The organism is Campylobacter concisus, from assembly GCF_902460715.1.
Lineage (GTDB): Bacteria > Campylobacterota > Campylobacteria > Campylobacterales > Campylobacteraceae > Campylobacter_A > Campylobacter_A concisus_AK.
The window spans coordinates 142,059-199,729 of sequence record NZ_CABPUX010000003.1 but is presented as its reverse complement, the minus strand read 5'-3'; the positions used below and the strand labels follow the sequence as shown (position 1 = coordinate 199,729).

Sequence of the window (57,671 nt, the reverse complement as noted above, 5' to 3'; positions counted from 1 at the left end):
TACTTTTTTGCCATCGCAAAGAGCGCCTCTTTTTTGCGCTCGCTCTGCTCTTTTATGAGGCTTTTTGGCATACTGGCAAGCTCTTTAAAGAAGCTATTTAGCACGTATTCGCCAAGGACAACCAGCCTTGCGTTTTCATCCGCGCAAATTTTAAGGTAATAATCAAGCCTCGCCTCGCTTAAAGGCTGCGTTGGAAGCTGAAGGGCGCAAATTTTACTCATCATCCACCTGCTTTATGCTAAGTTTTGCGTTTTCTAAAATTTCTCTTGCCTCGTTTAAGAGCTTTTTGCCCTGCTCGTGCAGCTTTATGCTGTTTTCTAAGCTCACATCATCTTTATTTAGATCGTTTAAAATTTTATCAGCAAGGGCTAATTTTTCTTCAAAACTTTGCTCTTTTTGCTCCATTTTCTATCCTTTTAATATATTTTTTATATATCCATCAAATTTTTCTATCTCGACCAAAAAGGCGTCGTGGCCGTAGTTGCTATCTATCTCTACAAAATTTGTCTTTGCGCCTCTGCCCATCTCGCAAAGTGCGTCATAAATTTCTCTCATGCAGCTTGGCGGAAAGAGTAGATCGCCCTTAAATGCGATTAGGTGCAAATTTGCTTTGATCGGCGCAAGGGCATCTTTTAGGCTATCGTAGTGCCTTGTGCAGTCAAAGATATTCATCATCTTTACGATATATAGGTAGCTTAGCGGGTCAAACCTCTTTGGGAAGTTGTAGCCGTTATACTCCATATAGCGATCGACCTGAAAATGCCCAAAAAGATCGTAAAGGCCGTCAGTTTCTACGTAGTTTCGTCCAAATTTTTTATCCATGCTATCAGGGCTTAAAAAGCTGATGTGCCCTGCCATCCTGCCGTAAGCCATACCTTTTAGCCCGTTTTTTCTTATAAATTCCACGTCGTATTCACCGTTTTTGAAATTTTCATCGTTTAAAATGGCTTCGATGGCGATCTTATTAAACGCTATCGCCCAGGGCTTCGTCTGATAGGTGCTTGCAAGCATTATTATATCTTTGGCAAACTCTGGAAACTCGATAGCGTAGCAAAGTGCCTGCATGCCGCCAAGACTGCCGCCGATGACAGCCCTTGCTCTTGTGATGCCAAGCTCGCTAAATAGCCTCATCTGCGCCTTTACCACGTCGCTTATGGCAAGGACAGGGAAATTTAGCCTGTACTCTTTACCGATACTTCTATCCACGCTTAAGGGTGAGGTAGAGCCAAAGCACGAGCCTAGGATATTTACGCAGATGACGTAAAATTTATCGGTATCAACCGCCTTTTTACTGCCTATTAGCCCGTCCCACCAGCCAGCTTTCTCATCGCCTGCGTAGGTGCCAGCAGCGTGGTGCGAGCCAGTTAGAGCGTGGCAGATCACGATAACGTTGCTTTTATCAGCATTTAGCGTGCCGTAAGTCTCGTAAATAAGCTTGAAATTTGATAGCATACGGCCACTCTCAAGATAGAGTGGCTCGTTAAATTTAATAGTTCTAGTTTGCAGGTCTAACACTAATTAACTTTGTAGTTTGGTGCCTCGTGAGTGATAACTACGTCGTGGACGTGGCTCTCTTTTAGTCCTGCGCTTGTTATCTCGACAAATTCAGCTCTTTCTTGAAGAGTTGGGATATCTTTTGCGCCGACATAACCCATAGCGCTTCTTAGGCCGCCTATTAGCTGATGGATCACATCTTTTATGCTGCCAGCAAATGGCACACGGCCTTCGATGCCTTCAGGCACTAGCTTGTCTTGAGCGGTACCCTCTTGGAAGTAGCGGTCAGAGCTGCCCTTTGTCATAGCACCTATTGAGCCCATACCGCGATATACTTTATACTGGCGACCTTGGAATGTTATAAGCTCACCTGGACTCTCCTCACAACCTGCAAGCAAGCTACCTGCCATAACGCAAGCTGCACCTGCTGCAAGGGCTTTTGCCACGTCACCTGAGTATTTTAAACCACCGTCAGCGATAACTGGGATGCCATATTTGGCTGCTTCGCTTGCGCAGTCATCGATAGCTGAAATTTGAGGCACGCCAACGCCAGCAACGATCCTTGTGGTACAAATAGAACCTGGTCCGATGCCCACTTTTATGCCGTCCGCTCCTGCTTCTGCTAGGTCTTTTACGGCTGCTGGATTTGCGATATTACCGGCTACAACATCAACTTTAAAATTTGCTTTTACCTCTTTTAAAGTGTCGATGATACCCTTTGAGTGGCCGTGAGCTGAGTCGATGACGATGACATCTACGCCAGCATCAACTAGCGCTTTAGCGCGGTCTATCTGACCTACGCCAATAGCCGCAGCCACGCGAAGTCTGCCGTAGCTGTCTTTATTTGCATTTGGATACTCTTTGCGTTTTTTTAGATCTTTTATGGTGATAAGTCCGTCAAGTCTGCCGTCTTTATCGACGATAGGTAGCTTCTCAACCCTATTTTGAGAGAAAATTTTCTCCGCATCATCAAGCGTGCAGCCCTTTGGTGCAGTGATAAGCGGTGCTTTTGTCATGCGGTCTTTTACCAAAGTGCTCATATTTGTCTCAAATCTCAAATCGCGGTTTGTTAAAATTCCTATTAGTTTGCGGTCTTTGTCGATGACTGGAACGCCTGAAATATGAAGATCTGACATAAGGCTTAGAGCTTCAGCCACGGTCGCTTCTGGATTTATAAAGATAGGATCGATAATGACGCCACTTTCGCTTTTTTTAACGCGTTTGACCTCTTTTGCTTGGCTTTCGACGTCCATATTTTTGTGGATGACGCCGATACCGCCGAGCCTTGCCATCATGATAGCAGTTCTATGCTCAGTCACCGTATCCATCGCAGCAGAGACGATCGGGATATTTAGCGTGACATTTTTGCTGATCCTGGTTTTTACATCAACTTGCTTTGGCAAAATTTCAGAGTATTGCGGCACAAGAAGCACATCCTCAAATGTTAAAGCTCTCTTTACTATCTTCATATTTTTATCCTTTTATTAAATTTTCTAGGCTCTTAGCACCATTTATCAAGGTCTGTTCGTCCCACGCTTTTGCGATGAGCTGGGCGCTCACGTTTAAATTTTGATCATCTTTGCCAACTGGCACAGAGATAGCTGGTAGGCCTGCTAAATTTACGCTGATCGTGTAAATGTCGCTTAGATAGGCTTGAAGCGGATCGCTGTGTGCTCCAAATTTATAAGCTGTGCTTGGAGCAACTGGCATGAAAATAAGATCGTTTTCTTCTAAAATTTTCTCGTACTGAGCTTTTATATGCGCTCTTGCTTTTTGCGCTTTGATGTAGTAAGCGTCGTAATATCCGCTACTTAGTACAAATGTACCAAGTAAAATTCTTCTTTTTACCTCTTCGCCAAAGCCTTCAGATCGCGAATTTACATATAGCTCTTTTAAATTTTTAGCATCCGCGCGTCTGCCGTATCTCACGCCATCGTAGCGGCTTAAATTTGCACTTGCCTCTGCGGTTGCTATGATGTAGTAGGCAGCAACGTCATATTTTGAGTCTTCAAAATTTGTGTAAGTTACGCTGTGTCCGTGTGATTTTAGCTTCTCGATCGCTAAATTTAAAGCAGCTTTTGTCTGCTCGCTTGCGTTTTCTACGTAGTTTTTGATGACACAAATCTTTAGCTTTTTGTTGCCATCTATCTTGTCGCTCACGCTCACAAACGGCACATCTGCGCTCGTGCTATCTTTTGGATCGTGTCCAGCGATCGCGTCATATAAAATGGCTGCGTCTTCTACGTTTTGAGCGATAGGTCCTATTTGATCAAGGCTGCTTGAGTATGCACCAAGGCCATATCTGCTCACTCTGCCATAAGTTGGCTTAAGTCCTACGCATCCGCAAAATGCCGCTGGCTGGCGGATCGAGCCACCAGTGTCGCTACCAAGTGCTGCTACTGCAAGACCAGCTGCGACTGCTGCTGCCGAGCCACCGCTACTGCCACCTGGGACGTGAGCGTGATTTAGTGGGTTTAGTGTTTTGCCATAAAATGAGCTCTCAGTCGTGCTTCCCATCGCAAATTCATCCATATTTGTGCGGCCAAATGGAGCTAAATTTTTGCTAAGTAGCTTCTCTATAACGGTTGCGTTGTAAGGCGCTACATAGCCTTGTAAAATTTTAGAAGCGCACGTGACACTCCAGCCTTTTACTTGGATGTTGTCTTTTATAGCGATAGGCACGCCCTCGCCTAGTTTTGCGATCTCTAAATTTGCTAGCTGCTCGACATAAGCGCCAAGCTCTTTTTCTTTTATGATCTTCGCCTCAAGCTCGGCTCTTAAATTTTTTATCTCTTCAGCTGAAAATTTCAAAGCTTCTTTTAAAGTTACCACTATTTTTATCCTTTAAATTTATTAACCAAAAATATGCCAAACAAGCTAACAACGACCACCGCAGCGATCGTTGCTATTATGATAGTTGCGCTTACTGGCTCACTCAGCACTTATGACCTCTTCACATCTTGGGCATAGCACATCTTCTTTGCTAGCGTTAAATTTCCAGCATCTTGGGCATTTGTGAAGGTTGCTTGCTATGATCTTAAATTTATCGCCCTCAAGCTCAAACTCAGCTAATGGCTCGCTATCATCATAAGCTCTAACTGAGCTTACCATGTAAAGATCGGCCACTTCGCGCTCGTCGTAGCTTGTGATGTTATGGTTTGTGGTCTCTAGGCTTAGCTCTAGGGTTGATTTTATCTTTTTGTCCTTTTTAAGAACATCCACGATCTCGTTAAATTTCTCCCTGCTGGCAAAAAGCAGCTCATCTTCAAAGCTAAGGTCAAATTTGATTGGCTCATAGACTAGATCAAACGCGTCTTTTGCGTCGCCTTTGATGATCTTTGGAGCGTAGTCCATCACCTCATCAACGGTGTAAGTAAGCGTTGGAGCGATGAGTGGCAAAAGTGCCTTTGTGATGATCGCCATCGCACTTTGAGCTGATCTTCTTCTTGGGGCGTCTTTTGCGTCGCAGTAAAGTCTATCTTTGCAAACGTCAAGATATACGCCGCTAAGATCGGCTGATAGGAAATTTAAAAGGATGTTAAAGCCCTTTGAAAAGTCGTAGTTTCTAAAGCAAGCGCTCGCCTCGTCAAAGACCTTTTTAGCGCGTGCTAGTATCCACTTATCAAGGATATTAAACTCTGTATTTAAGCTCTCAAGATCATTTACGTTTGCTAGTAAAAAGCGGATCGTGTTGCGGATTTTGCGGTATTGCTCGCTTATTTGTTTTAATATATCTTCGCTTATTTTTAGGTCACTTGAGTAATCACTCATGCCAACCCAAAGGCGTAAAATTTCTACGCCATGAGTTTTGGCCACATCTTGTGGAGCGATGACGTTGCCCTTGCTCTTACTCATCTTCTCGCCCTTGGCATCGACAGTAAAGCCGTGAGTTAGTATGCTCTCGTAAGGTGCGTGAGAATTTATGGCTGTGCTTACTAGAAGCGAGCTTTGAAACCAGCCGCGGTGCTGGTCTGAGCCCTCAAGATACATGCTTGCAGGGTATTTGCCAGCGTCGTAGTTGTCGCTTTGTAAGACCGCATGCCACGTCGAGCCGCTATCAAACCAAACGTCAAGGATGTCCATCACTTTTTCTAAATTTTCAGCCTTGTATTTTGAGCCCTTTGGTAAAAGCTCGTCTATGCTTAGCGCCCACCACGCGTCAGCGCCTTTTTCTTTAAAGATAGCCACGATGTGGTCTAAAATTTCACTATCAAATATAACTTCTTTTGTCGCTTTATCTCTGAAAAACGCGATCGGCACGCCCCAGTCACGCTGACGAGAGATGCACCAGTCTGGGCGATTTTCTATCATAGAGCCTATTCTTTTTATGCCCACACTTGGGTAAAATTTAACCTTTTCAAGCTCTTTTAGCGCTGTTTGTCTAAGCGTTTTTCCACCTAGTTTAGCCTCGTCCATAGCTATAAACCACTGCTTTGTGGCTCTATAAATGACAGGCTTGTGCGTTCTCCAGCAAAATGGATAAGAGTGTCTAAATTTAGAGACGCTAAGTAAATTTTTGCCAAGTAGCTCTAAAATTTTCTCATTTGCTTTAAAGATGTGCATGCCGACAAACTCGTCTACCACGTCGCTTCTAAATAGTCCGTGATGTTTTATACTCTCATCGTAGCAGCCACCGTCATCAACTGGCATCAAAATTTCACTAAAGCCATATTTCAAACATACGTAGTAGTCGTCTTCGCCGTGACCTGGAGCTGTATGAACAAGTCCAGTACCCCCATCCATCATGACGTGATCGCCTAGTAAAAATTTAGACTTTCTGCCGTTTAGTGGATTTACCGCGTGAGTGTTTTCAAGCAGGCTTGATTTAAACTCTTTTTTGATCTCGCCCTTGCTTAGGCCGCTTTGCACAACGCTTTCAAGTAGTGGCTTTGCGAATATCAAATTTTCAGCCGTTAGCACATAAATTTCATCTGGTTTTAGGCTTATGGCTTGATTTGTTGGAAGTGTCCAAGGCGTGGTCGTCCAGATGACAGCGCTTGCCTCTTTTACGCCAAGCTTTTCTAGCGCGTCGCTATCAAGCTCAAATGCTACGTAAATAGAGTAGTCCTCTTTCTCCTCGTACTCGACCTCAGCTTCAGCTAGCGCCGATCTAGCTGCCCAGCTCCAATAAACTGGCTTGCTTCTTTCAACCAAAAGCCCCTTTTTAGCGATCTCGCAAAGTGCTTTGTAGATGTCAGCCTCAAACTCAAATTTCATCGTCATGTATGGATTTTCAAAGTCGCCGATGATGCCAAGGCTTTTAAATTCATTTCGCTGAATGTCTATAAATTCTCTCGCATGCTGTCTACAAAGCTCCCTGATCTCGACCTTGCTAAGCTCTTTTTTCTTATCACCAAGCTTTACTTCGACTTGCTGCTCGATCGGCAAGCCGTGGCAGTCCCAGCCTGGCACGTAGCGGACGTTTTCGCCGTAAAAATAGTGCGTTTTTGTGATGATATCTTTTAAAATTTTATTTAACGCGTGGCCGATGTGGAGGTGGCCGTTTGCATACGGAGGGCCGTCGTGGATGTTGAAGTTTTTAACCGCATTTTGGCGATTTTTCTTCATTTTTTCATAAACCTTGCGCTCTTCGTACCATGATTTTAGTCTTTGTGGTTCATTTTGTGGGAGATTTCCGCGCATCGGGAAATTTGTCTCTGGGAGTAAAAGTGTCTCTTTGTAGTCCATTTTTTACCTTGATTTTAAAATTTGCTAATTTTACACCTGTGCTGGTTAAATCACACTGAAAAATAGTATAATGAGGCAAAAAAAGGAGCTTAAAAATGAGACAAAGTATCTTGATAATAGGCGAAGATCTTGAGATAAATAGAGAATTTCTAAACTACATTTTTCAAAGTTACGATGATCATTTTGGCGAGCTTGGAGTGGTCAGTTTTGCTCCAAAAAATAGCAAAGAGCTACCTTTTATCATCGAAAATTTATCAAAAGATTACGACTTTGTAAGCATTTTTGGCTCGGATGAAAATTTTGCCATCGCCGCAAAGATCGTAGCGACGCTAACTGGGGGCTCACTCGAGCTAAAAGATAGCACGACCCTTGCACTTAAAGATAGCTTAGACTACTCTAAAAATAGCTTTTTAGCCAGCCTAAATAACGCCCAGATAAATCTCATAAAAGCTAATCCAAATGAAGAGCTAGGCGAGTTTTTAGTCGAGTATGAGCCTGATTTTAGCTACTTTCATCTAATAGACATCGACGCAGATAGCGCGAAGATCCTTATGCTGCCACTTGCTAAAACTTATGAAGTTGATATCACTCTTGCACAGATCCTGACAAATTTGATACTAGTAAGGGCAAAAAGTAATAAATTTGGCCAGATCGAGAGCTTTTTACAAGGGGTAAAAACGCTATTTTCGCAAAAATTTATCCCGCAAAAAGATGTGATCAAATTTATAGCAAAAAAACTCATGCAAAAGGGGCTTAAAATTTCATTTGCTGAGTCTTGCACGGCTGGACTTGCGGCGGCTAAATTTGCAAGATATGGCGGCATCTCAGCTAGCTTTGATGGCTCTTTGGTGACTTATGCAAATCACATAAAACACGAGTGGCTGGGCGTTGAGGATGAAATTTTAGATACTTACGGAGCCGTGAGCGAGCCTTGCGTAAAAGCGATGGTAAAAGGCACGCTAAGCACGACAAATGCGGACTTTGCGCTTGCAATTAGCGGTATAGCAGGACCGGGCGGTGGCACAGCTAGCAAGCCAGTTGGCACGGTATATGTCGCAGCTGGCGATAGAAACGGCAACATCGAGGTTGAGAGGCTGCTTTTAAAAGGGGAGCGCAACTACGTAAGAGAGCAAAGCGTGCTAAGCGCCTATCTATGTTTGCTTCGCCTAAAAAGCGAGATATTTTTTGCTTAAAATTTATCTTTTTAAAAATTGCACTAAATTTAACAGCGACATTCACAATAAAATATCAAAAATAAAAAGCCAAATTTAGGAGGCTAAAGATGTTTAAAAAGATATTGTTACTCGCCATTAGTGCGTTATTTGCATTTGGCGCTGAGGCACAGGTGGGCGAGATAAAAGCAAGCGACTCGCCCTTTGGTTACGCTAGCATTGGAGCAGAGCAAAATTTTGGCGGATATACCGGCAAAGAGAGCAAAGAAGTCGTCGTAAAGGATAGGCAAGAGCTCGTAAAATACGCTCAAATTGGTGGTTACGTCATCTATGTGGATGGGCTCATAGACCTTAGCGAAGGCAAGATCCCGCAAAATGGCAATAGCGATGGGCTGGATAAATTTATAAGTGAGATTAGCGGTGGCGAGTTTGACACTTATACTAAATTTATGCAGGCTTACGGCGCTTCATGCCATGCAAATTTAGATGGTTCGCAAGATCCAAAGCTAGCAGCGCTTCGCAAAAATTTAGCCAACGAATACAAAAAGCTCATCGTAGTGCCAGTAGCTAGCAATACCACGATAATCGGCCTAGGCGAAAACTCAGGCATAAAAGGTGGCTCACTTTTGCTAAAAAATGTCCAAAATATCGCGATCCGCAACATGCTGATCGAAGATGCTTTTGATCCATTTCCAGATATACAAAAAAATGACGGCTTTAACGCGCAATATGACGGCATTAGCATAGAATCAAGCAAAAACATCTGGGTAGATCACTGCCATTTTAAGGACACTGTTGAGCTTAGCCATGTGCATTTAGCAGGCGGAGAGCTTACAAAATGGCAAACCTATGACGGAGCTGTGCGAGGGGGATAGTGCGGCTATCACGATCTCGCACAACATCTTTGAAAACCACGACAAAACGATGCTAATAGGCTCAAGAGACTCAGACGGCAGCAGCGAAACAAGGACGATAACGGTCGCTCATAACATTTTCGACAACTGCGCGCAACGCCTACCTATGGCACGCAATGCAAAGGTGCACGTCTATAACAACTTTTACGACTCAAAAGATGGCTTTTATGACCAAAAATACGCCATTGGCGTGCGTTTTGGCTCGCTAATATACGCTCAAAACAACTACTTTGCAAAAGGCGTCAAGATAAGCTACAAATGTAACAAAGGCACCATTTTTGAAAGCGGCAACATAGACCTTTCTAAAAAGGGCAGCGTTTGCGAAAAGCTAACTAAGCCGCCATTTGAGCCACCATATAAATTTGAACTTATCCAAGCCTCAAACGTCCAAAACGAGGTAAATAAAAACGCAGGCACAGGCAAACTAGCCGTTATAAAATAAAAACAAAGCCCCGAGCTAGCCAAAACGCTTGGGGTGTGAAAACAAAGCTAAATTTTTATATTTTTGCAAGCCAAAACGCTAGCACATAGCCCATATATCAGCACGCAAAGGCTAACGCTTAGTCCAAAGACGCTAAGAGCGGCGGTCTGGCTAAAAGAGAGTGTGAAAAACGAGATAAAACTCGTGATAAATGCGCAAAATATCCCATAAATTCGCTCTTTTTCGCTAAGGCTCTCATTTAGCGCAAATATCATGTAATCAATCCCCACAGCGCTTGCAAGTATGAGCCCAAAGACGCCAAAAATGCTTAAATTTACGCCAAAAACAGCAAAGATAAAGAGCGTAAGAAGCACGCCAAAGATGATAACGCCCATCACAAGTGCCGAGATAAGCGCACTAAAATAAAACCAAAGCAGTAAAAACGCGACCAGAAGCGCTGCTATTTTTAGCTTTAGTGCAAGCTCTTTTGCCTGAGTTAGGCTCTCATTTAGTGAGCTAGCGAAATTTAGACTAAAAGCGTTGTGGCGCTCTAGCACCTCATCGCTTGCCGCCCCTTTTACAAAGCCACTCACGTAAGCCACACTTGCATTTTCATCAAGGACAAATTTCTTGAAATCCTTCATCGATTTTAAAGCTAAAATTTCACTCACGCTAAGCTCTTTTTCGCTCAAAACCTTTAAAATTTCACTTCGCACTTCATCTTTACTAAAGCCAAATTTCTCATAAATCGCGTAAATTTGCTCATCATCAAGCGCCTTTTTAAAGGCCTCTTTTAGCTCAGCCTGCTCGCTTTTACTTAAAAACATATCGCTTAGCGAGCTCTCATCTTTTATCAAATTTCTCTTTTTTAGCTCATCTAAAAGGCTCTTTTCAACTCCCAAAATGTCGCCTCTTGATCTTGTCACTATCATCGTGTTTTGGTTGTTGCCAGTTAGGCTTAAGATATAAGAAGAGTCCGCTAGCAGGCTCTTTGGCATATTTGAGTAGTCTTTTACGTTTTCACTTTTTGATAAATTTTTAAGATCAAAAACAAGAAAAATAGCTAGCAAAGTAAGCGAGATAGCTAGAAATTTAACCCCCAAATGCCTTGCAACCGCGCCTGAGAGATCACAAAATTTAGTTAAAAACGCGTCAAAAATCTTTGATCTATAAAATTTCACCCCTTCAAAGACTAAAGGCATGAAAAAGTAGCTAGCTAAAAACGCAGCAACTAGCGCAAATGCCGAAAATAGCGCCACTTCTTTAAGCAGCCTAAGATCAGAAAAGGTAAAAGCAAGATAGCCACTAAGTGTGATAAATAGGCCTAGCAAGAAAATTTTTAGCATATTTTTTATGCTGCTAGCCCTGATCGCTTCACCCTCGTTTTTGCTAAGCCAGTGCAAGACGTAGTCAAACATAAGGCCAATTAGGCTCGTGCTTATTAAAATAGTAAGGATGTTTAGCTCATTTAGACAGAGCAAAGTACCTGCAAATGCCACGCTAAAGCCAAATGCAGCGATAAATATCACATAAAAAATTCTCAAATTTCTAAAAGCAAGCATCAAAAATATAGCGGTCAAACTAAGCGAGACCACGCTCATATAAAGGCTCTCGCTCTCGTTTTTTTGCTTTGAAAATGCCTGATAAAGCGCACTTGAATGTACAAAAAGCTCGTTTTGCCCAACTTTTAGCGCATTTAGCTCGTTATAAAAATTTATTAGTCCCTCACTCGAAGCCCCCTTTTTTAGCTCGCCTTTTAGCAAGAAAAAGCTCTTTTTGCCGTCCTTTACCTCAAGCATGAGATCTGCTAAATTTAAGCTCGCGTTGCCATTTTTTGCGCTAAAGCCGCTACTTAGCGAGAAAAAATCATCATTTACATTTAAAAGTCTAAAGCTAAAGCTATTAAAAATTTCCTCCGCTCGCTTTTTAAAAAAGGCGTTTTTATCACTTTTTAAAAGCTCCAGATCAGCCCTACCTAAAAGAGCAATCTTTGAGCGGTTGATGTCACTTTTTATATCATTTAAATTTACGTCAATGTTCACCTCAAAGCTCTTAAAAAGCGAGCTTTTAAGCGCTAGACTTTGTACGTTTTTGGCTAGATCTTTGGAATTTACAAGTACTAAAAAATTTGACGCCATCTCATCTTGCACCTCTTTTAGCACCTTTGCCTCTTTGGCGTCTTTGAAATTTATCAGCGAAAAGATGTCAGTCTGGACGTTTTTTAGGCTCGCAAGCGAATATCCAAGCGAGCACAAAAAAACAAAGATAAAAGCCAAGATCGTGGCTAGTTTTTTCATTTTATACTAAACTCATTTAGCGTTTTATCGCCGCTTATCTCATCAAGCTCGATCTTTTTTACCGCCTTGTCGCCGCTTATCTTTATGGATTTAAAAATTTGTTTAAAGAGTAAATTTTTAGGACTTAGCTCTATGCTCCACTCTTTTAGGCTGCCGCTTGTTTTTATATCAAATTCTTTCCTAAGCTCGTTCTCATCGAGGCTGATGATAGCAAGAAAGAGCTTCTCGTCAAAATTTGCCGTTGTCTTTTCAAGCTTGCCATTTTCGTTTTTAAAAATGCCATCTTTATTTATAAAAACCTTTGAAGTAACAGGCTCAAGCGTATCCCAGTAAAGACCGCCCTTTTCTAGCCTAAACTCGCCCGTGCTTTTTATGCTTTTGTTAAAGCCAGCCAGACTCTTTGTCTGCGTGAAATTTCCGCTTACGCCATCTGTTTTTACTATATTTTTAAGCTCACCCAGCTCGTAGCCAAAGCAAGATATAAAAATGGCTAAAAAAAGAGCTATTTTTCTCATCTTTTCTCCTTTTCATTGTAGGCTTTAAGCACCTTTTTTAGGGCTTCTGGCATCTCAAAGCAAGTTTGCAAGCTCTTCATCTCGATGACAGCTTGGGCTGTATTTGCCTCGCTTAGTTTTTCGCCCTTTTCATTTTCTATAAGGTAGTGAAATTTCAAAAACGTTTCGCACTCGCTAAGCGTCGTCGTGACCTTTATGACGTCGTTAAAAAAGGCTGGGCGTACGTACTTTACGTCAAGCTTCACGATAGGAAAGGCGTAACCATCTTTTTTCATAGCAATGTAGTTGTATCCTAGCTTGTCAAGTAGCTCGCAACGCGCCATTTCTAGGTACTTGACGTAGTTTCCATGCCACATCACCTCCATGCTATCAACGTCAAAAAACGCCACTTTAAACGTACTAACGTGTGAAATTTCCACTCTCATCTCCAAAAATCAAAAAAGTTAAACCACTGCGATGGGTTCTTGCACGCTTTTTCTTCAAGCTGCCTTACATAGCTTTGCACGTATGGCAAGACGCTTGCCTTGCGGTCTCTGCTAAGCTTTATCTCATCAGCGATATCGCTTAGCTCGATGTCAAATTTATCGCCCTTTTTTATGCACCAAAGCGCGCTCACTTTTACTCCTAAAATGCCAGCTAGCAGGTATGGCCCGTAGTTAAATTTAGCCTCCTTGCCAAGGAAGCTAAGCCTTATAAATTTATCTCCATTAAGCGGCGTCCTATCGCCCATTATGCCGATATTTACGCCATCTTCAACCGCCTCTTTTAGCTGCATCATCGCGGCCGCGTCAAGCTTTTCAACGCTTATTAATTTGATCTGACCCTTGCTGATCTGCTCTAAGATTTTATAAAAATTCTCACTACCCTTGCTATAAACCAAGATGATCATGCGAAAATTTGGCGATCTAAGTGAGAGCGCCTTGCAAATTTCTACATTACCAAGATGGCTTGTAAGCACGATCCTACCACGCTTTGAAGCTTCAAACTCATCTTTTATGCTGTTAAATTTACTAAGCTCTAGCTCACTTTCAAGCACGCCATTTTGCCAGATGCGAAATTTATCACATATTGCTATGCCAAAGTCGTAAAAGTTACTAAAAACGCCAGTGGTCGGCTTTTTACCGCTAAATTTCTCTACATTTAAAAGAAATTCTCTTATATTTTCTCTCTCAACTTTTGAAAAGAGATAGTAAAAGCAAACGACGATGATAACGATAGGTTTTATGAGAAATATAGGCAAATTTCTAGTTAAAAATAGGCTAACTCTAAGAAAAAATTCATTCGATCTCTCGCCCTTTTGCCACCATGCGTATTTTTGTCCTTTAAAGGCTTTGCCAAGCAAAAATGGCACTAAAGTAAAAAAATATCTTGCATGCATTAAGCTTATTAGAGCGTTATCTTTTAGCATTTTAAAGTGCGAAACACCGCCAGCTTCGTAGCTCACTTTTAGCGCTATCCACTTGATCTCTACGCCAGATCTCACGGCATTTACCAAGATCTCCATGTCAAATTCCATCCTGTTTGAGCTACTTTGGAGGGTCGCACTCTCAAGCTCTTTTAGAGGATAAATTCTAAAGCCACACATCGCGTCTTTGATGTCAAAATTTAAAGTGTTGATCTTGACCCAAAAATTTGTGATCTTTCTGCCATAAAACCTCGATTTTGGCGCGTCTTCGCCATAAATTGGATCAGCCATTATTAGATCACTTGGATATCTTTTGCTAAGCTCTAAAAACTCCGCTACCTCGCTTATGTCGTGCTGAAAGTCAGCGTCGATCTGAAACGCATGCGTGTAGCCATTTTGCAAAGCGTGTTTAAAGCCATCTTTTAGCGCAGCTCCCTTGCCGCCATTTTGCGCTCTTGTTAAAATTTCTACACCAAATTCGCTCAAATTTCGCAAAGCTTTTTTTGAAGCTTCGTTTGAGCCATCATCGACTATTAAAATGTGTAGATCATATCTTGCAAGCGCCTCACAAAGGGCTTTGATCTTTTCTGGATGGTTGTAAAATGGTATGAGAAAGAGCGTCTTCATAAGCCCAACTTTATCCTACCGCAAGCACTTCTAGCGCCGTTACAAAATATCTCAAAGTAAATCTTCTCATCTTTTTGAGAAATTTCTATGCAAAGTTCGTCATTTGGCCTTACAAATTTTAAAAATTTCAAATTCTCCACCACGCATTGATCGCCTATTTCTGCGCCAAGCTCTCTTGCAAATTTAAACACAAAATCAAGCTGCACAAAGCCAGGCAAAAGCGGTAAATTTGGAAAATGCTCCATAAAAATGCCAAGTGCTGGGCTAAGCTTTGTCTTAAATTTATAAACGCCATCTTCGCTACTTTTCTCCCAAGAAAGCTCCTCGTTTTTTTCTAAAAGCAGCTTAAAATTTGCCTTTAAAAACTTGCCCTGAGCGTTTTTACAAAGCGAACTAACGATCTTAAAATACCTAACGCTATTTTTAAACTCAGGCCTTAAAAGCTCATTTAGCCTTGCTACAACGCCCTTTTTGCCACTATCTCTAAAGAGCTTCACACCCTCTTCGCTAAGCTCCAAAAGCGCAGCTAGACGCTTAAATTTAGGATGCGTGTCGCAGTAGCAGTCTTTTAAAAGGCCACTTTCAAACATCTTATTTTCGATACTTATTAGATTGACCCTTTTGTCATTTAGCTTAACGATCCTATCGATCCTGCCCTTTAGCGTGAGCCTGCTGCCATCTATCTGCGCCCAGTCGCTAGTTTGGAAAAAATCGCACCAAGGCGAGCTCACATTTAGCGCCTCCTCCTCGCTAAGACCAGCCTTTACCTTGCTAAAAAGCAAGAGCTCATCGCCTAAATTTCTAGCAACTATGCCAGTTTCGGTGCTACCATAAATTTCAATTATCCTAGCGCTACTTAAGCTTTCTATCTTTGCTCTTAGCTCGCTCTTTAGCGCTGAGCCTGCGCAGATGATGTTTTTTAGCCCTGAAATTTCAGCCGCTCTTGGGCTAAAAACTAGCGTTTGAAGCAGGACTGGACTTGTTACGAAGGTTAAATTTGTAAGGTCTAGTTCAAAGATCGCCTCTGGGTAGTTTAGCTCCTTGTTAACGGCTTTTGCGCCAGAGATGAGCGGCAAAAATACTTTAAATGTAAGGCCAAACATGTGCTGGTGCGAGACGCTAGCAAAAAATTTATCACCCTCGCCAAATCCCAGCTCATCTTTTAAAAATAGCCCCTCATCTATCATCGCGCCAAGGCTTTTTTGGATATTTTTACTAGCTCCACTTGAGCCTGAGGTCTGGAGAAAAAATGTAGAATTTTGATCAAATTTTAGCTCCATGCTCTTACTAAAGTCTAAAAAATCACCAAAATTTTCATCATTAATGACAAATTTATCCCCGCTATATATCGGCTTTGCAAGCAAGATAGGTTTTACGCCAATAGCTAGCGCTCCAAAAAAAGCTGCGCAAAACTCAAAGCTCTGGCTTAAATAAATTTCTATCTCGCTTAAATTTTTCTCTTTTAAATTTGCCCCAAAAGTAGCCGCGTACTCGTAAAGATCCTTGCTAATGTCCACAAATTTAAATGCCTTTAGGCTCTTTTTAAAATCCATTTTCCCTCTTTAAAATAAAAATTTTACGATATAAAATTTCGCCAAAAAACAAAACTCCCATCAAGATATAAGATACAAATGAGCAGTAAATGCTCCAGTAAATTTTATCCTCAAACTGCGCCAAAATAAAGGCAAAAGCTGCGTTAAAAACAAAAAACCAGCACCAAATTTTAGTTAGACCTCTTGTGTAGCTAACGACTTTTTCGTCTATGTTTTTCTCTTTTAGCCTAGCAAGCCTTGTTATGACTGCCTCGCCTTTTAAGCTGTAAAAAAATACCGCCAAAAAGCCAAGACTTACGATACTTGGGTATAAAAGCGCTAAATTTACACTTCTAAAAATAGCACAAACTGCAAAAAATAGCCCAGCCGCTAAGCAAACCTGCCTTGTTTTAGCGCTTTCAAAATAAGCCCTAGCCAGCCAAAGAGCGCAAAGAGCGCAAAAGATAAGAGTTGCACCCTTTTGCCAAAAAAATAGCACCAAAGGGTAGGCGATGCTTGCTAAAACTAGCGCTACTTTTACTATCTTATGCTTCAAATTTCTTTGCTACGGCTTTAACGATATCATCAAGCGTTTTTACGTTTTTAAAGTCCTCTGGCATCAGTCTATAACCAGTTTGGCGCTTGATGTAATCAATCATATCAATAGCATCTATGCTATCTATCTGCAAGTCCTCATATATCCTAGTTTCAGGCTTTATCTTGCCCTCGTCTATCTCAAAAAGCTCGATCAAAGCCTTCTTTAAAATTTCAAAAATTTCTACTTCGCTCATTGTTATTTCCTATTTTCGTAAATGTATTTTGCAAGAGAAGATACGCTAAAGAATATCTCTTTTAAATTTGCTGTCTTTGAGTCAAGCACGAGGCCATATTTTTTCTGTACAGCAAGCCCGAGCTCTAGCGCATCGACGCTGTCAAGCCCAAGACCCTCGCTAAAAAGCGGCGCGTTCTCGTCGATATCGCTTGGCTTCATATCCTCTAAATTTAAGCTTGTGATGATCAGCTCTTTTATATCATTAACTAGTTCTTTCACTAAATTCCTCCTTATAAATTTTACTTATCTCTTCGTGTAGCGCCCTCGCCCTTACGGGACTTGGCCTATCTTTTAAAAACTTGCTAACTTCAAATTTCTTTAGCTCCTTAAAGACGTACTTTATCTTTTCATCTGGCGTTTTGTACCATGGCTCATTTTTTCTAAGGCTTCTTGGAGCCATATTTATACCCACGCAAACCACGTTAGACGCGCCTTTTATGCCCATATATGCGGCCGCTTTATGAAAGATGATCTCCTCTTTCGTGCGTGTACCCTCTGGAAAAATGAGCAAATTTTCGCCACTTTTTAAAACATCTACGCTTTTTTGTAAAAATTCCTCGTTATTTGTGTTTGGTATGTAGTTGCACGCCCTAATAGCCGCAAATAAAAATATATTTTTGCCAAGCTCGCCCTTTACGATGCAGTTTATCCTTTTAAATTTTGAGACCAAAAAGACCACATCAAGTAGCGAAGGGTGGTTTGCGATGACTAAATTTGAGCCGCCATTTAGCTTTATAAGCTCAAATTTATAGTCAAGATATCCACAAATTTTAGTAACTTTTATAAAAAATCCCCAAGAAACTCTAACTAGATCTCGGCATAAATTTTGCATAAATTTAAATTTATTTAGCCCCAAAAGCACGACTGGCACTAGTAAAAGGTCGCCGCTTATGCAAATTAGCGCAAAAAAGAAAAATAAAAATCCAGCTCTTAAAATTTTAAGGCTCATAGCTAAAATTCCAAGACGCGAAATGACTGCTACTTTGCCACGTTTTTGCCAAATTTGGGTCAAAATTTACGATAAAGCTTTGCAGTAAATTTTCTGAAATTTCTTCTTCTTTTTCCACTCTTTTTAGAGTTAAAACTCTCTTATCTTTTGCCTTTGAGACGACGAGCGCTAACATAAATGATGGCTTTTTCTCATCAAAATAGCTCTGCGATATCGACTCATGATAGGCAAGGATGAGCACTCTCTCGTATCCGTCATTTAGCCTTAAAAACGCAGCTTGCAGCGCATCTTCGACTGGGCTAAATGATGAGATGGCTAGAATTTCATTGTGATTTTTAGCTTCGATGCTTAGAAGCGACGAGATAGCGTTATGCACAGAGAGCGAAAACGATGTTGGCGATAGTGGCTCAGCCTTTGCTAGCGTAGTTTCTAGCTCAAAACAGCGATTTATCTCACCTTCATAAGAGCTAAAAATGACTGGCATATCGATCATCTCAAAGCCACTAAGCAGGCTAAAAGCGCACTTTGCAGCACTACTTAGCCTCCTTCTTTGCATAGGCGGGATCTTTGCTAGATCAAATTCTTTTTTGTATCTCGCTAGATCCTCGCTGATCTCGCCGTAAGCTATCGCGTCATAAAAATCAACTTGAAATTTCATTATTTCGCGATGTCGCCTCTTAGTGTGACGCCAGACATCAAAGAACCGCTGCCGCACTGAAACTGAGTTTTAGAGTTAAATGGCTGTTTTTTGTAATATCCAGTCAAATTTACAACCTTCGTGCCGCCCTCTTTCACCGCTCTTTCTTGAAATGTCTTGATAGCAGAGAGAAGTGCGATCTGGCAAGCCTCTTCGTCGCTTTTGTTAAAGCCATTTGTCTTTTTGTTGGCTGTTAGGTCTTTAACGATTATGTTGCCTGTGTAGCCTGTGCCAAAGCTAACGCTAACATTTGGTAGCAAAAATTCTTTAGCCTTTGGGCCCTTTAAGAAGTCCAGCGAGTGATACTTCACGTCATCTCTAGCACTAAGGCTTGAGGCAAATGCCAAAACGGCAACTAATGAAACTAATCTTTTCATCTTATATCCTTTTTAAAATTTGTTATCTACTCTTTTAAATATCAAAGATGTATTTACACCGCCAAATGCAAAGTTGTTACTCATCGCAAAGTCTGTCTTTATCGGCGTTGGCTCCTTTAAGTAGTTTAGCTTTGCACACTCAGGATCAGTTACGTTTAAATTTATAGTTGGGAAAAATAGCTCTTCTCTCATCATCATGATAGTTGCTATCGCTTCCAGCCCACCACAAGCGCCAAGCGTGTGACCTAGATAGCTCTTAAGCGAGCTAATGGCGATGCCCTCTCCAAAAAGCTCGTTTGTAGCGATACTTTCAGCTATATCGCCATGTTTTGTCGCAGTCGCATGGGCATTTACGTAGCCTATGCTTTTTGGCTCCAGCTTTGCCGCGCGGAGCGCTAAGCTCATCGCCGCTTTCATAGTAGCACTTTGTGGTCTAGTGATGTGCGTGCCATCACACGTAGAGCCAAAGCCAACGACCTCAGCATAAATTTTAGTTCCTCTTTTTAAGGCGCTCTCTTCGCTTTCAAGCACTAAAAATCCAGCTCCCTCGCCAAGCACCAAGCCATCTCTATCTTTCTCAAATGGCGTTGGGGTTAAATTTGGCGCGTGGTTTTTGACGCTAGTCGCGTAGAGCTTGTCAAAGACGTATGCCTCGCTCACGCAAAGCTCCTCAGCCCCACCAGCTAGCATCATATCTATACTGCCATTTTTTATGCTCTCATACGCGTAGCCAATGGCGTGTGAGCCGCTCGTACATGCCGAAGATGTAGGGATGATACGCCCTTTTAGTGAGTAAAATAGCGCGATATTTGCCGCTGTGGTGTGAGGCATCATTTTTATGTAGGTATTTGCGTTAAAGCCGCTATCCATGTCCAAAACTAGCTTTGCCATGTCAAGGATAGAGTCCGTGCTACCAGTGCTTGAGCCACTAGCTACACCCATCCTGCCATCTTGCACGCTTGGGTCTAAATTTGCAGCCTGCAACTCTTCGCCATTTAGCAAACCAGCATTTTTTAAAGCAAGTCCGGCCGCGTGCACGCTATAACATGAGACCTTGCCAAGGCTTCTTAGCTGTTTTCTATCCCACTCCTGTGGGTGTTTGTAGTCTATGATGGGTGCTGCTAGGCGCGTGTTTAGCTCCTTATAGCCCTCCCACTCGCTCATATATCTCACGGCATTTTTGCCCTCAAGAAATTTAGCCCTCATCTCATCCCAGCTGTTGCCAAAAGCACTGACTGCGCCGATACCTGTGACAAATACACGCATTAGCAAAGTCCTCCATTTACGCCGATAACCTGCCTAGTGATGTAGCTAGCCTCGCCACTTAGTAGAAATTTAACAAGTCCTGCCACCTCATCTGCCTCTCCAGCTCTTTTTGCAGGTATGGCCTTTAGCACCTCATCTAAAAAGTCGCTATTTAAAATTTCTTCGCTCATATCTGTCTTTATAAGCCCAGGTGCCACGCAGTTTACTGTTATGCCTCTGCTGGCAAGCTCGACTGCAAGGGCTTTGCTAGCACCTATGATGCCAGCTTTGCTAGCTGAGTAATTCACCTGACCCCTGTTGCCAATGACCCCTGAAACAGAGCTTAGCGTCACTATCCTAGCTGGCTTTCTAGCCCTTATCATAGGCATTAGCGCTGGTCTTAGGACGTTGTAAAAGCCATTTAAATTTACATCTATCACGTCAAACCACTCTTCGTCACTTAGCCCAACAAAGGTATTATCCCTTGTTATACCAGCGTTTAAAATAACGCCGTAATAGACGCCATTTGTCTCCATGTCGGCCTCTATGGCCTCTTTTGCCGCAGCAGTGTCAGCCACGTCAAATGTCATAAATTTAGCCCCAAGCTCGCTAGCCATCTTTAAAAGCTCATCGCTCTTACTTCTTGCGTGAAGCACCACTTCGTATTCATTAGCAAGGCGCCTAGCGATGCTAGCCCCTATACCCCTACTTGATCCGGTTATCAATACTCTCTTACTCACTAAGTGCCTTTTTTACAAATTCTTCATCAGGGCTCATAACGTTTAAAACCGCCCTTGCGCCAAGCTCACCATTTACAAAAAGCTCGCTGTCATAAACGCCAAATCCACTCTCATCTTGAATGGAGCACTTTGAGATGATCACTATCTCATCGCCCACTTTAAAATATGGCCTAAAAATTTCAAATTTTCTACTACCAAGCAAAAAGCCAAATATCGCCTTCTCGCCCCTTAGCTCACGCATCTTTGAGTCGTAGATCCCAAGACTTTGAGCCATCATCTCTATCGCCTTTTGCGTGTGAAATCTCCCCTCTTCTAAAAAGGGATTTTGCTCATTTATCACGCTTCTTACTTTTATGCTCTCGCAAGGGATAAATTCTAAAATTTCATCGATCAGGGTTATGGCGCTGCTGTGCGGCAAATAATCACTTATCATCATCTCACTCTTTTAAATATTATCGCGGCATTATCTCCGCCAAAGGCAAAAGATAGCGACATCGCCGTTTTTACGTCAAATTTCGTGCCGCTTTTTACTAAATTTATAGCCTCCAAGCTCTCATCATACTCGCCGTCATAAACGTGTGGTGGCAAAGTGCTATTTTCTTTCATGCAAAGCATGGCGCAAATGGCGCTCTCAATAGCTCCAGCAGCCCCAAGCGTGTGACCGATCTGTGGTTTTAGCGTGCTTGCAAAGGTGGCGCCAAGTGTTAAATTTACAGCTTTTGCCTCCATTTTGTCATTTGCCTGCGTACCGGTGCCATGCAAATTTACATAGTCCACGCCGCACATGCCAGCTCTTTTTAGCGCGCTCTCTATGCAATTTACCGCCATTTTAGCGCTAAAATCAGGCTGCGTCATGTGAAAAGCGTCGCAGTTTGAGGCAGAGCTAGCGACTACGACGTTTGAAATTTCATCACGGCTTAGTAAAAATAGCCCAGCTCCCTCACCGATATTTATACCCTCTCTATTTTTAGAAAGGGCCTGACTTGGGGCGCTGCTTAGGATGCTAAGCGAGTTAAAACCATTTATCGTAAGTGTATTTAGGCTATCGACTCCGCCACAAATGACTGCGTCACAAAGCTCGCTTTCAATGAGCCTTTTTGCCTCTATGACCGCCTTAACACCCGAGGTGCACGCAGTCGATACGCAGTAGCTTGGACCGCTAAGCTCGTAAAAGTCGCTCACAAACTCGGCCACGTTTGCAAGGCAGTTTCTGTTTATGTCAAACCTACTTTTATCAAAAAATCCAGTCGCGATATAGCCTTTAAATGACTCGAAATTCTCCTCAACGCCGCTTGTTGTAGTGCCAAGAACTACTCCCACTCGGCTTTTGCCATATTTTTTGATAGCTCTTTTTATCTCAGCATCGATCTCTAGCATCGTGCTTAAAAGCAAAGCATTTGTGCGAGTTTTGAAGTGCTCTTTTGTGCTGCTAGCAAACTCTGGCAACTCGCCATTAAATTTACCAACCAAAAACTCATTTTGTGGGTGAAATTCAGAGCTTTTGCTTAAAAATCTCTTGCCACTTAAAAGCGAGCTTAAATTTTCATCACTACCGCTGCCTGCGGCGCTGATAATGGCTGGTTTGCTAACGTAGATCAACGCTTTTTACCTCATAAATTTGATCATCTATCATAAATTTTTGCTCATTTTTTTCATCTTTTATCATCTCAAGCACCTTGATAAAAAGCTCGTTGTAGGCGCTATTTGGTGGCAAGAAGCCTAAATTTATAAATGTGCCGTCCTTTAAAACTCGCCTAGCTTCTGGTGCGCCAAGTGCATTTACAAGGCTAAATTTATACTCATTCTCACTATTTTGCACATAGAGCATTAGCGGTCCTTTTGATGAACTAACCTTAAATGCCTTTAAGCTAAAATCAGCCAGCTTTGGCGCATCAAATTTCTTCGCACAGCCAAGAGCTAGAAGCGTTACTGCAAGGATCATAGCTATCTTTTTTACAAGCACTTTTTGCCTTTTTAGTGTTCTAAAATCATAAAAATTTAACAATTATATCTTTGCAATGCTTAAATGCAAGGCAAATGATAAATAGATTATTAATAATCAAGTATCTTCTCTTCATCTCGTCAAATTTAGCGCTAGCAAGGTCACTAAAGGCTAAATTTTTGGCTTTTATCACAGCCTCTTTTGCGGTGTAAATTTCATAAAATTTTTGCATTTTGTCTTTGGCGTTTGCGTAAATTTCGCTCTCTTTTTTGTTAAAGCAAAATTTGATCACTCCGTCAAAATTTCGCTCCTTTAGCTCCTCCACATCAACGCCAACTTTTTCTTTTGAGATAGCTAAAACAGCGATATTTTCTTTGTGAGAGAGGCAAATTTTGCCCCGTTTTTTTGCTTTAAATTTTAAATAGCGAGAAAGTTTAAATGAGTTTTGATTTGCTAAATTTGGATATTTTTTTAGCTTTCTGCGATCTTTTTTTGAGAGCATCTTAGGGCTAAATTTCTCAGCATCAAAGCCGATAAAAAGATAAATTTCACCCCTTTTTATAGGCATTTTCAACTCTTTTTTTATACTCTTTTGCACTTTCAAGCGCCCCTCTAAACTCGCCACTAACCGCCCTTAAAGCGTCATTTTGAAGCTCGCTCTCATCTTTAAACGATCTAATCCTTGGCGTAAAAGAGACCTCATACTCTCTAAAATCAGCCTCTTTTAGATCAAAATTTAAATTACTTATTTTGCTATTTAAGATATGCAAGGCACATTTTCTTGGTCCAAAGATGAAATTTCGCTCTTTTAATGCCTTTAAACTCCTTACCAAAATGCCGCCATAAAGCGCTGGCTCACTCTTAAAAGAGATGTCAAAACCAAAGTTGTGAAAGTAAATTTCGCCCGCCTCGCACGATCTTTTGTAGGTGTTTGCATCAAAGCAGGTGTAAATTTCAAGCTCGCTAAATTTATACTCCACGCCGCTTACAACGAGGATCTTACTTTGCATCAGCTCACGCAAAAAGCCCTGAAATTTCGCGTCAATATGCGCCTTAAAACCTGCTATTTTAAGAAGCTCCTCCCTTTGGCCCTTATCTAAGCTTTTAAAACCGTCTTGCTTAAGTGCTTTAAATTTTTCTTTATCAAAATGCCTTTGCTCAAAAAACTCACTAAGCATCGCCGCTAGATCAAATTTAGCAAAATGGCTTTTAAGTAGCTCGCCTGATAGCATTTTTGCTCCTAATTTTTTGGCATATTTTAAGAAATTTAGCTTTTATATGCAAATGCTGGGTCTAAAATCAATAAAATGATATCTTAATTTAGAAAGAAAAATAGTGAATTTTAGATTAAAACTTATGCGAAGCACCGCATGCGTTTTACTCCAAAAAAGCAAATTTAAAAATTTTATGAGCGAGCATATCACAGCTCTAAATTTAGTGCTAAACGAAGTGCAGCCTAGATTTAGTAGTCTGCTAAGGCGAGTGAGTAAGATTTTAAAATTTGCGAATTTGCCTTGTTAAATCAGGTGAGTGTCACGCGAATTTTAAAATTTCATGAACGAGTAATTTCGGCTCTAAAATTTGAGCTAAGCGATAAGCGAAGCCAAATTTTAGTAGTCAATTCTTGCGAGTGAATGAGAGTTTAAAATTTACAAAATGGCAAATTTCTCTTTTAAAAGTACGGACCTTAAATTTAAAAACTCTTTTATCCAAAAGGGAGACAAGGGGACTCGAGTTACGAGGCCGTCCCCTTATCCCCCTTTTTAAATCCCCCAAACCCCTCGCACGTTAGAGGTTGCTGTGCTTCGCACAGTTTTTTCAAATTTTAAAATTTGCAAAGCATAATAAATTTACTTTTAAGGCAGGCAAATTTCACCAGCTGCCGCTAGCTCCGCCTCCGCCAAAACCACCGCCACCGCCACTAAAGCCGCCTCCTCTGCCACTTGAGCGACCGCCACCATTTGAGTCTGAACTACCTCGTCTAAAGCCCATTGGCAAAGAGCCGCCTTGGCTATTTCTCTTAAAAACGTCTTTTAATATTAGAAAAAATACCGCAAATATAAAGGCAAAAACGCCAAAAATGATAAGGTAGTTTTGCACGCCAAATCCTTGCTCAAGTGCGGTTGATACAAGTCCAGCAAAGCACGTACTAAAACCAGTTCGCATAAAAAATTTGCCAAAGATCACAGAGGCAAAACAAGAGAGCATGCCAGCAAAAAAGGCAAACACGCCAAAAGGCAAGTCGCTAAGGCCGGATTTACTACTAAATTCCTCGCCGCTAGCTGCTTTTATGATCGCCAAAACGCCCTCTTTCACGCCTTCGCTCATCTTGCCATTTTTAAATTCAGGTATCATCACACTATTTATGATCTCGCTTGCTACGGCATCAGTTAGCACCCCTTCAAGACCATATCCAACCTCGATGCGGACCTTTTTCTCATTTGGAGCGACCACTAAAAGCACACCGTTGTTATCTTTTTTTTGACCTAGTTTGTAGCCTCTAGCGATCTCAAGAGACAGCTCCTCAATGCTCCTGCTTTCAAGCGAATTTAAAGTCACTATGGCGATTTGCGTGGTGCTGTTTTGCTCGAAATTTTGCACTAAGCTTAAAAGCTCATCTCTTTCGTTTTGTGAAAAAATATGAGCCTCATCGTTGATCTGCTCATTGAAATTTAGAGCAAAACAAAAGTAAAATGCAAAGAGCAAAAGGCTAATGATTTTTTTCATTATTTCTCAAACGAAACTTTTGGGTTTTTCATATCTTCGCTGCTAACCTCGATGCCTTGTTTTGGCTTCATCTCTGGGTAGAAAATGCCTACTATAAATTTACCAGGAAAGCTTCTAAGAGCTACATTGTACTCTTTTACAGCCTCGATGTAGTCGCGTCTTGCTACGCTTATGCGGTTTTCAGTGCCTTCAAGCTGGCTTTGGAGTGAGAGGAAATTTTGATTTGCTTTTAGCTCTGGATAGCTCTCGCTAACTGCCATTAGCCTGCCAAGTGCGGAGCCTAGCTGACCTTGAGCTGCCATAAATTCTTTAACCTTTGCCTCGTCACTAAGGCTGCTTGCGTCGATGCTTACTTGCATGCTCTTGCTTCTTGCGTTTGCCACGTCTTCAAAGACCTTTTGTTCGTGAGCTGCGTAGCCTTTTACGGTCTCAACTAAATTTGGCACCAGATCGGCTCTTCTTTTGTATTGATTTAGCACCTGAGACCACTTCTCGTTGGTGTTTTCATCAAGCACGACAAATGAATTTGCATATTTGAAAGCGCCAAAAACAAGTGCGGTGATGACCACAACTATGGCTATTAAATTTTTCATATTTTCTCCTTTAAAAGGGGTGATATTAGTAAAATAAGGCTTAAAAAATGATGTAAATTTGAAGTTAGGTTAGTGAAGTGAGTGCTTAGAGTGCACTCACTTTTTTGGGGATTATAGGTCTGTTTGGATCTTATCTTCAATGATAATATGTACTGTATGAGCGTTTCCAGCTTGATCATTTACAGTATCGTTGCTTGTATAGCCTTTTGAGCCAAAGTCAGCATTTACTGTTGAATCTTCATGCCACTTACCTTTTATATCTACCTTGCTAGTGCTATCGCCTCTTATCTTAAGGATAGTGTTGATGTTATCAGTCATAGCAAAGATATCTTTTGCGTCAAATTTGATCTCAGAGTTGCCTTTTAGTTCGATCCTCTCGATGCTCTCAACTTTTGTGTTAAGGTCAGCAACGTTGCTAAGATCTACGTGAGAAGTATCTCTAAAGACGATCGTATCAGATGTGCCCTCTCCACCTTTCATCACTTTGCTTGGATCATAATCCATCCTAAAGTCTTCAAGCTCTATGTGAAGCTTATCGCTGTGAGTTTTATTTACAAGACCACCTGGAATTTTAAGCGTAGCATCTACTTTTAGATCATAAGCTGATCTTGCGTTGATGTCTAGTAGCTGCTCAAATACACCCTTGCTCATATCATCAGCTGTTAGCACGTGATTTACTGTCTTTGTTTGAGCGTGATTGTCTGGATCAGTGTATTTGATCTCAACTGTATCGCCCGCTCTTGCATCATCGCTAACATAAATTTTAACTGGCGTTGTATCTTGAGTTTTGTTATTGTCGCCAAAGTTTTCATTGCCATATAGATGTCCATCTCTATTGCCGTCTTCGCTAAACTGCATACCTCTTATAGCGTCCATCTCGACTTTTGCATGATCTTCTGCGCTTACAGTAGTTGTTCCGTCAGATAGAGTGACTTTTGCTTTTGTCTCTTGTCCTACTGCGATAGCTGCATCAAGCTCAAGTGGCTTGCCATTTTCAAGAGTGATTTTGCTGTGATCAGCTTGATTTTCTAGTACGATATTGCCAAGTGGATCTTTGCTAAAGACTTTAAATTCTTTAGTCACAGGCGTTGTGCTACCAGCATTTGTGATCTCAACTTTTATGCTATCGCCAGCTATTACGCTACCAGGGAGAGATACACTTACTTTTGAAGTATCGCTACTTGTCTCATCTCTTGTGATAGTGCCATTGTCGTTTGCATCAGCTGCTATGCTTACACTTAGACCTTTGCTGCTTAGCTGTGCTAGTTTTGCCTCTGCGTCAGCATGTGCTGTTTGATCATCTTGAGTAGTTATAGTCGCATCTACCTTTGTTTTCTCACCTGGCTTCATAGGGATATTATCTACTTTGATAGTGTTGCTTTCTGTGATATCTTGTGGTCTTCCACCATTTATTATATCTGTAGCAGTGATTACACCATTTGTCTTAGTTATTTTAAATTCTCTACTTCCTAGGATACCAGTATTTGGATCAACATACTCAACTTTTACGTGATCGCCTGTTACAACGTTGTAAGGTACTTTTACGCTTACTGTTGTAGTTTTTAGGTTGTGATCTGATATAGCCTCATCTCTGCTTAGCTCATTGTTTCTATTAGCATTATCTTCGTTGAAAATTACGCTTAGCTCGTTATTGTTTATAGGCTCTAGTATCGCCTCTGCTGATTTAGGTGTGACATTAGGTATCTCTACTTCAACCTTAGCAGGATTTGTAACACTCACTGCGATACCAGGTATCTTTAGTAAGTTACCTGGTGCTAAAGGCACATTGTGCCCAGGTCTATCTTCTATAGTTAGCACGTGGCTATTGTTACTAGTTACTTTATATATAGTTGGCACGCCATTTACTTTTACAGTAAATGTATCACCTGTATGTAGGTCGCCACTTGGTAGAGATACGGTTGCAGATGTCTCTTTAACCTTACCATCTGAGTTTGCCTCGTCTCTGCTTAGTTTGCCATTTCTATCTTTGTCCTCATCGATAAGTACATAGAAATTTGTACTGCCATCACCATCAGCATCAAGTGTGATATCACTACCAGCTTCTACCTTATCGACACCTGTTGCATCGCTAACTGTTGCACTTACCTTGCTTTTTTTATCTTCCTCAAGCGGCACAGTATACTCAACAGCTTTATTGCCAACCACATTTAGACCATCTACTGTGATATTGCCATGAGCGTCTTTATGGATAGTATGTCTTGTGGTAGTTGGTGTGCCATTTTCTATGCTTGTAGTTATCTCTAGTATGTCACCATCTACAACATTGCTTGGTAGTTTTATGGTAGCTGTGGTTTTATCTAAAACACCATCTGAACTTGCTTCATCTCTATTTAAAATTCCGTTAAAGTCTTTATCTTCTTTAAATATAACAGTCATATCATCGTGAAGATTTTCAAGGGTAGCATGATTTGTTACTATGGTTTTTGCATGATTTTTAGCGTCTGTAAATGTTGCCTTAGCCTCAGTATTTTTACCTTCGCCTATTACTATGCCTGGTACTGTGATTTTATTATCGCTATCAGCTGTTATAGTATTAGTACCATCTGTTAGAGTAATGCTATTGCCATTTCTTGTGATAGCAAATTCTTTTTGTAAAGTTATGTTGCCATCAGCTTTAACCTCAAGTATCATCTTGTCGCCAGTTATCACGTTATTTGGCACTTTTATTTTTAGATCTGTCTTATGAAGATCACTATCTTTCATGCTCTCATCTCTTGTGATAGATGTATTAGCATCAATGTCTTCACCAAAGAAAATTCCAGAGTCATCAAGCTCTGTTACGCTTACGCTATTTGTGCCAGTAGCACTTTGAATACCATCTTTATCGATGATAGTAGCTGAAATTTTAGTCTCAGCTCCTGTTAATGTACCAACATGAGAAATTTTAAAGCCGTTGTCGCTTACTGCTACATTATTGCCATCCTCATCTGTTATCTTAACGCCTGAAGCATCTTTATGAACATTAAATTTAAGCGTTCTATCTTTAGTTGTGCCGTCAAGTTGTGGCTCAGTGATCTTAACTTCGATCCTATCGCCATCTACTGCATTTTTAGGGATCTTGATAGTTGCAGTTGTGTTAAATTCATCATGGTCGCTAGCTGAATCTTTTCTGCTCATAGTTTTTGAGTTATGCGCCTCATCAAAGATAACCTCAGGTGCTTTTACATGCTCTAAGCTAGCTGAAACTTCTGGCTCATTTATATCTGTATGTCTGCCTGGTGTCATGTTTGTGATGCTAGCTTTGATAGTCGTATCTTGTCCATTTCTTAGTTCAAAGCCTGGTACTTCAAATGAGTATTGATTAAAGCTCTCTTTTGTCAATGGGAAATTTTGTCCGCCATTGCCGATCTCTGTTATACTTGTTACCTCACCTTTATCATTCATATTTATAGTGAAATTTCTATCATATGGTGCTTTTCCAGGCTCATTTATATGAAGTGTAAGTGTATCGCCATTGTCTATTTTGTTTGGAAGTCTTATAAGAGCTGTTGTTTTATTTACTTCGTGCTCGTCCATACTCTCTTGTCTTGAAATTTCATGAAGAGTATCTTGCTCTATAAATTTTATCTCCATGTTTCTGCCGATTGGTATTACATTATCTTTATTAGACTCTGCACTCTTTGGTGTGCCATCTGCAGCTACGACATGAGCACTTGCATAGTTCCATACGTCAGGGAAGACTGGTAAAGATGTATTTACCTTATGGTTATCAACATCTGCTTGTGTAAGAGGCACTTCTGTTGTTGTATTTTGTTTAGTTAGTGGATCAACGTAGGTTATGACAACTTTATCGCCTGCTACAACATCTTTTGGAAGTGTAACTTCAACAGTTGTGCTTCTAAAGTTACCATCTTTGCTATTTTCCCAGTCATCTATACCACCATCATTGTCATGATCTTCAGTAAATGTCAAAGTTGGTCTTACATCTGGAGTAACATCATCAGTTGCTACATCGCTCTTCCAAGTGCTAGAGTTTGTGCTATCAGTAACATAAGCATCTACTTTTGAAACTTTACCCTCAGCAACTGGCATATTGTCTATCTTGTAGCCATTATTGATTATATTTTGATCGATAGTAACTTCTCTATTTTCAGTAGTACCATCTGGTTTTGTTAGAGTAATGTGAAGTTTATCTCCAGGGATAACATCACTTACTTTTATAAGTACTGGTGACTCATTTTGTTTGTTGTCATTGTTGTTTTCTGTATAAGTTAAAAATTTATCGTTATTTCTATCTTCTGTAAATTCAACGCTTACGCTTGATTTTGTAGGAGTTACGTGATCTTCACTGCTGCCACCAGTGTTACCTTGGAAATTTGTAACGCTTGCTTCTACTTTTGAGTTTTTACCTGGCTCTACAGGTGCATCTATTGGATAGCCATTAGTTATGATAGATGGAGTGATGGTTATGTTTGTTGTTGTTTCATTACCATTTGGATCAGTTACAGTGACTTTTAGTATATCACCAGCTCTTACTGTGCCGTCATTTGGTACTGTTATACGCACTTTAGATGTATTTATGTTTGTGTCATTTCCATGCTCTACTCTACTTAAAGTGTGGTTGCCATCAAAGTCATAGAGGAATTTAACAGTTGGAGCACCTGGGATTATATTAACATTTGCGCCAGCACCATTATCACCATCGTTGCCATCATTGTAGCCACCTATTGGGCTATCGTATGAAGCAAAAGCTCTGTTCGTATCAGTTAAATTTCTATAAGTTTCATTGATGTTAGAGTAGTGACCACCCTCAGCAAATCTAGCTTCGCCAAGGCTAACGCCATCTCCACCACCAGCAGCAGCGTTACCGCCAGCAGCAGTCTCTTCAAGCTTTGTTAGATCACCGCCATTTAAAATAGCATTTTGCAAAGCGCTTATATCAGCTAAGCCCTCAGCACCTATCGTATTTGGATTTAAAGAAAGCGTGTCACTACCTAGTACAGTTAGCTCTTTGCCGTTATTTGCAACAATAGTTACTTTGTCGGCTGCATCGCTAGTTTTGACACTCTCACCCATATAAACGATGTCGCCAACTTTTAGCTCTCTCTCGTTTCCGTTTTGATCAACTGCGACCGCCTTGCCACTTAGCGATTTTACTACACCCGCTTCTTTAGCCATAAAACTCTCCTTAATAATTTTTTCGGCGATTATATAATAAGAGTGAGGCTGGGGATATTAAGTAAAATTTGGGTAAATTTAAGTTTATTTTTAGTTATTTAATACTCTTTTATCACACTTTAATATTTTTAAAATTACCCCTAAAAAAGGCATTTTGTGTAACTTTTGTGTAAAAAATTTTTAAAAAAATTTTTATATGGTACATGTACCTTTCGTTTCATAAAAGCGTTATTCTGAACGCCTTAAGAAAGAGCATCTTTTAAGCTAACACGAAAATATTATGCGATTTTTAGCTACTTTTGCCAAAAAATTTTCTTGCCAAAACCTAGAGTGTTGCTCGTAAATTTAACCTTTTCAAGGCTTATAGACCAAATTTTTGCATCCATCGCTTTTGCGTAAAAAAATCTTTTAAAGTAAATTTCTCGCTCACTTGCGCTAGCCTCTCTCATCGTTCCTTGAAACTGCACGCCCTCTATCTTACCAACGATCTTTGTATCAAGAGCGACCGTGCCAGCAACAAGCTTTGAGTTTTTTAAAAATTTGATATGTGAGCTCTCATCAGAGCTAGCTAGCAAAAGGCAAAAATTTAGCTCATCAAAGGCGTAAAACGCGCTAAAAGCGTAAGGCTGCCCATCATCATCAATGGCGCAAACGCTTGCAAGATGCATCTTTTTTAAAAATTTAACTATCCTCTCATCCATCTAAATTCCCCTAAAAATGTCAAGAATGGTTTGAAATTTAAAGATGATTACGGCGATTATCAGCACCCAGAGCGTAAAAATAATGAGCTCTATTAGAGTAAATTTATCTTTTGCAACCTTTTTAAAAATGAGCATTGTTAAAAATGCTCCAAAAAAGCCACCAATTAGCGAAAAATAGTGGATCGCATTTACCTTTACAAAGCTTGGCAAAAGCCCTTTAAAAAATAGTGAAAACATCAAAATGGCAAGTAAATTTGCAAGTATCAAGTAGTAGCCAACGACTGGCAAAACAGGGCAAAGCTTAGCAAAAACGAAGCTTAAAACAGTGGTAAGCATCAGCAAAAAGATCCTAGTCCCAAAACAACACATCGCCCGTCCTTTTTTGACGCATTTTACAAAATTTTGCTTTATGAAATTAAAAATTTGCCGATTTAGCCTCAAAAGGATTTAAAAATGCAAACAAATTTTTACTCTCAAGGAAGCTACAACAACATGAGCTTTTCGATGAAGACTAGCTCAGGCGATGAGATAAGCTTTTCTATGTATGACAACAAAAACTTAGAGTTTTCAAGTCAAAAAAATGGCACTTCAAGCCAAAGAAGCCTAACTCTAACGCACGAATACGGCTATGAGTTTGCCTATAAAGGCAACGGCATAGACGAGCAAGATATGAAAGAGATCGAAGAGGCGATGAAGCAAATTCGCCCACAGGTTGATGAGTTTATGAAAAACGTAAAAGAGGGCGACAAGATCGCAGGTAGCAGCCAAAGCATCAGTGAGCTTTCAAACAAGATCAAACAGATGTTGCCTGACGCAAAAGATATGGATCATAAAAATTTCATAAATGATAATATGCTAAAGATGTTTGACGAACTTTTAGCTAAAAATGATGCTAATAAAGACCTACTAAGTGCGACAAAAAGGCTATTTGACACATTGCTTGATGAGAGCAAAAAAGTATCTTACTACGCATAAATTTAGAGCTTTTGGCTCTAAATTTTAACTAGCGCCTCTCTTTGATAAAAGAGGTGCGACAAAACTATCACAAAATAAAGCTGAAAAAATAATCCCACAAGCGGCACAAGCGAGATGAGATAAAACAAAAGCGTAAAAGCTATAAATTTAACCCCACCGCCTTCAAGTAACGCTAGCTCAAATTTATCGCTATCAAGTGTGTTTGAGCCAACGTCTATTAGCAAAAGTTTGTAGTAGATGTAAAAAAACGGCACGTTGATGATGAAAAAATTTACAAATGGTACAAATAAAAGTGGCAAGCAAACGAGCAAGATCCCAAGAAATTTCAATATCTCAACCATCATCACCTTTAGCACTCTAGCTGTGCTAGCCTCGCTTTTAAGCACGTAGTTGTAGTGCCTTTTGTTTATCTCTTTAGCCACGACTGGCGTTAAAAAGCCAGCTACGATTAGGGCGATCACGATGCTAATGATGATCGTTAAAAAGGTGCTTAAGACGTAAAAAAGTATGCTAACTATCCACTTTGTAGCGCTAAAGCTTAAAATTTTAATAGCTATAAAAGAGAGCGTCGAGTTTGACTCTAAAAAGGCGAAATTTTCGTTTTTAGCGCCATCACTTAAAAGGTCAAATATCTCGCCACCTCCCCAGATGCTTAGCCAAGCTAGGCAAAGTATGCTAAGACAAAGTGGCAAGATAGATAGCGTTATAAATTTGGCTGTAAAAAAGTCTTTAAAGCCAAGTCGAAGAAGATTTATCATTTTACCTTTTTGTACTCACGCTCAAGTGCGGCGTAAATTTCATCGATCTTACTAACGCCATTTGATAAAATTTCACTCATCACTTCGTTATCTTCGCGTCCGTTCCAAATTTTCTTATAGCTGCCCTCTTTGTAGCCATTATTTTGACGGAAGCGATTTAGCACGTTTTTAGCTATGTAGCACTCATAAAGCGAGTATAAATTTACCCCACATTTTAAAGACATTGAGAAATAAATTTTAAAAATATCAAAGATGTCATAGTCAAAGCCGCTGCACTCATGTATAAGCATCTCAACGTCGTTCATGATCTCATAAATGCTCTCATCCTCGACCTTTAATGGCTCTTTGCAATAGTCGCTAAAGCCACTTGACTGGCAGATATCATCAGCTAAAGTCTCAACATCACCAAGCTGCTTTGCCTTGTAAATTTGCAGCGCTAGGCTCATTATAAAGTGCCAAATATCGACAACCTCGATGCGTAAATTTTGCTCATCAGTCTTAGCATCTATGCTCTTCCAGTGCTTCCAAGCAAAGCTATCAATGAGCTCAGCGCACTCCATATATATGCAGCGCCTCCAGCTGATTAGCTTATTTTTATTTGTATAGCCATTTTCCCAACCAAGCCCGTTTGTCTCGTCATTTAGGCTTTGTTGCATCTTTAACATCTCTAAAACAATAGTTCTTTCATCCATTTTTAAACCTTTTAAATTTTAAATGATTATAACAAAAAACAATTAATGCTTAAGCGACAAGCTTGACCCAAATCATCTTAATGCAAGCTTACAAGATGTAAAATCACCCAAAATTTCAAAGGAGAAAAGATGAGAGAGAAAGATCTAGTAGTTTGCAACGTTTGCGGACTAAAAAGCAGCGATGATAAAAATGCAGTTTTCATCCACGCTCACAAAAACGGCGAAGAAGTCGATATCTGCACAAGCTGTATCCCAAGCGTGATACATGGCTCAGGCATGGTCGTAAAATCAAACGAAGAGATAAAGGCTGAAATTTAAATATCAGCCACCATGTGAGAATTCTGCCTTAAAGAATTCTCAAACTCCTCCGCACTCATCGGACGAGATAAGAAATATCCTTGCATTTCATTACAATTAAGCTCTTTTAAAAGCTCTTTTATCTCGTGGCTTTCCACGCCTTTTGCTGTCACTTTTAGCTTCATTGATTTTGCTATATTTATGATAGCAGCGACTACTTGCATATCTTTTTTATTTATCACAGACTGAGCGACAAAGTCATTTGCTATCTTTATACGGTCGATCTTATACTTTCTGATATAGACAAATGACGTATATCCAGAGCCAAAGTCATCTATACAAACATCTATGCTATTTTTCTCTAAAAGTGAGAAAATTTTATCAAGCGTCTCTTGGTCGTTTTTCCAGATATCCTCGCTAAATTCAAGCTCAAACTGCTTTGGATTTAGGTGGTGTGAGTTTAAAGTTAGCATAAATTCATTTACAAATTTTTCAGATGTGCTTTGAATTTGCGCTACGTTTATGCTTATTTTTGGCACTTTTAGCTTTTTGTTTTGCCACCTTACGGCTTGCTCTACTGTTTTTGAGACAGCAAGCGTGCAGATGTCGTTTAAGATATCGCTATTTAAGCTAGCTATATCCATAAACTCGCCAGCCTCTTTTTGTCCAAATTCTTTTGACTGCCATCTAAGTAGCGCTTCTACGCAGATGATCTTTAAATTTTTAATGTCATAAATCGGCTGAAAATATACCTCAAAATCCTCTTGTAAATTTGCTTTTTTAAGAGCTATCTCTATGTTTGAGCTTTGTTGTATTTCGCTATCTATCTCATTATTATAAACCATCGGGTTTTTGGCTGGATTTTGCTTAGCGTAGTACATCGCCATATCGGCTTTTTTGATGATATTTCTAGGATCACTGATGTTATCTCTTGTGACAACGTGGATACCAACGACACTCTTGATCGCAAAGTGATACTTATCTATTTGCAAAGGTTTTTCTATCGTATCTCTTAGCTCCATACCAAGCTTCATGCGTTTAGTGTGGCTATTTTCTTCCATTTTTGAAAGCACGATGAACTCATCAGCGCCGATCCTTGCGGTAACCTCTTGTCTGTTGCACGCTTCACGTATGCGCTTTGCTATCGCTTTTAAAATTTTATCGCCAACCTCATGTCCATAAGATGTATTTATATTTTTAAAGCGACTTATATTTATATAATAAACTGCGATCTCTTGCTTCTCGCCCAAAATACTACACATACCTTTTAGCTCATTTAGCAAAGAGTCTCTGTTGCCAAGAGAGGTTAGATAGTCTTTTTCAGATACGCCCTCTAAGCTTAAATTTATCATCTCAAGTTCGTTTGTCTTTAGGTGTTTCTCTTTGTTTTTAGCATCATGTAAATTTTGCTCTGCGTTATATATCTCTTCGCTTTGATCAAGCACCTTCATAAAATAGCTAATGACTGCTCCAGCTACAATAACAAAAATTATAAGTAGATCAACATAAGATGAGAGGTTGGCTTTTATAAGTATTAGTGCAGCTGAGATGATAGGCACGAGCTTAGATGTTGTTTTTATGCCAACATCTGCTGCACTTATACGCTTGTTATCACCCCTTAAATAAAAAGCTCCAAGCATCAAGAGGAAAAATGGCACAAGGTAGATAGAGTGCAGAGTAAAGTCATGCCCCTTGTTTATAAGCTCATTATAAAAAACATATAAATTTAATAGCGTAAAAATAGCACTTGCGATTATCAAGAAAAAGCCGCTATGTCTAATGTAAAGATGGTTGCTATTAAAAATTTCACTAAGAGCGATGAATAGAATAGACAAATTTACAAAAATAGCAATGCTAGCAGCAAGCTCGCTAGGGCTTTTAGGATGGATCAATATATTAAAATCGCCCATATCACCAACAATGCAATAAGCAAGCGTGAAAACTAGCAAAAGAACGTTAAAGCTATCGGCTAGAACTAGGATCTTTTTATCGCTAGCTATAAATTTGACCACAAAAAATATACCAACAGCGGCCAATAGTAAAAACATAGGGAGCAGATCGAAAAAATGAAGATAAGAAATTTGCTCTTTGCTTCTTAAAAGAAAGTCTTCATTGACGCTTCTAATGGCATCAATAATCGTCCAAAGAAAGACCCCAAAGCATGCAGCAAGCCAGTGCATAGCTTTAAGCTTTGATCTGTTCATAGAGATGTAGATACCAAGAACTACAAGACCAAAGCCCAAAAATATCAACAAATTTTCAAAAATTTTATAGTTTAAAATGCCGGCAAACTGAGAAAATATAAAAAGAGCTATAACGGCATAGAAAATTTGTTTTTGTCTTACGATAAGTGACGAATTTGACGTAAAAAAAATGTTTCTCTCCATTGTTTATTCTATTTCAAACCTTATTTTTAGTTATAATTTTGCAAATTTTTCTTTAAGGTTAATTATGAAATATAATATCGTCTTATCTGGAGAAAATTTAATAGACTACCAAGCGTTTAATCTATTTTTTTCAAAAAAGGCTAGAAAACAGTATTTTATAAATGTTTTTATGATTTTTACTGAGGCCATTATAGCTGGATTTGTCGCTGATATGCTCTTAAAAACCAAAATTTTTACTATTATCGGCGTCATTTTTGCTATCTTTTGGATCATTTTTTATCCAATTTTTTTAAAAAATAGACGAAGAGTGGCGCTAAAAAGCTTAGAAATTTCAGACTTCAAAAAAGAGATGATCTTTGAAGTAAATGAGAAAAATTTGGCATTTTATGAAAATGAGCCAAAAGAAAATGAAATTTTTGACATAAAAGATGTAAGTGAAATTTACGAGCTTAAAAATATCTTTGTCATCTTTATAAATGAAAAAATTCATCTTGTCTTGCCAAAAAATAAAGAAACCTCAGAGCTAGTAAAAACACTTATAAAAGAGAGCAAAAAAGAGCTACTGCTTTTTGAAAATTTAGACTACAAAAGCGTTATTGGCTAAGCTTGTAAATTTACAAGCTTAGATATGATCAAGCGTGCTTCTTATAAGCTCTTCAAAGTCTTTAGCGTTCATCGGCTTACCCCAGAAATAACCTTGTATCTCATCGCAGCCTAGCTCTCTTAAAATTTCAAGCTGAGTTTCGTCCTCAACACCCTCAGCGATCGTCTTTAGCTCGATATTTTTAGCTAGAGTTATAACGCTTTTTACAACGTCTCTATCGATCTCATTTATAGCGATGTTATCAACTAGCTCTTTTGCGATCTTTAGCCTATCTAGCGGATACTTTTTGATGTAGTTCATCGATGAAAAGCCGGTGCCAAAGTCATCGATAGAGATGCTCATGCCATTATCTGAAAATTTCTTTAAGACTGTTTGCATGATCTCTTCGGCATTGACGAGACTTGCCTCTGTAAGCTCGATATCAACGCACTTTGGATCCATGCCAAATTCTTCAACATAGCCAAAGATGTCCGATGCAAAATTTACATTATCAACCTGTTTTGGCGAGATATTGATGCCAACTTTTAGGCTGATGCCATACTTTTTATTCCAGTAGCTCATCTGCCTTATGGCCTCTTTTGCCACCCATATTCCTATTGTATTTATAATTGAGCTTTGCTCGGCTACTGGGATAAATTTAGCCGGACTTACAAAGCCTTTTACCGGAGAGTTCCATCTAATTAATGCCTCAGCACCTATTATCTTTTTACCATTTAGCAGATACTGCGGCTGGAAATTTAGGCTAAATTCCTCATCAAAATTCATAGAATTTAGCAAAATTTCTATGTAGTTTTTCTCCTGAATGATCTCTTTTATATCATCGTAAAAGACATATTTTGTATTAACATCTCTTTTTGCTGCATCAAGTGCCGCTCCAGCTTGCATGATGAGATCATCAGCTAAAATTTCGCTTGTTTGCGTTGAGCTAACGCCAACCTTTGCTCCAAGAGCTATCTTATAGTCGCCAACTGAGATTTGCTCGGCTATGATGTTTAGCAGATAGTATAAAAATTCTCTATAATGCCCCTCATTTTTTTGCTTTAAAACTATCATAAAGTCATCGCCGCCAAACCTTGAGACGATAGCGCCCTCTGGCAAGATCGCTTTTATATTTTTAGAAAATTTTAAAAGCACCTCATCGCCCACGTAGTGGCCGTATGAGTCGTTTATTGCCTTAAAGTGGTTGATGTCGATACAATAAATATCTATCTTTTCGCCAAGCGCTTTGGTCTTTATCATCTCTGATAGTTTGCTTAAAAATGACTGTCTATTTAAAAGCCCAGTGAGTGAGTCAAATTCGCTAAGCTGCCTTAAGCGTTCGTTTTTCTCTTCAAGCTCTCTTAGGCTATCTTGGATCTCTTCGTCAAGTTGAGCGATGATATGCCTTTCAGATCTAGCTAGATCCCTCATAGCAACTGTACTTGAGATACTATAAATTAGCGCTGCATAGGCTAGCAAAACCATAAGCAGAAAGACTATCCAGACAGAGTAAATTTTATCTGTATTAGCAGCTCCCAAAAAGAGTAAAGATACGATAAGCAAGGTGATAAATTTATATATAAGCACCCTTATATAGTCTTTTCTGTAGCTTCTTATCTTGATATTTGCCTCGTTTTCCTTTAGGTGCAAGCAAGCTACAAATATAATAAAAAATGCAACTTTAAAGAAAAACTCATAATGAACATTTGTACCACCGTACGCCAAAAAGGCCTTTGATGAATAGTATGCATCGCAAATGCAAATGATAAGCAAGGCTAACAGATATAAAAGTAGGCTAACTCTTTTATAGCTAAAAGCTGGTTTTTTTGATACGAAATTTAGTGAAAACGCGACAACAAAGACAAAACAAAAGATAAAAATATCCATTATGATATATGAAAGGCTAGTCACAAATTCTTGATTAAGCGCTACTACTAAACTTTTATCAAAAACTACAAACCAAAAAAAACTAACCGTTATAAGCATCAAAGCAAGTGCATCTACCACGACTTGCTGCCATATCACTCTTTTTAAAATTTTTGCAAAAAAAGCAATGGCAGATACAAGAAACATAAAAAATGGGATCAAATATAAAATTTGCATAAGCTCCGTACGAGAGATATTTCCGTGCATAAGAAGCGATCTATCATAAAGCAATAAAAGGATATCAGCCAGCGCCCAGCTCGCGATAGCTAAAAATATATAGGTCCAGTATGAGTTTAAATTTCTACTACTTTTTAATAAAAAGAACAAAAATATGGCGATCACTACATCGGTACCGACTGATAAAGCCGTCAGATAAAACTGATCCCCCAGATAAATAGCAGAAAAATAAGCAATAATCAGGGCAAATATAAATAAAAAAGAGCCGTTATGAAAATTTGTTATCCTATCAAGCACGGCTCTTCTCCGCTTCCTGGGCTAGCTTTTGCCACCTTTGCCACTCGCCGCTATCATCAACATCGTTGCCGATAGCCTCGTACCTAGCGTAAAAATGCTCAACAAATTTCTTGCACTCTTCATCTTTTGGCAGATAGCTTAGCTCATCTTTTTGGCAAAATTTCTCCAAAAACACGCTCGCATCAGCTTTTTTAGCGTATGTTTGCGCTAGATCGAAGTAGTTTTGCAAGCAAATTTCTTTAAATTTATCGTAAGCTTGCTCGCTCATATCCACGCTTAGTTTGCCGTCAAATTTAAGCACTCCAGCCCTAAAAAGCAAGCTAAGATGTATGAGCCCCTCACAGTAATAAGCCCTCACCTCATCGACCTTTCGCCACGCTATAAGCCCAACCGCACGAGCTATTAGCTCGTGAAAGACGGCCATTTTATACTCCGCCTCTTCATGCAAGAAGAAATTTACTAGCCCGCCAGTCGTCGCCTTATACTCTTCTATAAATTTAAAGACGCCGCTTTTATTCATGCTCATCTCAGTATCAAGCCCGATAAAGAGGATGTGGCCAAACTCATGGCCGATCGTTGAAATTTCATATACTTTTTTCCAAATTTTTGGCTTTAAAAATAAAATTTCCCTACCAAAATCCAAAAATTCCTTGCTAAAAATTTCAGCCCCAAGCTTCATAAAAGGCTTTGCCTTTGCACCCTCATAGACGTGATTTACAAAGGCAAAAATTTTCTTGCCACATTTTGCGCTCACACTCTCATCATTTGGCACGACTTGAGCGCTAAAAAGTCCGTTTAGCTCGGCTGCGTAATAGATCATCGGCACGCTTATATAAAGCTGCGTTCTAGCGATATTTTCGCTAACTGCCTTGTTTGTCGCGACATTATCAAATTTGATCTTTTCACAAACGCTTTTGTAAGTTTTTGTCACTTTTTCTTTAAATTTAAGCTCATCAATGCCCTCGCTATCGACCAGCCTGATGTCCCATTCAAGTGCGACTGCGTGCGTGTAGGCATCCTCGTAGTACTCCAGCGGATGGCCTGGCTGAAGCGCGCCTTTTACATCCATCCACGCTATCTCAGCCTCTTGCCAAGCGTTTATCACCTTTGCATTATCTTCTTCGAAAAAGGCAATTTGCAACTTTTCAAGGTATTTTACATAAGATTTTTGCTCGTCATTTTGGGCTAAATTTCTTAAAATTTCAAGGTTTTTTGCAAATACTTTTTTAAGCTCTCTAACCTCATCTTTAAAGGCAAGCGCATAAGGCAAAAAGCTAAATTTCTCGCCCTCTTTGCAAACTGCGCCATAAGTTCTATCAGCTCTTACGCCGTTACTATCACACTGAAATAAGGCGTTTTTAGTGATAAACTCATTTGCCTTGCCTAAATCTTTAAATTTAGCTTCAAACTCTTTATTTGTAGTATCTATTATCTTTTCTTGCCATGAAATTTGCCATGCATTTAGACTAAGTCCAAGCTCGTGCATAGCCTCAACAAAGGCTTGATAAAATGGGTCTAAAATTTGCTCATCACGTGCCTTTTTTATAAGCTGGGCGTGCAGATTTTCATATAAATTTCTAACGTAACCGTAGATCAAATTTAGCACGCGTTTTTGCTCGTCTTCGCCTAAATTTAGCTTTTTTAGCTCATTTTGAAGTGGATCAACTTTAAGATCAACTATCCTTCTTGCAAGGGCTAGCTTTTGGCTTGGTGTGCCAGTAAGGCCGCAAATTTTCACAGCATCAGCTATGATCTTGTCATCTAAATTTTTATAAATCGCGTTTAGCTTGGATTTTTGCTCTTTTGTAAGTTCGTTTAGTCTTTTAAAATCATTCATCTTTTCATCCCTTAAAGTTGCAGGATTTTAGCATAAAGCCATTAAAATTTGCTACAATTTACCAAAAATTTAAAATCTAAAAGGCAAAAAATGGACATTTTAAAGGACTTTGGCGAGCCACGCATCAAGCAAGTGATGCTACCAAAAGATACAAACTCAGCTGGAAATATTTTTGGTGGCTGGATAATGAGTCAGATAGACCTTGCAGGTGCTCAGGCTGCTAGAGAAATTTCACCTGAGCGAGTTGTGACTATTTCGATGAAAGAGATCATATTTAAACAACCAGTCTTTGTTGGCGACGTACTAAGCTGCTATGCAAAGATCATCGCAGTTGGCAAAACATCGATAACAACACAGATAGAAGTGACTGCGCTTAGGTTAAATGACGGTGGTTTTAGAGAGACTATACACGTCACAAGTGCCATCGCGACCTATGTCAGTGTGACAAAAGATGGACTTAAAAAACCAATAGATGAGAAGCTAAAAAAGCTCCACGGCTTTTAAAATTTGGTTGCGATTTATGCAGCCAAACCCTTAAATTTATCACTATTTTTAAAAGAATTTGAAAAAAAGTAACACCAAAAAAGAGAAATTTCAACTTATTTAAATGCTTTATAAAGTAAAATCAGCCCTTACACTTTTTTGGGAGAAAGATGAAAAAATCACGCTTAGGGCTTTTACAAACGCATATTTTAGATATCTTGACACAAGATGAGCTGGAGAAATTTGAGTTTAAAGAGCTGCCAAAGACAAGCACGATCTACACCGAAGATATCGAGATCATCATTTTAAAAAGTGGCTCAGCAAAGCTCTCATTTTTTGAAGATGGCGAGGAATTTATCCTTTATCATTTAGAAAAAAATAACATCGCCATACTTGATGACAACTGCGCCTTTGAAGTGCTTGAAGATGCCCAAATTTACGTCATTAGGCTAGATGAGATAGGTGAAATTTTGCACAATCAAAAAGCTGCAAGCGAGATCCTAACAACCACTCTAAACACCATAATCGTGCAGCGCCAGATCACAAAGTCGATACTTTTTGAGGACGCAAAGGGCAGGATCGCAAATTTCTTGATCGAGCTTGCAAATGAGCAAGATCTAAAACAAAACGGCTACCGATATGTATTTTTGCCATTTTCTCTAAAAGTGCTCTCAAGCTTTGTTGGTCTCAAGCGCCAAAGCGCCTCAACAGCCTTTAATGAGCTTATCAAAGACGACATCATCAGAAAGATCACACCGCACGAATTTCTCATCATCGACCACGAAAAACTTGAAAGTTATACAAATTAAATAGCTTTTACACCCTATCTTTAAATTTAGCGAGCCTATCTCGAAGCTCTTTTGAAAGTGTAAATTGTGAAAGCTCATATCTGTCAAAAATGACGATTATATCATCACCAAGCGCTTGCACTAGGCCAAAACACGCATCTCTATCGAGGCGATTTTTTCTAAATTTAACACTTAGCGCATCGACTTTTTTCTTATCACCAAAGCTCTTAATAGCGATCTCATCGATATCTTTGAAGAAAAATTTGATATGTTTTGAGCCTTTTTTTATGACAAATCCATCATCATCTATCTCAAAAAAGTTGTTTTGCAAGATCTTTCTCACACAAAAAAAGGTTGAAATGGCGCCAACGATGACACCAAAAAGAGATGGCGTGCCAAGATCAAGATAAAAGTAGCTAGCGACGCTAAAGACAAAGAGCCCAATCCCAAAGGCTAGCGCCCAAAAAACATCTTTTTTACTCTCTTTGGTTATCATTTTTGCCCTCTTATGCCAAAAGTCCGGCGCCATTTATCGCTTGGCTGCGCTCTTTGGCGTAAATTCTCTCGCCATTTATTACGTCATATTTCCAGATCGGTGCATTTGCCTTAAAGTCCTCGACAAACTCGTTTATTAGCCTTAGTGCGACCTTTCTTTGAGGGCTAACAACACCTGCTACATAAGAGCTCGTATGCACTGGCACATCGCCTTTTGAGTGAGCAAAGAGCACGTAGGCATTTTCTTTTTTGGCTCGCTCCTGCCAAGCATCTAGCCATTTTTTAAGGATCGGCTCATAGATATCAAAGCTAAGCGCCGAAATACCGCCCTCTTCTCTTACTATGCCCACAAAGGTGATGAGCGCGCCGCAATTTTTATCTTTAAATTTATCATACCACTCATTGGTGATGCTTTGAACGTCCAAGCTACCATTATAAATTTGCATCTTAGCCTCCACAAACTGGCGGTAAGATAGAAATTTTATCGCCTGATTTAAGAGCGAAATTTATATCGCTTACGATCTCGTCATTTACAGCCACAGCGCAGATATTTAGCCACTTTTTAAGCTCTTCTTTCTCACTTAAAGCCGCTTTTACCTCGCCTAAATTTTTTGCTTCTACTTTTATACTCTCAAACCCTATAGGCCCAAGAAATTCGATCTCTACCACATTTTATCCTTTGAAATTTTTGCTGATTTTACTTAAAAATAAATTTAGATATACTTATTTGAAAATTTGCAAAAGAGATAGAAGATGAATGAAATTTTAAAAAGCATAAAAACCCCAGCCTACGTCTGCGAAGAGGCAAAAGTACGTAAAAATTTAGAGCTTTTAAAGTATGTAAAAGAGCAAAGCGGAGCTAAAATTTTAGTAGCCCTTAAAGGTTTTGCATTTAGCGGAGTGATGGATATGGTAGGCTCGTATCTTGACGGAGCGACTTGCAGTGGGCTTCATGAGGCTAAATTTGCGAGCGAATACGTAAAAGGCGAGATCCACACGTATAGCCCAGCCTTTAAAGATGAGGACTTTGATGAAATTTTAAAAATTTCAAAGCACATCACGTTTAACTCTTTTGCGCAGTGGCAAAAATTTAAAGGCATTGCCCTGCAAAATGGCGTTATCTGCGGCCTGCGGGTCAATCCAGAGGTCTCACTAGCGCCAACCGATAGCTACAACCCATGCGGTAAATTTAGCAGGCTTGGCATCACGAGGGCAAATTTTAAGCCAGAGCTTCTTGAAGGCATCACTGGGCTTCATTTTCACGCGCTTTGTGAGGAGAGTGCGAGCAGCTTGCAGGTTGTGCTAGAGGCATTTGAGGAGAAATTTGGCGAGTTTATACCAAAGATGAAGTGGATAAATATGGGCGGCGGCCACCACATCACAAGGGCTAATTACGACGTGGAGCTGCTTATAAAGATAATTAGGCGCTTTCGCGAAAAATACGGCGTGGAGGTCTATCTGGAGCCTGGCGAGGCTGTGGGCTGGCAGACTGGCTTTCTGATAAGCAGTGTGCTTGACATCGTACATAACGAAAAAGATATCGCCATACTTGACACCTCAGCCGAGGCGCACATGCCAGATACTGTGCTCATGCCTTACCGCCCAGCCGTTAGAGGCGAGAGTAAAAACGGCAAATTTGCTTATAGATTTGGCGGCAATACCTGCCTAGCTGGCGATATAGTGGGGCTTGAAGCGGGTGATGCGGAGTATAAATTTGATAGCGAGCTTAAAATTGGCGACCGAGTCATATTTGAAGATCAAATTCACTACACCATCGTTAAAAACACGACGTTTAACGGCATAAAACTGCCTGATCTGCTGCTTTTAAAAGAAAATGGCAAGATAAAGATGATCCGTGAATTTGGATACGAAGAGTATAGGCGCAGAAACTAGGCTAAAATCTATTTTTAAAGGTAAATTTGGCTTTTTAAATTTAGGTCAAATTTATCTGGCTTGCAAATTTCGAAAAACAGCTTAAACTGCTTAAATTTAAAAATTTATCTTGAAGCTATTTTCGTTTTCAAAATTTAAACTTATTAAATTTGGCAAATTTATAGCTAGGCTCCAAAATGATTTAAATTTATTCTCTACAAAATTTATCTTGACACTTTTTGCTAAAGCTATCTTAGCTTGTTATATTTTTTAAAATTTAGCAAATTTCTAACTTTATCAAAAAGTCACAAGATATTTTAAATTTAATACCCATAAATTTTGGCAAATTTATCTATCTTTGAGCTTTTTTGCCAGTTGTATTCGGTCTCGTTTGCGATCTTTTGGGCTAGCTCCTTGCCAAAATGATCACTGATAAAGCCAAGCGCCATATCCATGCCAGCAGCCACGCCTGAAGCTGTGTAAAATTTACCTGCTCTCACCCACCTGGCGCGCTCTTGCCATTTTACAGCTTCGCCGCAACTTTTTACCCACTCAAGCGACCTTTTATTTGAAGTAGCCCTTAAGCCGTCAAGCTCTCCGGTGCGAGCGATGAGAGCAGAACCCGTGCATACACTTAGGCAAATTTGAGATGCTAAAACGCACTCTTTAAGTCTCAAAATAAACTCACTATCATTCACAAGCGTCCTCGTGCCCTGACCTCCAGGGAGTAGCAAAACGCTCTCTTTTGGCATCTTACTAAGCTTTTTGGTCTTTATAAAAAAGCCTTGCTTGCTTCTTTTCATCCCGCCATCAAACGAGACGTAGCTTATCTTCATTTTAGGCGCCCTTGCTAAAAACTCCACTGGCCCCATGAGATCAAGCGTCTCGTACTCATCAAATATAAGGCAAAAAAGATGCATAGTGTGGTCCTTTTTCGGCTAAAATTTGGCTTTATTTTAGCTAAATTTTCAGATCAAAAACGCTAAAAATTAACAAAACTTAAATGTTTTTTATAAAATTTTTAGTAATCTTTTTTGCTAAGGTTTGCTTGTGATTAGCTCTGATATAATAGCCGCAAAACGGCATAGCTGTGTGATTTTAGCATATTTAACCAAAGCTTAAATCATTTAAGCTTTAGCAAATAAAGGAATAAAATGACGAGAATTCTTACTCTACTTTTTACATTGTCCGTTGCGGCAATGGCCATTGAAGGACCAACTGGTGTCAATCAATTTGACAGCACCATTTGGGCAGCACAGAGGATAGAAAATATCAAGCCTTATGAGCATGGCTGGGGCCCGATATTTACTTTTATACAAGGCAACGACTACTTCGCGATAGCTGCACTTTCTATCATTTTAGCTGTTATCGGCGCGTTCGTGCTACACTTCTTGATCATCGGACCAAAACACTTTAGTCACGATGGCAAAAAAGTATTTGCGTTTTCACTGATCGAACGTATAGCTCACGGCTTAGCTGCGATCTCTTGGATCATCTTAGTGCCAACTGGCATCATCATCATGTGGGGTACAGAGCTTGGTGGTGGCACATTTGTGCGTTTCTGTAGATACTTGCACGATATAGCGACTATTATATTTGCTATTTCTGTGCTTCCTATGTTATTTGCTTGGACTATCAGAATGCTTCCAGCTGTTTATGACATCAGATGGATGATGATAGTTGGTGGTTATCTATCAAAGAAGAAAAAACCAGTCCCTGCTGGTAAATTTAACGCTGGTCAAAAGGCATGGTACTGGATCGCTATCCCTGGTGGTATCGTGATGATCATCACTGGTGCGATCATGTATTTCATGGATATTAAAGAGCCTGCAGTTGCTAGTTGGTTTGGTATCTCTCAAATCGATCTTTTAAGATATAGCGTAGTTATCCACAACTGCCTTGGCATCGTCTGTGCGGTATTTTTCTTAGTTCATATTTATATGGCTGCGATCGCTATACATGGCGCTATCTGGTCAATGGTCACTGGATACAAAGAAGAAGAAGAGGTTTATGTACTTCACCACTACTGGTATCAAGAGCTTGTTAAAGAAAACAAGATCCCAGTATCTGACTACGAAAAATCTTACACAAATTTAAAATAATCAACCTTGACCTTGCGACTTACGCAGGGTCAAACTCTCTTTTATAGCAAATTTCACAGCACAAATCCTTTTAAAAAATTAATATTTTTTAGCTATAATCCAAAATCAGTTTCAAGGTTTGAAATACTAATCACAAAGGAAAAACAATGACAAGAACAATTGATTGCAGAAATTTAGAGTGCCCAAAACCAGTCATCATGACTAAAAACGCACTTGAGGGTTTAAACGAGGGAGAGAGCCTAGAGATCATCGTAAATGCTCTAGCTCCCAAAGAAAATATCTCAAGATTTTTGAAAAATCAAAATATAGAATTTAGCCTAGAAAGCAACGGCAATGAGACTAAAATTCTAGCCATCAAGGGCAAAAGCGCACTTGAGCTTACAAATTTTGATGAATTTGTCTGCGACATAACACCAAAAAATGAAAAAGTGCTCTATCTAAACGAAGAGCGCGCAGGTAGCGGTGAAGTTGGCATAAATTTGCTATCAAAATTCCTAGGCGCACTTCTTCAAGTAGAGAAAAAACCAAAGATAATCATCTGCGTAAATAACGCCGTTAAGATGACGACAAACCGCTCACATCCAAGCTTTAAGCCGCTTAAAGATCTTGAAGCTGCTGGCGTTCAAATTTTAAGCTGCGGAAGCTGCTTGGAGGCTTATAAACTAGTAAGCGATCTTGCAGTTGGCGAAATTTCAAACGCTTATGAGATCATCGACATACTCTCAACTCACGAGCAAATCAAACTATGATCTATCACGACAAAAAGCTTACGCAGTTCGTTAAAGCCGCTGGTTGAGCTGCTAAGCTTGACCCGTCGGGTCTTCACAAAACGATTAGTAGTTTAAATTTATCTCATCCAAACCTGCTCTCAAGCATCGGCTCAAACGAGGACGCGAGCGTTTTTAAGCTCTCAGACGATCTTGCGCTCGTTCAGACGCTTGACTTTATCACGCCAGTAGTCAATGACCCATTTATCTATGGTCAGATCGCTGCTGCAAATAGCCTAAGTGACGTCTTTGCAATGGGTGGTGAGGTGATAAACGCCCTAAATATCGTGGGCTTTGATAGCTGCAACCTTGCACCTGAAATTTTAGGCGAAATTTTGCAAGGTGGAGCCGATAAAGTAAGAGAGTGCGGCGGCGTCATCGTTGGCGGACACACGATAGAGACGCAGCAGATGTATTATGGGCTAAGCGCGACTGGCAAGGTGAGCCCACAAAATTTCTGGGCAAACAATACAGCAGAAGTTGGTAACGTTTTGATCCTTACAAAGCCTCTTGGCAGCGGCATCTTAAGCACAGCGATCAAGGCTGATCTACTAAGCATGGAGCAGATAAATGAGGCCGCAGGCATCATGGCTCAGCTAAATTTCTACGCTCTAAAAGCGCTAAGTGGCATCAAAGTTTATGCGGCAACCGATGTGACTGGATTTGGCTTTTTAGGGCATTTGAGCGAGATGTTAAACGACAAGATCAGCTTTAATGTCTTTGAAAAAGATGTGCCAGTGATCGCAAGTGCGAGAGAATTTGCCGATATGGGTATCATCCCAGAGGGAAGCTACAAAAACCGCGAATTTGCAAAGCATTTTGTGAGCAAAGAAGCTGATATCTTGCTATATGACGCGCAAACTTCTGGCGGACTTTTGCTAGCTGTTAGCGAGAACGACGCGAGCTTAGCTCTATCACGCCTAAAAGAGGCTAGCTATGAGCGCTCAGCCATCATCGCAGAGGCGATACAAAAAGGCGAGTTTGATATATTTTTAAACTAACTCTAGGCTAAATTTAGCCTATTTTATGGCCAGCTAAAGTCTGGCTAAATTTCTTTTAATTTACCTAGTCGCTTTATAATGTCAAGAAATTTAACAAAGGAGATATGATGAACTATCTTGAAATTTTAAAATTTCGTCACGCTTGCAAAATTTTTGACGAGAGCAAAAAGATAGTTTGACTTTATCCTAGAGGCTGGCAGGCTAAGCCCAAGCTCGACTGGGCTTGAGCAGTGGGACTTTTTGGTCGTGCAAAACAAAGAGCTTAGAGAGAAGATCAAAGCCGTTTCTTGGAACCAAGTGCAAATCACCTCTTGCTCGCATTTGGTTGTCATCTTAGCAAAGATCAAAGAGGTAAAAGTTGGTAGTAGCTATATCAATAAAATGATCGCTAGAAGGGCTGATAAAGACCCTGAAGCTATCGCTGCAAGGCAGAAATTTTATCACGACTTTTTGCTATCAAATTTCAAAAATGACGATGAGCTAACATTTCAGTGGTCACATGAGCAGTGCATGATAGCTGCGACAAATATGATGAACGCAGCCGCAAGCCTTGGCATAGATAGCTGCCCGATCGAAGGCTTTGACAGACACGCTTTAAATGAAATTTTAGGGCTTGATGAGAGCGAAAAAAGAGTGGCTATCGTAGTGCCATTTGGCTACCGTCTAAATCCACAACCTGAAAAACTACGCAGACAAAGAGCCGAAGTAGTTACTTGGATCTACTAAGTCACGGGGCAAAACGCCCTGTGATCTCTTTAAATTTAAACAAAAAGGCATTTTATAAGCTAAAAAAAGTAAATTTGCGTTAAAATCATGGCTAGTTTTAAAAAGCGAGGCTTAAATTTAATGCAAAAAAATAGCGCTAAACCAGTTTTGCAGATTTTTAAGAGGTTCTATGTAAAGATAGCACTACTTATTTTTGCCTTCATCTTTCTTGCACTTTTTGTCATATTTGCTGGCATAAACGATATAAAATATGAAATTTCAACGCTAAATTTAATCACTAGAAACAATATCGTGAGTACATTTGTAGAGGTAAAAGACAATATCACCACAAAGGCAAGACTCATAGCAAACGGCGTAGAGCCATTTTATGAAGATACTGTTGTAAGTAAATTCTACACCGCTTTTTACGTGATAGCAAAAGACAACTCCTTGCTTTATGAGCGTAAATTTGAGGGCGCTTTTGAGCTACACGACTACGATATCTCGTGGTTTTCAGATATCAAAGCAGGCGAGTTTAGGCTCTCTGATAGATTTTATAAAAATAGACGCTTTAAAGATATCTACATAGCTTACGGGCTAAAAAATGGCAATAAAATTCTCGTTCAGCTAAATCCAAATCTTTTAAAAAACAAGGTCGATACAGGCTACAATAAAAACCTTGCCGCATACGTCTTTTTGGTCGATAAAGATGGCAACCTCTCAAGAGATGAGTTTTATAGAAAATTTATAAAAGAAGACTTTAACAAATACATCTCGCAAGGTGGCGAGTTTAAAGCTGACAAGATCATTTTTATACTAAAGGATATGAATTTTTACAAGATCAGCTACCTAGAGGAGCAAAAGCTATTTGTCATAACAGGCTCTAGCAGGCAGGCACAGATCTTTATCCAGCTGGTTCTAGTCGTACTTTCGTTCTTGTGTTTTGTCGCATTTAGCATACTTTGGCTACGTGATAACTCATATATAAAAGATAAAATTCTCTCTCCATTTATTAGAATCGCTCTTTTTGCAGCAGATAAAAGTAAGCCAGCTGATGAAGAATTTGACATAAAAGAATTTACCTCGCTAAACAACAGCATCAAAAAACTCTACGAAGATAGAGATAAAGCTTACGAGACGGCACAAAGCTACGAGAGTAGATTTGGCTATGTCTTTGAAAAGAGCTTTTTAAAGATCGTGGTCTTTGACGCTTATACTGGCGTCATCACGGACATTAGCAACGCTCTTTTAGAAAATCTAGGCTACAAAAAAGATGACGTAGCAGATCTAAATATCAAAGAGCTACTTGAAGAAGAGTCTAAAAATTTAGCAGAAAATAGAGAAAATGCTATCAATAATGATCTATCGTATGAGGCTAAGCTAAGGCGTAAAAATGGCGAGATAATCGACGTTTTAGCGACCCAAAGTAGCTTTGAGCTAGAGAACACAAGGCTAAATTTCATACTCATAAAAGATATCACTCAAGAAAAGATGACGCAAAGAAATGACGATATCATCAAAAGCTACGTCTTTTTATCACCAAATGTCATCGCAATAGCTTCGGCACAAGAGCCATTTTTGATCATCCAAAGCACAAACAATGTCGAGAGAATTTTTAACGTCCAAAGCCAAGGTCTCATAAATTTAGAAGATATCATCGCAAGCGAGGATTTTGATAGCTTTAAATCTGCCGTGCTAGCAAGTAAAAAAGCCTTTTTGCAAGCAAGCTTTAAAAATGAAGAGCTAAATTTCATAGCAAATATGACAAACGCTTACGGAAAGAAAATTCCATTTAAGATAAAGGCTAAATTTATCGATGCAGAAGGGCAAAAGGTCATCTACTCATTTACCGATCTTAGCGATATGCTAAAGCTTCAAGAGAGATTTGAAAAGCAAAGCAAAGAGAGCAAGGCTCTGCTTTGGGCGAGTGAGGCAAATGTCTTTACTTGGGATAAAAGAAGCGACATGCTCAACATCTCAGACGAGCTAAGTAAAATTCTTGGCACGCAAAGCACTCTAAATTTCGAGCAAGCAAAGTCGGTCTTTGTCGATGAGTTTGATAGTTTTTATAGCTTTTTTGAGAGCTTAAGAGATGCTCAAACATACATCAAAGATATCAAGCTTTACAGTATAGATAAAGAAATTTTACACTTTAGACTAAGGGCAAAAGCGCTTGAATACGACGAATTTGGCGAAGTAAGCTTGATAAAAGGCACGTTAAGAGACCTTAGCCTAGAAGATAGCTTCTTTGTCTGCCAAGACCTGCTTGCAAAAATTTTCTCATTTAGCAAAGAAGAGGTCGTCTTGCTTGATGAAGAGATGAGGGTTATTGACGCAAATGACGCATTTTTTGAAAGTGCGGGCGCAAAAGATAGCGTATATCTAAAAGATATCACCTTTATAAAGCAAGGCTTAAGCGATATAAAACACCAGATCATAGAGACTATAAACCAAGGTGGCTCGTGGAGTGGCAAGGTTTGGAGCGAAAATAATAAAAACAAAAGCAAGCTTGAAGTCATAGAAATTTTACCGCTTATCGATGCGAACGAGAAAAAAACTGGCTATATCATGCTAGCAATGCTTGCAAATAACGAAGCGCAAAATGAGAAATATCTAGAATTTATCGCATATCACGATCCGCTCACAAAGCTACCAAATAGATTTTTACTCTACAACAAGCTAAATTCTCTCATACAAAAAAATGAACAAAAAATAGCCGTCATCTACCTTGATATGGATGATTTTAAGAGCATAAATGACAACTTCGGCCACCAAATAGGCGATAAATTTCTAGTAGCTATCTCTGAAAAGATAGGTGCTATGTTTAATGGCAAAAATATCTTTGCAAGGATAGGCGGAGATGAGTTTGTGGGCGTCATAAACTACGAAAATTTAGGCGAAGTCTATGAGATAGCGCAAAATATGCTAAGGCTAGCTTCAGATGAAGTAAAGATAGACGAGCTAAAACTAAAAGCAAGCGCTAGCGTAGGCATAGCCTTGGCTGATAGTGAGCTTGGGGCTGATGATGTGCTACAAAGAGCCGACTGGGCGATGTATCAAGCCAAGATAAGTGGCAAAAACAGAAGCTATACATTTGATGCGAAAAAAGATGTCTATTTTAAGAGCCAATACGAAGATGGCTCAAAAATTTTAAAAGCGCTTGACGCTGGTGAGATGTTTTTAGAATTTCAACCTGAGATCAGCTTTAGCACGGGCGAGACTTTAAGTTTTGAAGCGCTTATTAGATGGAGAAAAGATGGCGAGATCATCTACCCAAGCGACTTTTTACCACTTATAAAAACAAGTAGCGCATCGAGCAATATCGCTTTATTTACGATAAAAGAGGCGCTTTTAGCAAGAAAAATGTGGCTAGAAAATGGTATAAGCGCAAAGGTTCGCGTAAATTTAAGCGTTAAAAAGCTCTTTACGGAGGAGTTTTGGCATAAATTTAAAGCGATATTTGACGAGGATAAAAGCCTTGATCCAACTGGGCTTATCATCGATGTTATCGACGCTGCAACAGCTACAAATTTAGAAGTTTTAGAAATTTATGTTAGAAAGTATAAAGAGCTTGGCATACACTTCTCGCTTGACGACTTTGCCTCATACTCAAGCTCGATCGAAGCTCTTGGTATGCTAAAGACAAACCGCTTTAATATAGACAATAAATTTTGCAAGCATATCTTTAACTCAAAAGAGGCGCTTGAGAGCATAAATATGATAAGGTTTGTGGCTGATAAATTTGGACTAAATGCGACTATAAAAAATATCGATGACAAAAGAACGCTTGAGTTTTTACTTGGTCTTGGCTTTGATAAATTTCAAGGTAACATTTTCTCATTGGCGCTTTTGGCAAAAGATGCTGCTTCATTTAAATTTGAAAGACCATATCTACACATAAAAGACTATAAAAATAGCGAAAATTTCGAGCTTTTCAAAGGCTTAGTCGTGCTAAAAGAGCTTGCAAATGAAGTGATAGCAAATTTAAATCAAGACGACAAACTAGCACAAAGCCTAAAACAAAAAATAGAAGATGAGATAAAAAATATAGGTAAATTTAATCAAGAAATTTCTATAAATTTAAGCAAACTAGCAAGCAGTAGTGACAGCGGCGAACTCTATAATCTAGCCGTGTCCATCATCAAAGAGTGCGATATAAATTTAGGTTTTAGTAAGGAGATAAGAGTTGAGTGATGTAAATGTTTATGAGCACGAGATCCCAAACGGAAGCAAACTTTACTTTGCAAAAAGTGCGAAGTTAAAGAGAAAAATCGAGCAAAAAGCGAGTGAAATTTTAGAAGATGAAGGTTTTAGCGAGATCGTAACGCCGTTTTTTTCGTATCATCAACATCTAAGCGTAGATGCGACAAATCTTCTGCGCTTTAGCGATAGTCTAAACCACGAGATAAGCCTAAGAGCTGATAGCACGGTTGATACCGTTAGAATCGTGCTTAGAAGACTTAAAGCGAACGAGCCAAAGAGGTGGTTTTATATACAGCCAGTCTTTCGCTACCCAAGCCAAGAAATTTATCAAATAGGCGCTGAGCTTATCGGCGAAAACGACATTTTAAAGAGCATAAATATAGTAGCAAAGCTCTTTAGCGAGCTTGAGATCGGCGCTTGTTTGCAGCTTAGCAACATGCAAATCCCAAGGATAATTTGCGAAATTTTAAACTTAGAGATAGAAATTTTTGAAAACTCATGGCTAGAAAAAATTTTAGCCCAAAACGTGCCTTGGCTTAGCAAACTAGCCCTTTTAAAAGACGCTAGCGAGCTTGATGAGATAATAAATTTAGTCCCTGATAAGCTAAAAGAGGCGCTGAAAAATTTACAAAGCGTAGCCAAATCACTAGAATATAAAAATTTAAGAATAGTTCCGCTATATTACTCAAAAATGAGATATTATGATAGTTTATTTTTTAGATTTTTAAAAGACAACGCCATCTTAGCAAGTGGCGGAAACTATGAAATAGACGATATTTCAAGCAGCGGGTTCGCTGTTTATACTGATGCATTGATAGAAGAAAAAATTAATTTAAGGAAGTAAGAATGAGAAAGGCTGATTTAGTAGTTGGTGTTCAATGGGGTGATGAGGGCAAAGGCAAGATAGTTGATATGCTAGGACTAAACTATGACATGATTTGTCGCTCTCAAGGTGGCCACAACGCTGGTCATACGATCTGGGTCGATGGCGTAAGATACGCACTTCACCTTGTCCCAAGCGGTATTTTGCACAAAAATATCATAAATATCATCGGCAACGGCGTCGTTGTCTCTCCAGAGGTACTCATCACTGAGATGGCGCAGTTTGACAACTTAGAGGGCAGACTTTATATAAGCGACAAAGCGCACTTAAATTTAAGCTACCACAGCCAAGTCGATCAAGCAAAAGAGCGCTTAAAAGGTGAAAAAGCGATCGGAACGACTGGCAAAGGCATCGGACCAACATACGCAGACAAGATAAGCAGAAGCGGCCACAGAGTTGGCGAGCTACTTGAGCCAGAGCGCTTATGCGATGCTTTGATGCATGATTTTGAAACAAACAAATGCGTATTTGACGCTCTTGGCGTAAAGATACCTGAAGAAAATGAGCTACTTGAAGAGCTAAAAAGATATAAAGAAGTTCTTGCTCCATTTATCGCAAACACTACAAATTTAGTTTGGAAAGCGCTTGACGAAGATAAAAAAGTCCTACTTGAAGGCGCTCAGGGCACACTTTTAGACATCGATCACGGCACATATCCTTATGTAACTAGCTCAAATACCATAAGCGCTGGCGCTTGCACAGGCCTTGGACTAAATCCAAAAGAGATAGGCAAGGTAATAGGTGTCATCAAAGCATATACAACTCGCGTAGGACACGGACCTTTCCCAACTGAAGACAAAGGCACGAGCGGCGATAAGATGTGTGAGATCGGTAAAGAATTTGGCACAACAACAGGCCGCCGCAGACGTTGTGGTTGGTTTGACGCAGTAAGCGTAAAATACGCTTCAAGGCTTGATGGCGTCGATACCTATGCGCTTATGAAGCTTGACGTGCTTGATGGCTTTGAAGTGGTAAAAATTTGCAAAGCATATCAATATAACGGCGAGACGATAGACTACGTGCCAACAGATCTTGAAAATGCAACGCCTATCTATGAAGAGCTTGCAGGCTGGGATAGCGTAAAGGGCATCAGCAGATATGAAGACCTACCAGCAAACGCAAGAGCATATATCGAGCGTATCGAGGAGCTAACTGGCGTGAAGGTTGGCTATATCTCAACAAGCCCTGAGAGAAGCGATACGATCATTAGATGAAAAGTAAATTTACCTCCGTCGTCCGCGTCAAAAAGCAGGAGATGGATAAGGTAGAGGCTAAGCTCGTCGTTGCTAGGCTAAATGTAAGAAATGCCGAAGAAAAAATAGCACTCTTAAGGGCCAAGCTTAACGAGTTTAGCCTGCCAAAAAGTGGCAACATAGGCGAGCTAAGAGAAAATTTAGAGCTCATAAATATAGCAAGAGCCGAGCTAAGCGCCTGCAAAGAGAGCTTAGAGATAGCAAAAAAAGAGGTCTTGCACTACGAGCACAAATATAAAAATGCAAATTTAGAGTATGAAAAGATGAAATATCTAGAAAAAGAAGAATTTAAAAAAGAGATAAAACGCATACAAAAGGCTGAAACGCTTGCTCTTGATGAGTTTGCGGTTATGAAATTTGCAGCCAAAAGCGAGGCGTGATGAGAGCTGCTTTACTCTTTTTTATGGTCGTAAATTTTGCATTTTGCTTTGAAGTGCCGGTTGATTGCACTCAGATCTTTGAAGCTAGAAAAGAGGAAATTTCAAAGGAGCTTGAGGTCATCGACGAGCAGCGCCAAGCCCTAGAGGTCTTTCGAGCAAGCTCGGCTGCAGCTTATGAAGAGAACAACAAAAAGCTTGCCAAAAAAGAGGCTGATCTGAATGCGACGATGAAAGTGATCGAGCAAAAACGCAAAGAGATAGACGAAGTTGTCGCTAAAAATGAGAAAATTTTAAAAGAGCTTCGCACGATGACGACTGATAAAGTCAATGAATCCTACGCCAAAATGAAAGATGGCGCAGCAGCCGAGGTGCTCTCGCAAATGCCTAGATCAAACGCAGCCACTATCCTTTACGCCCTTGATGCAAAAAAGATCTCAACCATCATGGCTAAAATGGATCCAAAAGTTGCCTCTGAAGTGACTGCGCTACTTCAAAAAGGGCCTCCATTTGTAGATGAAAAAGGCGATATGCCAGCTCCAGCTGGAAGCATAAATATGCAGTAAATTTAATTTACTGCCAATCTAAAAAACTAAATTTAACTGATAAATTTAACCTATTTGCTAACTCATCTCTTATTTTTACCCCTGCCCTTGTTGGCTTTAGCGTGCAAAAAGATGAGTTTTGGTTTAAAGAGCTTAGCGGTGTTAGTCTAAGCGCGGATGTAGTGATAAATACCAAAAACGAGAGCCATAAATTTAGTGGCGATGTGCTTTTTACACATAGAGGAATAAGTGGTCCAGCGA

The 57,671-nt window shown here is 39.8% G+C and carries 56 protein-coding genes and 2 pseudogenes (1 of these 58 only partly in view); 20 read left to right on the top strand and 38 right to left on the bottom strand.

Annotated elements, in window-relative coordinates; genetic code table 11:
* The 6 genes from F3G91_RS09735 to ileS form a co-directional block, all read right to left on the bottom strand.
* Positions 1 to 221, bottom strand: the start of a protein-coding gene (locus F3G91_RS09735; RefSeq protein WP_149701492.1) for a carbon-nitrogen hydrolase family protein. Its footprint begins 574 nt before the window's first position; only the first 221 of its 795 coding nucleotides appear in the window; its start codon is at positions 219 to 221; the stop codon falls past the left edge of the window.
* Positions 214 to 405: an exodeoxyribonuclease VII small subunit gene (xseB, locus tag F3G91_RS09730; protein ID WP_004317712.1), complete on the bottom strand. Its 192-nt coding sequence runs from the start codon at positions 403 to 405 to the stop codon at positions 214 to 216. Before xseB ends, F3G91_RS09735 begins: the two co-directional genes overlap by 8 nt.
* A 3-nt stretch (positions 406 to 408) precedes the next feature.
* Positions 409 to 1,515 (bottom strand): homoserine O-acetyltransferase MetX, encoded by a 1,107-nt coding sequence (gene metX / locus F3G91_RS09725; RefSeq protein WP_149701444.1) that lies wholly within the window; start codon positions 1,513 to 1,515, stop codon positions 409 to 411.
* Positions 1,515 to 2,963, bottom strand: a complete 1,449-nt coding sequence (gene guaB / locus F3G91_RS09720) for an IMP dehydrogenase (RefSeq protein ID WP_009294929.1) — start codon at positions 2,961 to 2,963, stop codon at positions 1,515 to 1,517. The genes metX and guaB overlap by 1 nt, the downstream gene beginning before the upstream one ends.
* 4 nt (positions 2,964 to 2,967) lie before the next feature.
* The gene (gatA, locus tag F3G91_RS09715) at positions 2,968 to 4,326 is read right to left on the bottom strand and encodes an Asp-tRNA(Asn)/Glu-tRNA(Gln) amidotransferase subunit GatA (protein ID WP_009294930.1); all 1,359 of its coding nucleotides are present in this window, start codon (positions 4,324 to 4,326) and stop codon (positions 2,968 to 2,970) included.
* Between the two features lie 99 nt (positions 4,327 to 4,425).
* Entirely contained in the window at positions 4,426 to 7,182 is a 2,757-nt protein-coding gene (gene ileS / locus F3G91_RS09710) for an isoleucine--tRNA ligase (RefSeq protein ID WP_149701443.1), read from the bottom strand.
* Positions 7,183 to 7,277: 95 nt separating this feature from the next.
* Between ileS and F3G91_RS09705 the strand changes: the two genes are divergently transcribed.
* The 3 genes from F3G91_RS09705 to F3G91_RS10620 all read left to right on the top strand — a co-directional run bounded on the left by F3G91_RS09705 (position 7,278) and on the right by F3G91_RS10620 (position 9,710).
* Positions 7,278 to 8,375 carry a CinA family protein gene (locus F3G91_RS09705; protein WP_149701442.1) on the top strand — a complete coding sequence of 366 codons (1,098 nt, stop codon included), beginning with the start codon at positions 7,278 to 7,280 and terminating at the stop codon, positions 8,373 to 8,375.
* An 89-nt stretch (positions 8,376 to 8,464) separates the two neighbouring features.
* Positions 8,465 to 9,229 carry a pectate lyase family protein gene (locus tag F3G91_RS10625; RefSeq protein ID WP_262974811.1) on the top strand — a complete coding sequence of 255 codons (765 nt, stop codon included), beginning with the start codon at positions 8,465 to 8,467 and terminating at the stop codon, positions 9,227 to 9,229.
* Entirely contained in the window at positions 9,204 to 9,710 is a 507-nt protein-coding gene (locus tag F3G91_RS10620) for a pectate lyase family protein (protein ID WP_262974810.1), read from the top strand. The genes F3G91_RS10625 and F3G91_RS10620 overlap by 26 nt, the downstream gene beginning before the upstream one ends.
* A gap of 47 nt (positions 9,711 to 9,757) precedes the next feature.
* Here F3G91_RS10620 and F3G91_RS09695 read toward each other — a convergent pair whose 3' ends face one another.
* From F3G91_RS09695 to F3G91_RS09610, 18 genes are read right to left on the bottom strand one after another with little or no spacing between them, the layout of a single operon-like run.
* Complete coding sequence (locus F3G91_RS09695) at positions 9,758 to 11,986, bottom strand: MMPL family transporter (protein ID WP_149701441.1); 2,229 nt, start codon at positions 11,984 to 11,986, stop codon at positions 9,758 to 9,760.
* Positions 11,983 to 12,501 (bottom strand): LolA family protein, encoded by a 519-nt coding sequence (locus F3G91_RS09690; protein ID WP_149701440.1) that lies wholly within the window; start codon positions 12,499 to 12,501, stop codon positions 11,983 to 11,985. The genes F3G91_RS09695 and F3G91_RS09690 overlap by 4 nt, the downstream gene beginning before the upstream one ends.
* On the bottom strand, positions 12,498 to 12,926 hold the full coding sequence (locus tag F3G91_RS09685; RefSeq protein ID WP_188116831.1) for an acyl-CoA thioesterase: 429 nt from the start codon (positions 12,924 to 12,926) through the stop codon (positions 12,498 to 12,500). Before F3G91_RS09685 ends, F3G91_RS09690 begins: the two co-directional genes overlap by 4 nt.
* A complete protein-coding gene (locus F3G91_RS09680) occupies positions 12,923 to 14,533 on the bottom strand; it encodes a glycosyltransferase family 2 protein (protein ID WP_149701438.1) in 1,611 nt (536 codons plus the stop codon). The genes F3G91_RS09685 and F3G91_RS09680 overlap by 4 nt, the downstream gene beginning before the upstream one ends.
* Positions 14,530 to 16,086 (bottom strand): AMP-binding protein, encoded by a 1,557-nt coding sequence (locus tag F3G91_RS09675; protein WP_149701437.1) that lies wholly within the window; start codon positions 16,084 to 16,086, stop codon positions 14,530 to 14,532. Before F3G91_RS09675 ends, F3G91_RS09680 begins: the two co-directional genes overlap by 4 nt.
* The gene (locus F3G91_RS09670) at positions 16,076 to 16,621 is read right to left on the bottom strand and encodes a COG4648 family protein (RefSeq protein ID WP_149701436.1); all 546 of its coding nucleotides are present in this window, start codon (positions 16,619 to 16,621) and stop codon (positions 16,076 to 16,078) included. Before F3G91_RS09670 ends, F3G91_RS09675 begins: the two co-directional genes overlap by 11 nt.
* On the bottom strand, positions 16,611 to 16,856 hold the full coding sequence (locus tag F3G91_RS09665) for an acyl carrier protein (protein WP_103573561.1): 246 nt from the start codon (positions 16,854 to 16,856) through the stop codon (positions 16,611 to 16,613). The genes F3G91_RS09670 and F3G91_RS09665 overlap by 11 nt, the downstream gene beginning before the upstream one ends.
* Before the next feature lie 2 nt (positions 16,857 to 16,858).
* The gene (locus F3G91_RS09660; RefSeq protein WP_107714081.1) at positions 16,859 to 17,116 is read right to left on the bottom strand and encodes a phosphopantetheine-binding protein; all 258 of its coding nucleotides are present in this window, start codon (positions 17,114 to 17,116) and stop codon (positions 16,859 to 16,861) included.
* Positions 17,100 to 17,909, bottom strand: coding sequence for a lysophospholipid acyltransferase family protein (locus F3G91_RS09655; RefSeq protein ID WP_223227870.1), 810 nt, complete (start codon positions 17,907 to 17,909; stop codon positions 17,100 to 17,102). Before F3G91_RS09655 ends, F3G91_RS09660 begins: the two co-directional genes overlap by 17 nt.
* On the bottom strand, positions 17,836 to 18,504 hold the full coding sequence (locus tag F3G91_RS09650; protein ID WP_149701435.1) for a beta-ketoacyl synthase chain length factor: 669 nt from the start codon (positions 18,502 to 18,504) through the stop codon (positions 17,836 to 17,838). The genes F3G91_RS09655 and F3G91_RS09650 overlap by 74 nt, the downstream gene beginning before the upstream one ends.
* On the bottom strand, positions 18,504 to 18,920 hold the full coding sequence (locus F3G91_RS09645) for an excinuclease ABC subunit A (RefSeq protein WP_149701434.1): 417 nt from the start codon (positions 18,918 to 18,920) through the stop codon (positions 18,504 to 18,506). The genes F3G91_RS09650 and F3G91_RS09645 overlap by 1 nt, the downstream gene beginning before the upstream one ends.
* Positions 18,921 to 18,932: 12 nt before the next feature.
* Positions 18,933 to 20,186 (bottom strand): beta-ketoacyl-ACP synthase, encoded by a 1,254-nt coding sequence (locus F3G91_RS09640; RefSeq protein ID WP_149701433.1) that lies wholly within the window; start codon positions 20,184 to 20,186, stop codon positions 18,933 to 18,935.
* Positions 20,186 to 20,905 carry a 3-oxoacyl-ACP reductase FabG gene (gene fabG / locus F3G91_RS09635; RefSeq protein WP_149701432.1) on the bottom strand — a complete coding sequence of 240 codons (720 nt, stop codon included), beginning with the start codon at positions 20,903 to 20,905 and terminating at the stop codon, positions 20,186 to 20,188. The genes F3G91_RS09640 and fabG overlap by 1 nt, the downstream gene beginning before the upstream one ends.
* Entirely contained in the window at positions 20,898 to 21,341 is a 444-nt protein-coding gene (locus F3G91_RS09630; protein WP_103598008.1) for a hotdog family protein, read from the bottom strand. Before F3G91_RS09630 ends, fabG begins: the two co-directional genes overlap by 8 nt.
* Positions 21,338 to 22,504, bottom strand: a complete 1,167-nt coding sequence (locus tag F3G91_RS09625) for a beta-ketoacyl synthase N-terminal-like domain-containing protein (RefSeq protein WP_149701431.1) — start codon at positions 22,502 to 22,504, stop codon at positions 21,338 to 21,340. Before F3G91_RS09625 ends, F3G91_RS09630 begins: the two co-directional genes overlap by 4 nt.
* Positions 22,491 to 22,868, bottom strand: a complete 378-nt coding sequence (locus F3G91_RS09620; protein WP_223227869.1) for a hypothetical protein — start codon at positions 22,866 to 22,868, stop codon at positions 22,491 to 22,493. Before F3G91_RS09620 ends, F3G91_RS09625 begins: the two co-directional genes overlap by 14 nt.
* Before the next feature lie 25 nt (positions 22,869 to 22,893).
* On the bottom strand, positions 22,894 to 23,415 hold the full coding sequence (locus tag F3G91_RS09615) for a 4'-phosphopantetheinyl transferase family protein (RefSeq protein ID WP_149701430.1): 522 nt from the start codon (positions 23,413 to 23,415) through the stop codon (positions 22,894 to 22,896).
* Positions 23,396 to 24,079, bottom strand: a complete 684-nt coding sequence (locus F3G91_RS09610) for an ABC transporter substrate-binding protein (protein WP_149701429.1) — start codon at positions 24,077 to 24,079, stop codon at positions 23,396 to 23,398. The genes F3G91_RS09615 and F3G91_RS09610 overlap by 20 nt, the downstream gene beginning before the upstream one ends.
* Positions 24,080 to 24,182: 103 nt before the next feature.
* Here F3G91_RS09610 and F3G91_RS09605 point away from each other — a divergent pair, with 103 nt between their 5' ends.
* Entirely contained in the window at positions 24,183 to 24,368 is a 186-nt protein-coding gene (locus F3G91_RS09605; protein ID WP_149701428.1) for a hypothetical protein, read from the top strand.
* 351 nt (positions 24,369 to 24,719) lie between these two features.
* Here F3G91_RS09605 and F3G91_RS09600 read toward each other — a convergent pair whose 3' ends face one another.
* From F3G91_RS09600 to F3G91_RS09580, 5 genes are all read right to left on the bottom strand, one after another.
* Positions 24,720 to 25,574 (bottom strand): TPM domain-containing protein, encoded by an 855-nt coding sequence (locus F3G91_RS09600; protein ID WP_149701427.1) that lies wholly within the window; start codon positions 25,572 to 25,574, stop codon positions 24,720 to 24,722.
* On the bottom strand, positions 25,574 to 26,167 hold the full coding sequence (locus F3G91_RS09595; RefSeq protein ID WP_149701426.1) for a LemA family protein: 594 nt from the start codon (positions 26,165 to 26,167) through the stop codon (positions 25,574 to 25,576). Before F3G91_RS09595 ends, F3G91_RS09600 begins: the two co-directional genes overlap by 1 nt.
* A gap of 111 nt (positions 26,168 to 26,278) precedes the next feature.
* Positions 26,279 to 31,306 (bottom strand): retention module-containing protein, encoded by a 5,028-nt coding sequence (locus F3G91_RS09590; RefSeq protein WP_149701425.1) that lies wholly within the window; start codon positions 31,304 to 31,306, stop codon positions 26,279 to 26,281.
* Between the two features lie 293 nt (positions 31,307 to 31,599).
* Positions 31,600 to 32,007: a pyridoxamine 5'-phosphate oxidase family protein gene (locus F3G91_RS09585; protein ID WP_149701424.1), complete on the bottom strand. Its 408-nt coding sequence runs from the start codon at positions 32,005 to 32,007 to the stop codon at positions 31,600 to 31,602.
* On the bottom strand, positions 32,008 to 32,376 hold the full coding sequence (locus tag F3G91_RS09580) for an L-arabinose ABC transporter (RefSeq protein ID WP_223227868.1): 369 nt from the start codon (positions 32,374 to 32,376) through the stop codon (positions 32,008 to 32,010).
* Between the two features lie 84 nt (positions 32,377 to 32,460).
* On the opposite strand from F3G91_RS09580, the gene F3G91_RS09575 reads away from it, so the two are divergent.
* Entirely contained in the window at positions 32,461 to 32,982 is a 522-nt protein-coding gene (locus F3G91_RS09575) for an ATP/GTP-binding protein (protein ID WP_149701423.1), read from the top strand.
* A gap of 17 nt (positions 32,983 to 32,999) precedes the next feature.
* On the opposite strand, the gene F3G91_RS09570 is transcribed toward F3G91_RS09575, so the two are convergent.
* Together F3G91_RS09570 and dut are read right to left on the bottom strand one after the other, a co-directional pair.
* Positions 33,000 to 33,740, bottom strand: coding sequence for an EI24 domain-containing protein (locus F3G91_RS09570; protein WP_149701422.1), 741 nt, complete (start codon positions 33,738 to 33,740; stop codon positions 33,000 to 33,002).
* The gene (gene dut, locus F3G91_RS09565; RefSeq protein ID WP_009294967.1) at positions 33,737 to 34,432 is read right to left on the bottom strand and encodes a dUTPase; all 696 of its coding nucleotides are present in this window, start codon (positions 34,430 to 34,432) and stop codon (positions 33,737 to 33,739) included. Before dut ends, F3G91_RS09570 begins: the two co-directional genes overlap by 4 nt.
* Positions 34,433 to 34,561: 129 nt before the next feature.
* Here dut and F3G91_RS09560 point away from each other — a divergent pair, with 129 nt between their 5' ends.
* Positions 34,562 to 34,750: a hypothetical protein gene (locus tag F3G91_RS09560; RefSeq protein WP_002940779.1), complete on the top strand. Its 189-nt coding sequence runs from the start codon at positions 34,562 to 34,564 to the stop codon at positions 34,748 to 34,750.
* Here the strand turns inward: F3G91_RS09560 and F3G91_RS09555 are convergent.
* Positions 34,747 to 37,116, bottom strand: coding sequence for an EAL domain-containing protein (locus tag F3G91_RS09555; RefSeq protein ID WP_149701421.1), 2,370 nt, complete (start codon positions 37,114 to 37,116; stop codon positions 34,747 to 34,749). The two genes, F3G91_RS09560 and F3G91_RS09555, sit on opposite strands and share 4 nt — an antisense overlap.
* Before the next feature lie 64 nt (positions 37,117 to 37,180).
* Between F3G91_RS09555 and F3G91_RS09550 the strand changes: the two genes are divergently transcribed.
* Positions 37,181 to 37,720 (top strand): hypothetical protein, encoded by a 540-nt coding sequence (locus tag F3G91_RS09550; RefSeq protein ID WP_087582936.1) that lies wholly within the window; start codon positions 37,181 to 37,183, stop codon positions 37,718 to 37,720.
* 18 nt (positions 37,721 to 37,738) lie between these two features.
* Here F3G91_RS09550 and F3G91_RS09545 read toward each other — a convergent pair whose 3' ends face one another.
* Together F3G91_RS09545 and ciaB are read right to left on the bottom strand one after the other, a co-directional pair.
* Entirely contained in the window at positions 37,739 to 39,952 is a 2,214-nt protein-coding gene (locus F3G91_RS09545) for a putative bifunctional diguanylate cyclase/phosphodiesterase (protein ID WP_223227867.1), read from the bottom strand.
* A 139-nt stretch (positions 39,953 to 40,091) separates the two neighbouring features.
* On the bottom strand, positions 40,092 to 41,936 hold the full coding sequence (gene ciaB, locus F3G91_RS09540; protein ID WP_149701419.1) for an invasion protein CiaB: 1,845 nt from the start codon (positions 41,934 to 41,936) through the stop codon (positions 40,092 to 40,094).
* Positions 41,937 to 42,026: 90 nt separating this feature from the next.
* Between ciaB and F3G91_RS09535 the strand changes: the two genes are divergently transcribed.
* Together F3G91_RS09535 and F3G91_RS09530 are read left to right on the top strand one after the other, a co-directional pair.
* A complete protein-coding gene (locus F3G91_RS09535) occupies positions 42,027 to 42,440 on the top strand; it encodes an acyl-CoA thioesterase (RefSeq protein WP_149701418.1) in 414 nt (137 codons plus the stop codon).
* A 149-nt stretch (positions 42,441 to 42,589) separates the two neighbouring features.
* Entirely contained in the window at positions 42,590 to 43,228 is a 639-nt protein-coding gene (locus F3G91_RS09530; RefSeq protein ID WP_087582938.1) for a Crp/Fnr family transcriptional regulator, read from the top strand.
* 7 nt (positions 43,229 to 43,235) lie between these two features.
* On the opposite strand, the gene F3G91_RS09525 is transcribed toward F3G91_RS09530, so the two are convergent.
* The 3 genes from F3G91_RS09525 to F3G91_RS09515 are packed head-to-tail and all read right to left on the bottom strand — an operon-like array spanning position 43,236 to position 44,371.
* Positions 43,236 to 43,703, bottom strand: coding sequence for a molybdate transport repressor (locus F3G91_RS09525; protein WP_149701417.1), 468 nt, complete (start codon positions 43,701 to 43,703; stop codon positions 43,236 to 43,238).
* Between the two features lie 10 nt (positions 43,704 to 43,713).
* On the bottom strand, positions 43,714 to 44,148 hold the full coding sequence (locus F3G91_RS09520; RefSeq protein WP_009295363.1) for a molybdopterin synthase catalytic subunit: 435 nt from the start codon (positions 44,146 to 44,148) through the stop codon (positions 43,714 to 43,716).
* Between the two features lies 1 nt (position 44,149).
* Positions 44,150 to 44,371 (bottom strand): MoaD/ThiS family protein, encoded by a 222-nt coding sequence (locus F3G91_RS09515; protein WP_149701416.1) that lies wholly within the window; start codon positions 44,369 to 44,371, stop codon positions 44,150 to 44,152.
* A gap of 84 nt (positions 44,372 to 44,455) precedes the next feature.
* Here F3G91_RS09515 and nspC point away from each other — a divergent pair, with 84 nt between their 5' ends.
* A complete protein-coding gene (gene nspC, locus F3G91_RS09510) occupies positions 44,456 to 45,595 on the top strand; it encodes a carboxynorspermidine decarboxylase (protein ID WP_149701415.1) in 1,140 nt (379 codons plus the stop codon).
* Positions 45,596 to 45,897: 302 nt separating this feature from the next.
* Here the strand turns inward: nspC and F3G91_RS09505 are convergent, their stop codons facing one another.
* Positions 45,898 to 46,494, bottom strand: a complete 597-nt coding sequence (locus tag F3G91_RS09505) for a DJ-1/PfpI family protein (RefSeq protein WP_149701414.1) — start codon at positions 46,492 to 46,494, stop codon at positions 45,898 to 45,900.
* Between the two features lie 234 nt (positions 46,495 to 46,728).
* On the opposite strand from F3G91_RS09505, the gene F3G91_RS09500 reads away from it, so the two are divergent.
* The 10 genes and pseudogenes from F3G91_RS09500 to F3G91_RS09455 form a co-directional block, all read left to right on the top strand.
* Positions 46,729 to 47,676: a formate dehydrogenase subunit gamma gene (locus F3G91_RS09500; RefSeq protein ID WP_149701413.1), complete on the top strand. Its 948-nt coding sequence runs from the start codon at positions 46,729 to 46,731 to the stop codon at positions 47,674 to 47,676.
* 146 nt (positions 47,677 to 47,822) lie between these two features.
* Complete coding sequence (yedF, locus tag F3G91_RS09495; protein ID WP_012140414.1) at positions 47,823 to 48,425, top strand: sulfurtransferase-like selenium metabolism protein YedF; 603 nt, start codon at positions 47,823 to 47,825, stop codon at positions 48,423 to 48,425.
* Positions 48,422 to 49,444 (top strand): selenide, water dikinase SelD, encoded by a 1,023-nt coding sequence (gene selD / locus F3G91_RS09490; protein ID WP_188116830.1) that lies wholly within the window; start codon positions 48,422 to 48,424, stop codon positions 49,442 to 49,444. The genes yedF and selD overlap by 4 nt, the downstream gene beginning before the upstream one ends.
* Positions 49,445 to 49,551: 107 nt before the next feature.
* Positions 49,552 to 50,170: pseudogene (locus F3G91_RS09485) on the top strand (NAD(P)H-dependent oxidoreductase).
* 120 nt (positions 50,171 to 50,290) lie between these two features.
* Positions 50,291 to 54,343, top strand: a complete 4,053-nt coding sequence (locus tag F3G91_RS09480) for a diguanylate cyclase domain-containing protein (protein ID WP_223227866.1) — start codon at positions 50,291 to 50,293, stop codon at positions 54,341 to 54,343.
* The gene (locus F3G91_RS09475) at positions 54,336 to 55,196 is read left to right on the top strand and encodes an ATP phosphoribosyltransferase regulatory subunit (RefSeq protein ID WP_002941488.1); all 861 of its coding nucleotides are present in this window, start codon (positions 54,336 to 54,338) and stop codon (positions 55,194 to 55,196) included. Before F3G91_RS09480 ends, F3G91_RS09475 begins: the two co-directional genes overlap by 8 nt.
* 2 nt (positions 55,197 to 55,198) lie before the next feature.
* Positions 55,199 to 56,449 carry an adenylosuccinate synthase gene (locus F3G91_RS09470; RefSeq protein WP_149701411.1) on the top strand — a complete coding sequence of 417 codons (1,251 nt, stop codon included), beginning with the start codon at positions 55,199 to 55,201 and terminating at the stop codon, positions 56,447 to 56,449.
* Complete coding sequence (locus tag F3G91_RS09465; protein WP_103639079.1) at positions 56,446 to 56,868, top strand: flagellar export protein FliJ; 423 nt, start codon at positions 56,446 to 56,448, stop codon at positions 56,866 to 56,868. The genes F3G91_RS09470 and F3G91_RS09465 overlap by 4 nt, the downstream gene beginning before the upstream one ends.
* The gene (locus F3G91_RS09460; protein WP_103639078.1) at positions 56,868 to 57,431 is read left to right on the top strand and encodes a MotE family protein; all 564 of its coding nucleotides are present in this window, start codon (positions 56,868 to 56,870) and stop codon (positions 57,429 to 57,431) included. The genes F3G91_RS09465 and F3G91_RS09460 overlap by 1 nt, the downstream gene beginning before the upstream one ends.
* A gap of 5 nt (positions 57,432 to 57,436) precedes the next feature.
* Positions 57,437 to 57,671 (top strand): annotated as a pseudogene (locus F3G91_RS09455) (hypothetical protein); the annotation flags it as partial.

Bases quoted from the DNA above. Each gene is read 5' to 3' on its own strand.
- F3G91_RS09615 (WP_149701430.1), bottom strand. From the start codon at position 23,415: ATGCCTATAAAAAGGGGTGAAATTTATCTTTTTATCGGCTTTGATGCT.
- F3G91_RS09695 (WP_149701441.1), bottom strand. From the start codon at position 11,986: ATGAAAAAACTAGCCACGATCTTGGCTTTTATCTTTGTTTTTTTGTGC.
- ileS (WP_149701443.1), bottom strand. From the start codon at position 7,182: ATGGACTACAAAGAGACACTTTTACTCCCAGAGACAAATTTCCCGATG.
- F3G91_RS09630 (WP_103598008.1), bottom strand. From the start codon at position 21,341: ATGATGATAAGTGATTATTTGCCGCACAGCAGCGCCATAACCCTGATC.
- F3G91_RS09520 (WP_009295363.1), bottom strand. From the start codon at position 44,148: ATGCAAATTTATAATGGTAGCTTGGACGTTCAAAGCATCACCAATGAG.
- xseB (WP_004317712.1), bottom strand. From the start codon at position 405: ATGGAGCAAAAAGAGCAAAGTTTTGAAGAAAAATTAGCCCTTGCTGAT.
- F3G91_RS10625 (WP_262974811.1), top strand. From the start codon at position 8,465: ATGTTTAAAAAGATATTGTTACTCGCCATTAGTGCGTTATTTGCATTT.
- F3G91_RS09680 (WP_149701438.1), bottom strand. From the start codon at position 14,533: ATGAAGACGCTCTTTCTCATACCATTTTACAACCATCCAGAAAAGATC.
- F3G91_RS09535 (WP_149701418.1), top strand. From the start codon at position 42,027: ATGGACATTTTAAAGGACTTTGGCGAGCCACGCATCAAGCAAGTGATG.
- nspC (WP_149701415.1), top strand. From the start codon at position 44,456: ATGAATGAAATTTTAAAAAGCATAAAAACCCCAGCCTACGTCTGCGAA.
- F3G91_RS09530 (WP_087582938.1), top strand. From the start codon at position 42,590: ATGAAAAAATCACGCTTAGGGCTTTTACAAACGCATATTTTAGATATC.
- F3G91_RS09550 (WP_087582936.1), top strand. From the start codon at position 37,181: ATGAAATATAATATCGTCTTATCTGGAGAAAATTTAATAGACTACCAA.
- F3G91_RS09585 (WP_149701424.1), bottom strand. From the start codon at position 32,007: ATGGATGAGAGGATAGTTAAATTTTTAAAAAAGATGCATCTTGCAAGC.
- F3G91_RS09460 (WP_103639078.1), top strand. From the start codon at position 56,868: ATGAGAGCTGCTTTACTCTTTTTTATGGTCGTAAATTTTGCATTTTGC.
- F3G91_RS09645 (WP_149701434.1), bottom strand. From the start codon at position 18,920: ATGAAAAGATTAGTTTCATTAGTTGCCGTTTTGGCATTTGCCTCAAGC.
- F3G91_RS09610 (WP_149701429.1), bottom strand. From the start codon at position 24,079: ATGCTATCAGGCGAGCTACTTAAAAGCCATTTTGCTAAATTTGATCTA.
- dut (WP_009294967.1), bottom strand. From the start codon at position 34,432: ATGGATGAAAGAACTATTGTTTTAGAGATGTTAAAGATGCAACAAAGC.
- F3G91_RS09705 (WP_149701442.1), top strand. From the start codon at position 7,278: ATGAGACAAAGTATCTTGATAATAGGCGAAGATCTTGAGATAAATAGA.
- F3G91_RS09525 (WP_149701417.1), bottom strand. From the start codon at position 43,703: ATGATAACCAAAGAGAGTAAAAAAGATGTTTTTTGGGCGCTAGCCTTT.
- F3G91_RS09480 (WP_223227866.1), top strand. From the start codon at position 50,291: ATGCAAAAAAATAGCGCTAAACCAGTTTTGCAGATTTTTAAGAGGTTC.
- F3G91_RS09640 (WP_149701433.1), bottom strand. From the start codon at position 20,186: ATGCGTGTATTTGTCACAGGTATCGGCGCAGTCAGTGCTTTTGGCAAC.
- guaB (WP_009294929.1), bottom strand. From the start codon at position 2,963: ATGAAGATAGTAAAGAGAGCTTTAACATTTGAGGATGTGCTTCTTGTG.
- F3G91_RS09595 (WP_149701426.1), bottom strand. From the start codon at position 26,167: ATGAAAAATTTAATAGCCATAGTTGTGGTCATCACCGCACTTGTTTTT.
- F3G91_RS09685 (WP_188116831.1), bottom strand. From the start codon at position 12,926: ATGAGAGTGGAAATTTCACACGTTAGTACGTTTAAAGTGGCGTTTTTT.
- F3G91_RS09570 (WP_149701422.1), bottom strand. From the start codon at position 33,740: ATGATAAATCTTCTTCGACTTGGCTTTAAAGACTTTTTTACAGCCAAA.
- F3G91_RS09465 (WP_103639079.1), top strand. From the start codon at position 56,446: ATGAAAAGTAAATTTACCTCCGTCGTCCGCGTCAAAAAGCAGGAGATG.
- F3G91_RS09600 (WP_149701427.1), bottom strand. From the start codon at position 25,574: ATGAAAAAAATCATTAGCCTTTTGCTCTTTGCATTTTACTTTTGTTTT.
- F3G91_RS09675 (WP_149701437.1), bottom strand. From the start codon at position 16,086: ATGGATTTTAAAAAGAGCCTAAAGGCATTTAAATTTGTGGACATTAGC.
- F3G91_RS09690 (WP_149701440.1), bottom strand. From the start codon at position 12,501: ATGAGAAAAATAGCTCTTTTTTTAGCCATTTTTATATCTTGCTTTGGC.
- F3G91_RS09580 (WP_223227868.1), bottom strand. From the start codon at position 32,376: ATGTGTTGTTTTGGGACTAGGATCTTTTTGCTGATGCTTACCACTGTT.
- yedF (WP_012140414.1), top strand. From the start codon at position 47,823: ATGACAAGAACAATTGATTGCAGAAATTTAGAGTGCCCAAAACCAGTC.
- F3G91_RS09555 (WP_149701421.1), bottom strand. From the start codon at position 37,116: ATGGAGAGAAACATTTTTTTTACGTCAAATTCGTCACTTATCGTAAGA.
- F3G91_RS09560 (WP_002940779.1), top strand. From the start codon at position 34,562: ATGAGAGAGAAAGATCTAGTAGTTTGCAACGTTTGCGGACTAAAAAGC.
- ciaB (WP_149701419.1), bottom strand. From the start codon at position 41,936: ATGAATGATTTTAAAAGACTAAACGAACTTACAAAAGAGCAAAAATCC.
- F3G91_RS09575 (WP_149701423.1), top strand. From the start codon at position 32,461: ATGCAAACAAATTTTTACTCTCAAGGAAGCTACAACAACATGAGCTTT.
- F3G91_RS10620 (WP_262974810.1), top strand. From the start codon at position 9,204: ATGACGGAGCTGTGCGAGGGGGATAGTGCGGCTATCACGATCTCGCAC.
- F3G91_RS09665 (WP_103573561.1), bottom strand. From the start codon at position 16,856: ATGAGCGAAGTAGAAATTTTTGAAATTTTAAAGAAGGCTTTGATCGAG.
- F3G91_RS09650 (WP_149701435.1), bottom strand. From the start codon at position 18,504: ATGAAATTTCAAGTTGATTTTTATGACGCGATAGCTTACGGCGAGATC.
- F3G91_RS09590 (WP_149701425.1), bottom strand. From the start codon at position 31,306: ATGGCTAAAGAAGCGGGTGTAGTAAAATCGCTAAGTGGCAAGGCGGTC.
- F3G91_RS09505 (WP_149701414.1), bottom strand. From the start codon at position 46,494: ATGCATCTTTTTTGCCTTATATTTGATGAGTACGAGACGCTTGATCTC.
- F3G91_RS09470 (WP_149701411.1), top strand. From the start codon at position 55,199: ATGAGAAAGGCTGATTTAGTAGTTGGTGTTCAATGGGGTGATGAGGGC.
- F3G91_RS09500 (WP_149701413.1), top strand. From the start codon at position 46,729: ATGACGAGAATTCTTACTCTACTTTTTACATTGTCCGTTGCGGCAATG.